The sequence below is a fragment of the Streptomyces sp. 3-6 genome, from assembly GCF_056323165.1.
Genome location: NZ_JBWHZP010000001.1, coordinates 519045 through 576447, shown reverse-complemented (window position 1 = coordinate 576447; position 57403 = coordinate 519045). Strand labels below are relative to the sequence as shown.

44 protein-coding genes and 1 pseudogene (1 of these 45 running past the window's edge) are annotated in these 57403 nt (G+C 72.7%); 23 read left to right on the top strand and 22 right to left on the bottom strand.

Translation table 11 applies throughout. From position 1 onward, the window contains the following. The first annotated feature begins 86 nt into the window (after window positions 1–86). From glnII to AC02VZ_RS02335, 3 genes are all read left to right on the top strand, one after another. Window positions 87–1115 (top strand): glutamine synthetase, encoded by a 1029-nt coding sequence (glnII, locus tag AC02VZ_RS02345; protein ID WP_432055792.1) that lies wholly within the window; start codon window positions 87–89, stop codon window positions 1113–1115. Between the two features lie 398 nt (window positions 1116–1513). Further along, a complete protein-coding gene (locus AC02VZ_RS02340; protein WP_476474381.1) occupies window positions 1514–2182 on the top strand; it encodes a winged helix-turn-helix domain-containing protein in 669 nt (222 codons plus the stop codon). A 278-nt stretch (window positions 2183–2460) separates the two neighbouring features. After that, on the top strand, window positions 2461–3963 hold the full coding sequence (locus AC02VZ_RS02335) for a DUF1996 domain-containing protein (protein ID WP_432055794.1): 1503 nt from the start codon (window positions 2461–2463) through the stop codon (window positions 3961–3963). A gap of 102 nt (window positions 3964–4065) precedes the next feature. On the opposite strand, the gene AC02VZ_RS02330 is transcribed toward AC02VZ_RS02335, so the two are convergent. Continuing rightward, window positions 4066–4536 carry a hypothetical protein gene (locus AC02VZ_RS02330; RefSeq protein ID WP_432055795.1) on the bottom strand — a complete coding sequence of 157 codons (471 nt, stop codon included), beginning with the start codon at window positions 4534–4536 and terminating at the stop codon, window positions 4066–4068. Between the two features lie 310 nt (window positions 4537–4846). Between AC02VZ_RS02330 and AC02VZ_RS02325 the strand changes: the two genes are divergently transcribed. From AC02VZ_RS02325 to AC02VZ_RS02315, 3 genes are all read left to right on the top strand, one after another. Continuing rightward, complete coding sequence (locus AC02VZ_RS02325; RefSeq protein ID WP_476474380.1) at window positions 4847–6814, top strand: hypothetical protein; 1968 nt, start codon at window positions 4847–4849, stop codon at window positions 6812–6814. Between the two features lie 67 nt (window positions 6815–6881). Continuing rightward, window positions 6882–7574 carry a TetR/AcrR family transcriptional regulator gene (locus tag AC02VZ_RS02320; protein WP_476474379.1) on the top strand — a complete coding sequence of 231 codons (693 nt, stop codon included), beginning with the start codon at window positions 6882–6884 and terminating at the stop codon, window positions 7572–7574. Beyond that, window positions 7571–8050, top strand: coding sequence for a hypothetical protein (locus tag AC02VZ_RS02315; protein WP_476474378.1), 480 nt, complete (start codon window positions 7571–7573; stop codon window positions 8048–8050). Before AC02VZ_RS02320 ends, AC02VZ_RS02315 begins: the two co-directional genes overlap by 4 nt. A 27-nt stretch (window positions 8051–8077) precedes the next feature. On the opposite strand, the gene AC02VZ_RS02310 is transcribed toward AC02VZ_RS02315, so the two are convergent. From AC02VZ_RS02310 to AC02VZ_RS02280, 7 genes are all read right to left on the bottom strand, one after another. Next, complete coding sequence (locus AC02VZ_RS02310; RefSeq protein ID WP_476474377.1) at window positions 8078–8437, bottom strand: 5-carboxymethyl-2-hydroxymuconate Delta-isomerase; 360 nt, start codon at window positions 8435–8437, stop codon at window positions 8078–8080. A gap of 62 nt (window positions 8438–8499) precedes the next feature. Beyond that, a complete protein-coding gene (gene pulA / locus AC02VZ_RS02305; protein ID WP_476474376.1) occupies window positions 8500–13911 on the bottom strand; it encodes a pullulanase-type alpha-1,6-glucosidase in 5412 nt (1803 codons plus the stop codon). A 206-nt stretch (window positions 13912–14117) separates the two neighbouring features. Continuing rightward, window positions 14118–15491, bottom strand: coding sequence for an alpha-amylase (locus AC02VZ_RS02300; RefSeq protein WP_476474375.1), 1374 nt, complete (start codon window positions 15489–15491; stop codon window positions 14118–14120). 181 nt (window positions 15492–15672) lie between these two features. Beyond that, entirely contained in the window at window positions 15673–17358 is a 1686-nt protein-coding gene (locus tag AC02VZ_RS02295; protein WP_432055802.1) for a glycoside hydrolase family 13 protein, read from the bottom strand. 132 nt (window positions 17359–17490) lie between these two features. Next, window positions 17491–18402 carry a sugar ABC transporter permease gene (locus AC02VZ_RS02290; protein ID WP_476474374.1) on the bottom strand — a complete coding sequence of 304 codons (912 nt, stop codon included), beginning with the start codon at window positions 18400–18402 and terminating at the stop codon, window positions 17491–17493. Window positions 18403–18415: 13 nt separating this feature from the next. Further along, complete coding sequence (locus AC02VZ_RS02285) at window positions 18416–19420, bottom strand: carbohydrate ABC transporter permease (protein ID WP_432055804.1); 1005 nt, start codon at window positions 19418–19420, stop codon at window positions 18416–18418. Between the two features lie 97 nt (window positions 19421–19517). Next, the gene (locus tag AC02VZ_RS02280; protein WP_476474373.1) at window positions 19518–20789 is read right to left on the bottom strand and encodes an extracellular solute-binding protein; all 1272 of its coding nucleotides are present in this window, start codon (window positions 20787–20789) and stop codon (window positions 19518–19520) included. Between the two features lie 448 nt (window positions 20790–21237). On the opposite strand from AC02VZ_RS02280, the gene AC02VZ_RS02275 reads away from it, so the two are divergent. The 3 genes and pseudogenes from AC02VZ_RS02275 to AC02VZ_RS02265 all read left to right on the top strand — a co-directional run. Then, complete coding sequence (locus AC02VZ_RS02275; RefSeq protein ID WP_432055806.1) at window positions 21238–22293, top strand: LacI family DNA-binding transcriptional regulator; 1056 nt, start codon at window positions 21238–21240, stop codon at window positions 22291–22293. A 100-nt stretch (window positions 22294–22393) separates the two neighbouring features. Beyond that, window positions 22394–22681 carry a hypothetical protein gene (locus AC02VZ_RS02270; protein ID WP_432055807.1) on the top strand — a complete coding sequence of 96 codons (288 nt, stop codon included), beginning with the start codon at window positions 22394–22396 and terminating at the stop codon, window positions 22679–22681. A 283-nt stretch (window positions 22682–22964) separates the two neighbouring features. Next, window positions 22965–23804 (top strand): annotated as a pseudogene (locus tag AC02VZ_RS02265) (phosphatase PAP2 family protein); the annotation flags it as partial. A 489-nt stretch (window positions 23805–24293) separates the two neighbouring features. Here the strand turns inward: AC02VZ_RS02265 and AC02VZ_RS02260 are convergent. Next, a complete protein-coding gene (locus AC02VZ_RS02260; RefSeq protein ID WP_476474372.1) occupies window positions 24294–27296 on the bottom strand; it encodes a bifunctional [glutamine synthetase] adenylyltransferase/[glutamine synthetase]-adenylyl-L-tyrosine phosphorylase in 3003 nt (1000 codons plus the stop codon). Between the two features lie 547 nt (window positions 27297–27843). On the opposite strand from AC02VZ_RS02260, the gene AC02VZ_RS02255 reads away from it, so the two are divergent. From AC02VZ_RS02255 to AC02VZ_RS02245, 3 genes are all read left to right on the top strand, one after another. Beyond that, window positions 27844–28287, top strand: coding sequence for a VOC family protein (locus AC02VZ_RS02255; protein WP_476474371.1), 444 nt, complete (start codon window positions 27844–27846; stop codon window positions 28285–28287). A gap of 428 nt (window positions 28288–28715) precedes the next feature. Further along, window positions 28716–29180, top strand: coding sequence for a helix-turn-helix domain-containing protein (locus AC02VZ_RS02250; protein ID WP_476474370.1), 465 nt, complete (start codon window positions 28716–28718; stop codon window positions 29178–29180). A 3-nt stretch (window positions 29181–29183) separates the two neighbouring features. Further along, the gene (locus tag AC02VZ_RS02245; RefSeq protein WP_476474369.1) at window positions 29184–29744 is read left to right on the top strand and encodes a VapC50 family PIN domain-containing toxin; all 561 of its coding nucleotides are present in this window, start codon (window positions 29184–29186) and stop codon (window positions 29742–29744) included. Between the two features lie 63 nt (window positions 29745–29807). On the opposite strand, the gene glnA is transcribed toward AC02VZ_RS02245, so the two are convergent. Next, window positions 29808–31169, bottom strand: coding sequence for a type I glutamate--ammonia ligase (gene glnA / locus AC02VZ_RS02240; protein WP_432055812.1), 1362 nt, complete (start codon window positions 31167–31169; stop codon window positions 29808–29810). 426 nt (window positions 31170–31595) lie between these two features. Between glnA and AC02VZ_RS02235 the strand changes: the two genes are divergently transcribed. Further along, a complete protein-coding gene (locus AC02VZ_RS02235) occupies window positions 31596–32783 on the top strand; it encodes a globin domain-containing protein (RefSeq protein WP_432055813.1) in 1188 nt (395 codons plus the stop codon). Window positions 32784–32870: 87 nt separating this feature from the next. Here AC02VZ_RS02235 and AC02VZ_RS02230 read toward each other — a convergent pair whose 3' ends face one another. After that, a complete protein-coding gene (locus AC02VZ_RS02230) occupies window positions 32871–33329 on the bottom strand; it encodes an RrF2 family transcriptional regulator (RefSeq protein ID WP_432055814.1) in 459 nt (152 codons plus the stop codon). 412 nt (window positions 33330–33741) lie between these two features. Between AC02VZ_RS02230 and AC02VZ_RS02225 the strand changes: the two genes are divergently transcribed. The 3 genes from AC02VZ_RS02225 to AC02VZ_RS02215 all read left to right on the top strand — a co-directional run bounded on the left by AC02VZ_RS02225 (window position 33742) and on the right by AC02VZ_RS02215 (window position 37106). Further along, the gene (locus tag AC02VZ_RS02225) at window positions 33742–34413 is read left to right on the top strand and encodes a DUF3105 domain-containing protein (protein ID WP_432055815.1); all 672 of its coding nucleotides are present in this window, start codon (window positions 33742–33744) and stop codon (window positions 34411–34413) included. Next, complete coding sequence (locus AC02VZ_RS02220) at window positions 34410–35039, top strand: DUF305 domain-containing protein (protein ID WP_432055816.1); 630 nt, start codon at window positions 34410–34412, stop codon at window positions 35037–35039. Before AC02VZ_RS02225 ends, AC02VZ_RS02220 begins: the two co-directional genes overlap by 4 nt. Before the next feature lie 300 nt (window positions 35040–35339). Continuing rightward, complete coding sequence (locus tag AC02VZ_RS02215; RefSeq protein ID WP_432055817.1) at window positions 35340–37106, top strand: NAD+ synthase; 1767 nt, start codon at window positions 35340–35342, stop codon at window positions 37104–37106. Window positions 37107–37358: 252 nt separating this feature from the next. Here the strand turns inward: AC02VZ_RS02215 and AC02VZ_RS02210 are convergent, their stop codons facing one another. The 3 genes from AC02VZ_RS02210 to AC02VZ_RS02200 form a co-directional block, all read right to left on the bottom strand. Continuing rightward, on the bottom strand, window positions 37359–38414 hold the full coding sequence (locus AC02VZ_RS02210; RefSeq protein WP_432055818.1) for an endonuclease/exonuclease/phosphatase family protein: 1056 nt from the start codon (window positions 38412–38414) through the stop codon (window positions 37359–37361). Between the two features lie 241 nt (window positions 38415–38655). Continuing rightward, on the bottom strand, window positions 38656–39285 hold the full coding sequence (locus tag AC02VZ_RS02205; RefSeq protein WP_432055819.1) for a TetR/AcrR family transcriptional regulator: 630 nt from the start codon (window positions 39283–39285) through the stop codon (window positions 38656–38658). Window positions 39286–39433: 148 nt separating this feature from the next. Beyond that, a complete protein-coding gene (locus AC02VZ_RS02200; protein ID WP_432055820.1) occupies window positions 39434–41038 on the bottom strand; it encodes an MFS transporter in 1605 nt (534 codons plus the stop codon). Between the two features lie 359 nt (window positions 41039–41397). Between AC02VZ_RS02200 and panB the strand changes: the two genes are divergently transcribed. The 3 genes from panB (at window position 41398) to AC02VZ_RS02185 (ending at window position 44697) form a co-directional block, all read left to right on the top strand. After that, complete coding sequence (panB, locus tag AC02VZ_RS02195) at window positions 41398–42273, top strand: 3-methyl-2-oxobutanoate hydroxymethyltransferase (protein WP_432055821.1); 876 nt, start codon at window positions 41398–41400, stop codon at window positions 42271–42273. A 547-nt stretch (window positions 42274–42820) separates the two neighbouring features. Further along, window positions 42821–43849 carry an ATP-binding cassette domain-containing protein gene (locus AC02VZ_RS02190; protein WP_476474368.1) on the top strand — a complete coding sequence of 343 codons (1029 nt, stop codon included), beginning with the start codon at window positions 42821–42823 and terminating at the stop codon, window positions 43847–43849. Continuing rightward, window positions 43846–44697 (top strand): ABC transporter permease, encoded by an 852-nt coding sequence (locus AC02VZ_RS02185; RefSeq protein WP_432055823.1) that lies wholly within the window; start codon window positions 43846–43848, stop codon window positions 44695–44697. Before AC02VZ_RS02190 ends, AC02VZ_RS02185 begins: the two co-directional genes overlap by 4 nt. A gap of 205 nt (window positions 44698–44902) precedes the next feature. Here AC02VZ_RS02185 and AC02VZ_RS02180 read toward each other — a convergent pair whose 3' ends face one another. Next, window positions 44903–48403, bottom strand: a complete 3501-nt coding sequence (locus AC02VZ_RS02180) for an AfsR/SARP family transcriptional regulator (protein WP_476474367.1) — start codon at window positions 48401–48403, stop codon at window positions 44903–44905. A 397-nt stretch (window positions 48404–48800) separates the two neighbouring features. Here AC02VZ_RS02180 and AC02VZ_RS02175 point away from each other — a divergent pair, with 397 nt between their 5' ends. Next, window positions 48801–49601: a site-2 protease family protein gene (locus AC02VZ_RS02175; RefSeq protein ID WP_476474366.1), complete on the top strand. Its 801-nt coding sequence runs from the start codon at window positions 48801–48803 to the stop codon at window positions 49599–49601. A 9-nt stretch (window positions 49602–49610) separates the two neighbouring features. Here the strand turns inward: AC02VZ_RS02175 and AC02VZ_RS02170 are convergent, their stop codons facing one another. Continuing rightward, entirely contained in the window at window positions 49611–49826 is a 216-nt protein-coding gene (locus AC02VZ_RS02170; protein WP_432055826.1) for a hypothetical protein, read from the bottom strand. A 73-nt stretch (window positions 49827–49899) separates the two neighbouring features. Continuing rightward, window positions 49900–50625 carry an NADPH-dependent F420 reductase gene (npdG, locus tag AC02VZ_RS02165; protein ID WP_476474365.1) on the bottom strand — a complete coding sequence of 242 codons (726 nt, stop codon included), beginning with the start codon at window positions 50623–50625 and terminating at the stop codon, window positions 49900–49902. A 152-nt stretch (window positions 50626–50777) separates the two neighbouring features. Between npdG and AC02VZ_RS02160 the strand changes: the two genes are divergently transcribed. Then, on the top strand, window positions 50778–51380 hold the full coding sequence (locus AC02VZ_RS02160; RefSeq protein WP_432055828.1) for a hypothetical protein: 603 nt from the start codon (window positions 50778–50780) through the stop codon (window positions 51378–51380). Window positions 51381–51790: 410 nt separating this feature from the next. Here the strand turns inward: AC02VZ_RS02160 and AC02VZ_RS02155 are convergent, their stop codons facing one another. Further along, on the bottom strand, window positions 51791–52021 hold the full coding sequence (locus AC02VZ_RS02155) for a hypothetical protein (protein ID WP_432055829.1): 231 nt from the start codon (window positions 52019–52021) through the stop codon (window positions 51791–51793). Window positions 52022–52081: 60 nt separating this feature from the next. On the opposite strand from AC02VZ_RS02155, the gene map reads away from it, so the two are divergent. Together map and AC02VZ_RS02145 are read left to right on the top strand one after the other, a co-directional pair. Next, complete coding sequence (map, locus tag AC02VZ_RS02150; protein ID WP_432055830.1) at window positions 52082–52939, top strand: type I methionyl aminopeptidase; 858 nt, start codon at window positions 52082–52084, stop codon at window positions 52937–52939. 197 nt (window positions 52940–53136) lie between these two features. Continuing rightward, window positions 53137–53784, top strand: coding sequence for a biliverdin-producing heme oxygenase (locus AC02VZ_RS02145; RefSeq protein WP_476474364.1), 648 nt, complete (start codon window positions 53137–53139; stop codon window positions 53782–53784). A gap of 85 nt (window positions 53785–53869) precedes the next feature. Here AC02VZ_RS02145 and AC02VZ_RS02140 read toward each other — a convergent pair whose 3' ends face one another. The 4 genes from AC02VZ_RS02140 to AC02VZ_RS02125 all read right to left on the bottom strand — a co-directional run. Beyond that, the gene (locus tag AC02VZ_RS02140; protein WP_432055832.1) at window positions 53870–54061 is read right to left on the bottom strand and encodes a hypothetical protein; all 192 of its coding nucleotides are present in this window, start codon (window positions 54059–54061) and stop codon (window positions 53870–53872) included. Window positions 54062–54181: 120 nt separating this feature from the next. After that, window positions 54182–54922, bottom strand: a complete 741-nt coding sequence (locus AC02VZ_RS02135; protein ID WP_432055833.1) for a PhzF family phenazine biosynthesis protein — start codon at window positions 54920–54922, stop codon at window positions 54182–54184. A 195-nt stretch (window positions 54923–55117) separates the two neighbouring features. Beyond that, the gene (locus AC02VZ_RS02130; RefSeq protein WP_476474363.1) at window positions 55118–56653 is read right to left on the bottom strand and encodes an HtaA domain-containing protein; all 1536 of its coding nucleotides are present in this window, start codon (window positions 56651–56653) and stop codon (window positions 55118–55120) included. A gap of 41 nt (window positions 56654–56694) precedes the next feature. Further along, window positions 56695–57403, bottom strand: partial view of an HtaA domain-containing protein gene (locus tag AC02VZ_RS02125; RefSeq protein WP_476474362.1) — the final stretch only. The gene runs 710 nt beyond the window's last position; the window shows 709 of its 1419 coding nt (coding positions 711–1419); the start codon falls outside the window, past its right edge; it ends in the stop codon at window positions 56695–56697.

Sequence of the window (57403 nt, the reverse complement as noted above, 5' to 3'; positions counted from 1 at the left end):
CGCTGCGGGACATCAGCGTGGCGCCCCGCCGGGCGCGGCGCGGCAGCACCCGCACCAGCGCCCCGACCACCCGAAGGATGTGGACCGTGAGCTTCAAGGCCGAGTACATCTGGATCGACGGCACCGAGCCGACCGCCAAGCTGCGGTCCAAGACGAAGATCCTCGCCGACGGCGACAAGGGCGCCGACCTGCCGGTCTGGGGCTTCGACGGGTCGTCCACCAACCAGGCCGAGGGCCACGCCTCGGACCGCGTCCTCAAGCCGGTCTTCGTCTGCCCGGACCCGATCCGCGGCGGTGACGACGTGCTGGTGCTGTGCGAGGTCCTGCACACCGACATGACGCCCCACGAGTCCAACACCCGGGCCGCCCTGGCCGAGGTGGCCGAGCGGTTCGCCGCGCAGGAGCCGGTCTTCGGCATCGAGCAGGAGTACACCTTCTTCCGGGACGGCCACCCGCTGGGCTTCCCCAAGGGCGGCTTCCCCGCCCCGCAGGGCGGCTACTACTGCGGTGTCGGCTCGGACGAGATCTTCGGCCGGGACGTCGTCGAGGCGCACCTGGACAACTGCCTGAAGGCGGGGCTCGGCATCAGCGGCATCAACGCCGAGGTCATGCCCGGCCAGTGGGAGTTCCAGGTCGGCCCGCTGGCCCCGCTGGAGGTCGCCGACCAGCTGTGGGTGGCCCGCTGGCTGCTGTACCGCACCGCGGAGGACTTCGGCGTGGCCGCGACCCTCGACCCCAAGCCGGTCAAGGGTGACTGGAACGGCGCGGGCGCCCACACCAACTTCTCCACCAAGGCCATGCGCGAGGGCTACGAGGCCATCATCACGGCCTGCGAGTCGCTGGGCGAGGGCTCCAAGCCGCTGGACCACGTCAAGAACTACGGCTCCGGCATCGACGCCCGCCTCACCGGGCTGCACGAGACGGCCCCCTGGGACCAGTACTCCTACGGCGTCTCCGACCGCGGTGCCTCGGTGCGCATCCCGTGGCAGGTGGAGCGGGACGGCAAGGGCTACATCGAGGACCGCCGGCCCAACGCCAACGTCGACCCGTACGTGGTGACGCGGCTGCTGGTCGACACCTGCTGCACCGCGCTGGAGAAGGCCGGCCAGGTCTGATCGCCGCGGTTCGTACCGCCGGCCGTCCGTGAGGGGGCGTCCGCCGTACCGGCGGGCGTCCCCTCGCGATGTCTCGGGCCGGGCGGGTGTCCGAGCCGTGGGAACGGGCTCCTGCGGGCGGCCCGGGTCTGCTTCAATGGGGGCATGGCCAGCCACCGGAAGTCCGTCGCCACGGGTCGCCACGACCTCGAGCCCTTCTGGCCCTCCCGGCAGCACCACGACTTCGACCGGGTGTGTTGTCGCGCGTCCCACGCGCCGGCCCGGTAGAGCACCGCACCACCCCCTCCGGTCTCCCGGCGCGCACCGCGTACGTCCACGACGGTCCGCCCCGGTCCTCTCCTCGCGCGGCCGTCGTCCTTCCCGACGCACGTCCTTCCGCGCGAAAGAGCTGATCCGTCATGGCGACCCCCCGTTCCCTGCCCTCCGTCACCGCCTCCCGCTCCGTCTCCCCCGCCGCCCGCACCGCCGCGGCGCCCGCCCGTCCCCGACACCGGCTGCGCGCCGTCGACCGGGACGACGTGGTCACCGTCGCGGACCTGCTGCCGCCGGGGGCCACCTGGCTTCCCGCGCCCCGGCACACGCTGCCGGTCCTGCCCGGGCAGCCGCCGATGGTCGGCTACCTGGTGCTGGTCCCCGCCGACCAGCAGCCGCCGTTCCCGGTGCCCGTGCCGGACCGGGCCGACCCGACGGACCGAACCGGTGCCGATGGGTCGGGCGGCGCGGAAGGCGCGGACGGCGCGGAAGGCGCGGACGGCGCCGTTCCCGGCCGGGCCGACGACCTGATCCGCATCGACGCCGCCCGGCGCACCGCCTCCGTGGACGACCGCGAACTCGACCTCACCTACCTGGAGTTCGAGCTGCTGGCCCATCTCGTCGGCCACCCCCACCGGGTGCACACCCGGGAGCAGCTGGTGGGCACGGTGTGGGGCTACGGCCACGTGGGCGACGGCCGCACCGTCGACGTCCACATCGCCCGGCTGCGCCGCAAGCTGGGGGCCGAGCACCGCACGACCATCCGCACGGTGCGCCGGGTCGGCTACCAGTACGTCCCGCCGACCGCGCGCTGACCCCCGGGAGGCCGGCCTCCCGGCCGTCCCGGCCCATCGCCGCGGGACGGGAGCTGCCCGCCTGCCGTGTCCGCCCACCCTCACCCGGGGTGGGCGGCCCACAACTCCCGGTGGAGCAGCGGCTGTTGAAACCCCTGGAGCGCGGGAAGTTCTCAACGATTTCCGGGACGGGTGAACACCCCTGAGGCGGCTCCCGTATTCAAGGGCGCCGCTTCACTCCTGTCGGGCGCCTCGATGCCCCGCAATGGGATGCCCCGCAAGGAAGTCAGAGGAGTTCCATGGGACGCAACACAAGAAAACGCCGTACGCCGCTGGCCACCAAGGCCATTGCCGCATCGGCGGCCCTAGCGCTCGGTGGGGGCGGGCTGATCTGGGCGAACTTCTACGCATCGGCGCACGAGAAGGCGCCGGACAACCGGACGAAACGGAACGTGTCGCAGGTCGTCACGATCTACTGTCCGGACGTGGGCCAGAAACTCCGGAACGTGCCGGACCGGGCCCGTGGCGAGGTCGACGGTGAACTGGCCTCCATGGACCAGCAGATCACCGACGCCTACCAGCGCCTGGTCACCACGCGCCGCGCGCAGGCCGGGGACGCGAACTTCGTCCAGAACTCCATTCTGGGTCCGCTCAAGGACCGGCGGAAGGTGCTGATCGACCGCATCAAGCTGCAGATCAACCGGGCCGGCGGCAAGGCCCCCGGCAACCTGGACCGGCTGGCCGGATGCACCGGCCGCCCCGCCGGAGGCCAGAACGGCGGCGGTCAGAACGACGGCCAGAACGGGGGCCAGAACGGCGGCGGTCAGGACGGCGGTCAGAACGGCGGCGGTCAGCCGGACGACAACGGCAACGGTGTCGCCGGGCCGGTGGCGGCCGACTTCATCGACATCAAGGACGTCCCGCCCAACTCCCGCAACCTGCCGAACGGTCTGCCCGCCAACGGCGACACCGGCTCCACCGGCACGTTCACCTCGGAGTGCGGGACCAACGAGAACAACCTGTTCAACAGCGACAACCTGATCGCCGCACCGGGCGTCGACAACGGCGCGCACCACGTGCACGACTACGTCGGCAATCAGGACAACGACGCGTTCTCCAGCGACCAGGACCTCGCCAACGCCGACACCTCCTGCCAGAACCAGGCCGACAAGTCGACCTACTACTGGCCGGTGCTGCGTCTCCAGGACGGCACCGAGGAGTTCGACGCCAACGACCAGGGCGGCGGCGCCGAGGGCAACATCGGCCGCATCCTCAAGCCGGCCCAGGCGGAGCTGAAGTTCGTCGGCAACAAGCAGGGCGACGTCGTCGCGATGCCGAAGTTCCTGCGCATCATCACCGGTGACGCCAAGTCCTTCGTCAACGGCACCGCGAACGCCAACACCTCGTGGAGCTGCACCGGCTTCGAGGACCGGCAGTCGACGGACAAGTACCCGCTGTGCCCCGAGGGCAGCCAGGTGGTCCGGACGTCCAACTTCCAGAGCTGCTGGGACGGCCAGAACATCGACAGCGCCAACCACCGGGACCACATGGCCTTCGTCCAGGCCGACGGCAGCTGCCCGAACGGCTTCCAGGCCATCCCGCAGCTCCAGGTCAAGCTGGTGTACGACATCCCCACCCCGACCATCGAGAACGGTCAGGTGCAGAACCCGTACGCCGTGGACAGCTTCCCGGAGCAGCTGCACAAGCCCATCACCGACCACAACGACTTCATCAACGTCATGGACGAGGACCTGATGAACGAGGTGGTGGAGTGCATCAACACCGGTAGGGACTGCACGTAGTCCGCGGTTCCACCGCATCGCCGCACAGGCGGGAGGGCCGGTGGCGGGAGATCCCGCCACCGGCCCTCCGGTGTTTTCCCGTCCCGACGCGCGGCGAACGGCTCAGCCGCCGTGCCCGGCATGGCCGGAGGCGTGCTTGCCGTGACCGCCCTTCTGGTCGCCGCCGTCACCGCCGCCGTGGCCGCTGTGGTCGATGCCCTCCTCGACGTCACCGCCGAGCCGGCCCTGCAGGTCCTCCAGCACCTTCTCGTGTCCGACGACGACCCACTTGCGGCCGACGAGGTAGAGACCGCCGTAGTCCTTGGCCGTGTCGATCCACTCGCGCTGACCGCGGTCGGTGGCGAAGGTGGCGAGGATGTACTTCTCCTTGCCCTTCTTGCAGATCGCCTGGCGGATCGTGTCCGCGTCGGTCTGCATGTCCGGGTCGCACTTCACCTCGCTGGCCAGGTGCTCCAGGCTTCCGGTGGCGGTGGGCGGCACGTCCCGCTCCCCGTCGTCGCCGGCCCCGCAGCCCGCCAGCGCCAGTGCCGCCACCACGCCGGTCAGCGCGAGCATCGGTCGGGTCAGCCTCATGATGTTCCTCCGGTCCTTCCGGCGACATGCCGCACGGAGCCCCGGCTAGGGGCTCTCCGCCTCCGATACGGCTGAAACGGCCCGAGCGCTCAATCCCCGGTGCCGGGGAGGGCCGGTCCGATGCGAGGGTGCCCCGGTGGACGCCGACCAGGGAGACCGCGTGACGGCCGCCCGGGCCACGTTCGAGGACCACGGCGAGGACGAGGGGCCCGCCTGCCGGCGGCGCCCGGGCCGGGCACCGCGCCCGCGTCCGGCGGGACGTGACGGCGCGGTCAGGTGACCATCCTCGGGTTCGCTCGTTCTGCGGTATGTGCAGCCACAGGATGTCGCCCAGCGCCCCGCAGCCTCCTCGTCCGCCGGTCCGGCCGTCGACGTCGAACAGGCCGAGGCCGCCCTCGTCGAGCACTACCCGCGGCTCGTCCGGCTCGCCTACCTGGTGCTGCCGCCCGGTTCCGGCCGCAGCCGCCGGGTGCTGACCGCGCACGCGCTGACCCAGCGGGCGCTGCCCCGGAGCCGTACGTCGGCGCCCGTCATCCCCGCCCAGTCCACCGGCCGGGCCGCCGACCCCGGGTACGCGCTGGTGCGGCTGAAGGTGCTGCGGGCGGCGCTGGAGGCCGGGCGGCCGCTCCGGCGCGGGGCGTGGCCGAAGCGGGCCCAGCTCCCTCCGCTGCTGCCCCAGGTGTGGGGCCTGCGACTGTTCCCCCGCTCGGGCGGCGCGGAGGAACTCGCCCTGGACCAGCGGCTGGGCGAGCTGTCCGGGGCGGGGCGTGCCGCGTACGTGCTGCGCGGCCTGGAGCGGCTCCCGGACGCCGAGGTGCGCGAGGCGCTGACCGGGGCCGGGGTGGCCGACCCGGAGGCCGCGCTGCGGGAGGCGGACCGGGTGCCGGCGCAGCACCGGCTGCTCGGCTCCCCGGAGTTCGACCCGTGCGCGCTCCAGGCCCGCCCCACCGACCTGCTGCGCCGCCGCCAGCACCTGAAGGCCGCCCTGGTCGCCGGGGCGGCGCTGGTGGTGTGCGGTGCCCTGCTGGGGCTGCCCGGCGAGGGCTGGGGACCGGACGGGGCCGCGGCGCCGCCGTACGCGCAGAACCCGGCCGCGCAGGCCGCCCTGGAACCCGGGCAGCTCACCCGGGTCGCCCCCGGCGCGTGGAAGACGTCCGCGCGCACCGACTTCTCCGTCTGGCCCGCCCGGGGCGACGGCGTGGACGACGACGCCCTGCTGCGCCGCGCCCTGGCGGTGTGGGCCCGCCCGGGCGAGCGGGTGCAGGTGTCGGCGACGCCCGGGACGCCCACCGGCGGGCCGGCCGGGCCGCCCCAGCTGCTGTACGCGGGCACGGTGGACAACGCGCGGGTGGTGATCCTGCACGACGGGCTGCGCATCGCCCGGTACGCGGAGCCCAAGGAGGGTGCCGACGGCGCCGCCCTGGACTTCGCGCGGGTCGACGGTGCCGGCCGGGCGGAGGCGAGCGCGGTGGTGCTGAGCCGGGCCGACGGCAACGTGCGCTACCTGACGGCGCCGTGGGTGCGGTCGGCGGGCGAGCGGGACCTGCGCGAGCCGGAGGCCGCGGCGATGGACCTCCCGCTGACCGACGGGGTGACGTCCCCCCTGGCCAGTCCCGCCCTGCAGCAGGGCGCGTGCTCGTCGTGGAACGTGCTGGAGCTGACCGACGGCACCGGCACCCGGCTGGTCACCGACCTCGGCGAGGTGGTCCCGGCCCACCTGACCGCCGGCCGGCCCTCCGCGCCGCGCGAGGCGTCCGGGGCGGCGGCGCTGCGCACCTGGGCGCCGTACGCCTGCTCGCTGACCGCGATGCGGGCGGCGGGCGTGCGGAGCGTGAACGCCTGGGCGTTCGCCGAGCAGCCGATGCCCGGCGCGCAGGCGGCCCAGGGCGGGTCCGCCGCGCTCCCCGGGGCCGCGGCGGCGACGGGGCAGTGGGTGTGCACGCGGGGCGAGACCTGGCGCGGCGAAGGGGCGCGGGTGCTGGCGCAGTTCCGCACGCCGGGCGGGGCGGCCGGCGCGGTGACGGCGAAGGCCGAGGACGTGCCGGCGTGCGGGGCGCGCTCCCCGCACGTGCTGGCCGGGGTGCTGTGGAAGGCGGAGGAGACGGGTACCTGGCACCTGTTGGCGGCCGGGAGCCGCGACGTGGCGTCGGTGACGGCGACGGGCGGCGTCCGGGGCACCGCGCAGGGCAATCTGCTGTCCGTCGAGGCCGAACAGGGTGCCCGCGCCGACCTGGAGGGCACGCTGAAGGACGGCGGGACGATCCGGGGGCTCGGCTGACCGGTCGCTGAACACCCGCGCTCGGTCCGGACCGTTCGCGGCTGGAATCGATCGGTATGGTGTTCGCATGACTACCGGGGTACGCCGCAGAATGGGAGTCGAGGAGCGGCGGCAGCAGTTGATCGGCGTGGCCCTCGAACTGTTCAGCCGCCGCTCGCCCGACGAGGTGTCCATCGACGAGATAGCGTCGGCGGCGGGCATCTCGCGCCCGCTGGTGTACCACTACTTCCCCGGCAAACTCAGCCTGTACGAGGCCGCGTTGCAGCGGGCCGCGGACGATCTGGCGTCCCGCTTCGTGGAGCCGCACGAGGGCCCGCTGGGCGCGCGGCTGCGGCGCGTGATGGGCCGCTACTTCGACTTCGTCGACGAGCACGGCCCGGGCTTCTCCGCCCTGATGCGCGGCGGCCCGGCGGTCGGTTCCTCGACCACCAACGCGATCATCGACGCCGTCCGGCAGGCCGCCTACGAGCAGATGCTGTCGCACCTGGGCGTGGTGGGCCCGGCTCCGGCGCGTCTGGAGCTGGTGGTGCGGTCCTGGATCTCGCTCGCCGAGTCGACGGCCCTGATCTGGCTGGACGGCCGGCGGATCCCGCGCGCCGAGCTGGAGAGGCAGCTGGTGCAGGACTTCGCCGCGCTGGCCGCGGTGGCCGCCGCCGACGCCGAACTGGCCGCGCTGCTGCGGGACCTGCTCCGGCACGAGCCGGGCGACGGTCCGTTCACCGATCTGGTCACCCGGCTCGTGGCGTTGGCGTCGGAGTGAACGGAACGCCCACGTGGGGCCTGGTCGTGGAGACGACCGTGGGCACCGGGCAGCGCAAGCACACCGAGGCACAGGTGGTGGCCCATGTCACCGGCTCCCGGGCGGAGGCGCTGGAGGAGCTGGAGCGACGGGCCCGGACCTACCAGCCGTGGCACCCCACGAGCCCGAAGCGCCGCCGGCTGCTGCGGCTGGACGACGGCTTCCTGCTCGTCGTCGACGGGGCGTACCAGTCGTTCGGCACCCGGTTCACGGTGGCGGAGCTGCTGGCGGACTCGGAGACGCCCGCCGCTGCCGGCCCCGGCCCCGAGGGGGTCCCGGAGACCGCGTCGGCACCCCAGGACCCACCGGCCCCGGCTGAGCCCGATGAGCCGTCCCCGGGCGGCCCGGACACCGTCAGCGGCCCGGACGCCGTCGGCGAGCTGGACGAGGACGGTGTCCCCGTCCGCCCGTCGTGGCTGGGCCGACCGGACCTCTGAGGGCACGGGCCCGCCGGGAACGCCCGGTCACTCGCTCTCGTACTTCCGGTACGACGGGTCGAGTTCGCGCACCTCGGCGGAGGCGTGCACGGCCACTGACCCGCCGGGCTTCACGAACTGCCGCAGCAGGCCCAGCACGGCCTCGGTGAGCCGCGCCTTGGTCTCCTCGGTGCGGCCCGCGAGCAGCCCCAGGGTGACGTGGACGACGGCGTGACCCTCGGTGTCGGGGCCGACCACGGTGTCCTCGGTCCGGCGGAACTGCGTCGTGCACGCCGGGGGCCTGGCGGCCGCGATGTCGACCACCGCGGTGTGCAGGGCCCGCGCGAAGCCGGGCCGGTCGAAGCCGTCCGCCAGGCTGTCGGAGTAGTCGACGGTGATCTGCGGCATGAGCCCTCCCGAGTCGTTCCAGGAGGGCTCACCCTACGTCGTGTCCGTGCCGCCCCGCGGGGTCAGCCCGCCGCGGTGAACACGGCGACCGTGCGGGCCGGGACGGTGAACGTTCTGGTGCTCCGCTCGTAGGACGCCGCCCTGACCACCGGGTCCCCGCCCTTCGCCTGCACGGGGTGCAGCCGGTGGCCGGTCCCGGCGAGGGCGGTGACGCGCTGGTCCTGCGCCTCGGGCGTGGCGTTGAAGACCACGACCAGGTCACCGAGGCGCATGGTGATCACCCCGGGGGTCTCGTCCTTGCCCGACAGCGGGAAGGAGAGCCGGGACTGGACGCGCTCCGCGGTACCGAGGGAGAAGACCTTCTCCGTCGTGCGGATCCTGAGCAGGTCCCGGTAGGCGGCCGAGGCGCCCTCGATCTGCGGGCAGCCGACCTTCGCCGTGCCCAGCAGGGGCTTGGCGTAGGGCCACTTGTCCTCGTTGTCGGCGGCCGGCGGCAGCCCGCGGCCGAAGCCGTTGCCCGCCGCGCAGTTCCAGTGGACGGCGTTGAACCAGTCGCCGCTGTCGTAGGAGTTGCGGTCCAGGGACTTGGAGCGCAGCAGGTCGGTGCCCGCCTGGGAGAGGGCCGGGCCCTGGGAGAGGGTGGCCGTCGCCATGGCGAGGACCTGCATGCGGGCCCGGTCGCCGGCCGGGGTGTCCTTCGGCAGCTTGAAGGCGAGCGCGTCGAACAGGGACTCGTTGTCGTGGGCGTCCGCGTAGGCGAGGGCGTCGCCGGGGACGGCCGCGTAGCCGGCGGGTGAGCCGTTGTAGTCGACCTGGGAGCCCTTGACCTGCTTGCCGCTGGTGTCGGTGAAGGTGTAGTCGGCGAGGTTGCCGGAGAGCCCGACCTTGATCAGGTCCTGGTAGTGCAGCAGGCGGGCCTTCTGCTCGGCCTCGGTGCCGTTGGCCGTCGAGGTGTTGGGGTCGGTGTAGAGGCCGGAGGCGAAGCCCTGCACGCCGGGGTCCTCGTCGAAGGGGCCGCCGCCGCGCACGGCGTCACGGGCCCGGTCGGAGAAGGTGGCGATGCCGGTGCCGGCCATGTTGGCCTGCGTGGCCTGCTCGAAGCGGGCGTCGTCGGCGATCTCGCCGAAGTTCCAGCCCTCGCCGTACAGGATGATCTTCTTGCCGTCGACGCCGTCCTTCTTCAGGGTGAGGGCGTCGAGGGCCTTGCGGACGGCGAGCATGTTGGCCTTGGGGTGGTGGCCCATGAGGTCGAAGCGGAAGCCGTCGACCTTGTACTCCTTGGCCCAGGTGACGACGGAGTCGACGACCAGCTTGCCCATCATGGCGTTCTCGGGCGCCGTGTTGGAGCAGCAGGTGCTGTCGGCGACGGAGCCGTCGGGGAGCAGCCGCTGGTAGTAGCCGGGGACGATGCGGTCCAGGACGGAGGTCTTCGCCTGGCCGTGGGCGGCGGTGTGGTTGTAGACCACGTCGAGGACGACGCCGAGGCCCTCCTCGTTGAGCGCCTGGACCATGCGCCGGAACTCGACGGTGCGGGCGGTGCCCTCCGGATCGGTGGCGTAGGAGCCCTCGGGGACCGTGTAGTGGTACGGGTCGTAGCCCCAGTTGTAGGCGTCCTTGGCTGCCACCTCCGCCACGCACTCCTGCTGGCGGGGCGAGTCGGCCGGGAAGGAGCCGAGGTCGCAGTCGACGGTCCGCTGGTCGGACTTCCGCTCGGGGATGGTGGCGATGTCGAAGGCGGGCAGCAGGTGCACGTGGGAGGTGCCGGCCTTCGCCAGCTTCCGCAAGTGCCTGGAGCCGTCGCTGTCCTTGTCGGTGAACGCGAGGTAGGTGCCCGGGTGCTTCGCCGTGCGGTCCTCGACGGAGAAGTCGCGGATGTGCAGTTCCTGGATCTGGGCGTCCTTGAGCGGTACGGCCTTCGGCTTGTCCAGGGAGGACCAGCCCCTGGGCGCGAGGCTCCGGTCGCCGAGGTCGACGACGAGGCTGCGCTCGGAGTCGGTGGTCAGGGCGACGGAGTAGGGGTCGGTGACCTTGTTGGTGACGATCTCCCGGGTGCTGGGCGCCCACACCGTGACCGCGTAGCGGTACGGCTTGCCCTTCCAGGAGGCGGGGCCGGTGGCCGACCAGACGCCGGTGGCGTCGTCGCGGTGCATGCGGACGGTGCGTCCGGCGATCTCCAGAGCGACGTTCCGCGCGGTGGGCGCCCACACGGAGAGGGTCGGCCGGCCGTGGCGGAACACCGGGCCGAGGGCCGCCTTCGTGGCGCGGGCGGCGTAGAGGTCGTCCAGGACGCCTGCGAGCTGCACGCCGGTGGCGGCGAGCACGGCGCCGTTGGCCGCGTGCTGGGCGGCGACGACCTGGCCGCGCAGGGCCTCGCGCACCCGGTCCCGGTCGCGCGGGTCGACGGACCAGGCGGTGCCGTCCTTCAGGTGGGGGAAGCGGGCCTTCTGGGCGTCGGTGAGGGTGGTCCGGGCCAGGCGCAGCCAGCGGGCGTCGCCGGTGTCCAGGGTGCCGTCGGCCACGGTGACGCGGCCGGTGGGCGAGGCGAGGAGCTGGGTGGAGGCGGCGGCGTCGGAGCCGTCCCAGACCAGGGTGTTCCGGTCGATCCAGACCGCCTTGGAGGTGGACAGGTCGAGGGCTGCCGCGGACCCGGCGGGCTGCGGCAGCAGATACCTCTCCTGGCCGCTCAACAGCCACACCTCGTGCCCGTGGGCCCTGAGGTCGAGCGACTGGTCGGACGGGAGGTCCTTCTCGTCGCCCTTGTGGATGATGTAGCTGAGGCTGGTGGCACCCTCGGCGAGCGGCACCTCGAAGACCGCGCCATAGGCATCAGTCTTCACCGGTTCCAGGGGCTTCGACCAGTCGGTGGGGTGCGCGGCACCGGTCCAGGTGTGCAGGCCCCAGCCGTCGTAGTCGCCGTCGGCGCGGTGGTAGTGCAGGACGGCCTTGGTGGTGTCCTGGGCCGGGTGGTCGGGCCGTTCGGTGGTGACGGTCTCCTTGCCCTGCTCGATCCAGACCTCGCCGGTGCGGGTGAGGTCGATGGTGCGGTCGGTGTCGACGTCCTTGGTGCCGTCCTTGTCGACGACCAGGAACCCGAGGTCGGAGGCGCCCGGCTTCAGCTTGACGTACGCGAAGGCGCCGTAGGCGTCGCGGCCGGTGAAGGGGTGGCTGTCGGGCCATTCGGTGGCCTCGCCCTCGGCGAGGTCGCCCCAGGCGTACAGGCCCCAGTCGTCGTAGTCGCCGTCGGCCCGCTTGTAGTGGACGATCGCGTAGTCGCGGGAGGCGGCGGAGGGCGGCGTCTCCACCGGCGGGGTGCCGGTGGTGGAGGTGGCGAGGGCGCTCGCGGTGCGGCCGGCCGAGTCGGTCACCACGGCCTTGTAGCGCAGGGCGGTGCCGGCGGGGACGTCCTCGCCGATGGTGTGGGTGACCTTGTGGGGGGCGTGGTCGGAGGAGCCGAGGACGCGCCACCTGCCGTTGCCGGTCTGGGCGGCGAAGACGACCCGGTTGAGCTGTCCGCCGTCGACGTCGGCGGTGAGTTCGACGGTGCCGGTGGCGCCGGCCTCGGGGGCCTTCAGGGTGAGGGTCGGCTTCGCGGCCGGCTTGCCGAGGGGGCCGGACGCCTTGAGGACGATCGCGGAGCCCGCGGGGACGGTGACGGTGATCTTCTTGTCGGCGTCGCTGCGCACGGTGGCGTCGGTGCCGTAGAGGCCCTTGAACGTCGTCCGGGCGGAGTTGGTCGCGAAGGTGGCCTTCTTCGCCTCGTCGGCGTTGTTGAAGGCGACGACGTACTCGGTGGTGTCCTTGCCGGTGGCGGTGCGGGAGACGGCGTAGACGCCGGGGCCGTCGGCGGCGTGGCGCTCCTGCTGGATGCCGTCGGTGAGGGCGGGGTGCGCCCTGCGGAGCGCGGCGAGGGCGCTGATCTGCCGGTAGAACGGCGAGCGGGTGTCGTAGGTGTCCTCGGCGTGGGTGCGGTCGGTGCCGATCAGGTCGTCGTCGAGGTAGTCGGCGGTGCGGGACGCGAAGAGGGTCTGGCGGGCGTCCTTGTCGCCGCCGGCGCCGGTGAAGCCCTGCTCGTCGCCGTAGTAGACGACCGGGTTGCCGCGGTTGAGGAACATCAGCTCGTTGGCGAGCCGGCCCTTCTTCAGCAGTTCCGCGTCGGACGCCTTCGGGTTGTCCTGCTTCAGGAAGGTCCCGATGCGGCCCATGTCGTGGTTGCCGAGGAAGGTGACCTGCTCATAGGCGTTGGCCTTGTCGGTCGTGTACTTGTGGTCGGCGCCGAAGACGGCGGCGAGCTTCTTCGCGCTGCCGCCCTGGGAGGCGTACTGGCGTGCGGCTTCCTGGAAGGGGAAGTCCAGGGTGGCGTCGAGGCGGCCCTCGGTGACGTAGGGGGCGGTGACGTCCGGGTCGGCGGAGTAGACCTCGCCGAACATGAAGAAGTCCTTGCGGCCCTTCTTGGCCGCGTAGGCGTCCAGGGCGGTGGCCCACTGGGTCCAGAACTCCATGTTGACGTGCTTCACGGTGTCGATCCGGAAGCCGTCGATGTCGAAGTCCTTCACCCAGCGCTGGTAGATCTTCTCCATGCCGCTGACGACCTCGGGACGCTCGGTCCACAGGTCGTCGAGGCCGGAGAAGTCGCCGTACTCGCTGGACTCGCCGGCGAAGGTGGAGTCGCCCCGGTTGTGGTACATCGCCGGGTCGTTGAGCCAGGACGGGACCTTCAGCCGCTTCTTCGCGGCGGGGACGACGGGGGTGCGGGGGAAGGAGCCGCCGTCGACGCGCGGGAAGTGGCGGGTGCCGTCGGCGTGGTCGGAGTCGTCGAAGGGCCGGCCGTCCTTCGTCAGGTACGGGAAGGCGCCCTTGGAGAGGTAGTCGTAGGACTTCTCCTCGTAGTCGATGACGTCGGCGGTGTGGTTGGTGATGACGTCGAAGAAGACCTTCATGCCCTTGGCGTGGGCCTTGTCGATGAGTCTCTCGAGGTCCTTGTTGGTGCCGAAGTGCGGGTCGACCTGGGTGAAGTCGGTGATCCAGTACCCGTGGTAGCCGGCCGAGGCGTCCTTGCCGGTGCCCTGGACGGGCTGGTTCTTGAAGATCGGCGCCAGCCAGATGGCGGTGGTGCCCAGGCCCTTGATGTAGTCCAGCTTCTGCGTCAGGCCCTTGAGGTCGCCGCCCTGGTAGAACCCCTTGTCGGTGGGGTCGTGTCCGTGGGTGAGGCGGGAGCCGGTCAGTCCGCCGCGGTCGTTCGTCCGGTCGCCGTTGGCGAAACGGTCCGGCAGGACGAAGTAGAACTGCTCGCGGGTCAGGTCGTGCCGGGCCGGGGACGTGGCGAGGGCCGTGTCCGAGGGCGGCGGAGGCGGGGTGTCCGCGCGGGCGGCGAGCGGCTGCACGAGCGCCGCGGCGAGGGCGGCGACGGTGACGGCGGCGATGCGCCGGCCCCGTGCGGTGCGGCGCCCCGGGGGCGCGGGCCATCTGGGTATCAAGGCGTGAACTCCTTGTGCGTACGGCTCGTTGGGTCCGACCCCACGCCGCGGCGACGGCCTGTTTCGGCCACATCGCCGGGGCACCGGCCGTGACCGTACCGCCGTTGAAAGGTTTACAGCAAGGGCTCTGAAAGGACCGGTAAGGAATTGCATGCCGGACGCCGGGCGCCCCACCGTCCGTGAACGGCGGTGCGCCCGGCGCGGGTTCAGCAGTTCGGCTTGCCCGCGTGGACCGCGAGCGCCGTGTGGGCGCCCAGGGTGGCGGTGAGCTGTCCCGAACCGTTCACCGTCACCGGGATGTTGTTCTGCACGTCGCAGTACGTGCCCGCGGGCATTGACGTCTGGTAGGTGCGGGTCAGGGGGCCGGACTCGTGGTTGACGGCCACGAAGCCCTTGCTGCCCCGGCCGAAGGCGATGGCGTCGCCGCCGTTGTCCCACCAGTCGGTGACCGCCTGGCCGCGGGTGGCGTTGCGGAAGCCCACCATGGCCTTGATCTCCGGCCAGTTGTGCTGGCACTTCCAGCCGTTCTGCCAGCAGGCGTTCACCTGGCCGCCGCCCGGCGGTCCGGCGTCGTGGTCGGAGAACTCGTAGCCGGAGTTGATGTCCGGGGCGCCGTAGGGCCAGGCCAGCATGAAGACGTTGGCCAGGGTGTAGGTGGCGTTGTCCTTGTAGGAGAGGGTGCTGCCGTTGCGCTCGGTGTCGTGGTTGTCGACGAAGACGCCCGCGGAGGAGCTCTTGAGGTAGCCCCAGCCCTCGCCGTAGTTCTTCAGGTAGGCGAGGTTCTCGTTGTTGAAGACCCGCTTGAGGTCGTAGGCGTACCGGAATTCCTGGACGTCGCCGTTGCCGGTGTACTCGGTGGGCTGGACGGCCTCGCCCGCGCCGAAGATGACCTCCTGCTTCCAGTACACGCCGGGGTCGGTGAGCCGGGACTTGATGTTCGCCAGGTCGGCGGCCGGCATGTGCTTGGCGGCGTCGATGCGGAAGCCGTCGACCCCGAGGGAGAGCAGGTCGTTCATGTACCCGGCGATGGTCCTGCGGACGTACTCCTCGCCGGTGTCGAGGTCGGCGAGGCCGACCAGTTCGCAGTTCTGGACGTTGTGGCGGTCGCGGTAGTCCGTGATCTCCGCTCTGCAGGTGTCGAAGTCGTACGAGGAGTACAGGCCGGGGTAGTCGTACTTGGTGTACGGCGAGCCGCCCGTGCCGGTGCCGTTGCCCGCGGACATGTGGTTGATGACGGTGTCCACGACGACCTTCACTCCGGCCGCGTGGCAGGTGTTCACCATGTTCCGGAAGGCGGTGCGGTCGCCGAGCCGCCCGGCGATCTTGTAGCTGACCGGCTGGTAGGACGTCCACCACTGCGAGCCCTGTATGTGCTCGGCGGGCGGGGAGACCTGGACGTATCCGTAGCCGGCCGGGCCGAGGGTGGTGGTGCACTCGCGGGCGACGGAGGCGAAGTTCCACTCGAAGAGGACGGCCGTGACGTCCTTCGAGCCGGGAGGGGAGGCCGACGCGGACGTCGGGGTCATGACAAGGGAGGCGGCGGCGAGGGCGGCCACCCCGGAGAGGGTTCTGCGTGCCATGTGGGGTTCCTTCTTCGTCGAAGGCATGTGGGGAGCCGCAGGGCCGATGAAGGCGCTTGCAGAAACCTTCAGCAACCTTGCGGCACCGCAGATGTTAAGGGCCCGCCACCCGAAAGGGCAGCGGGCCGTACGAAGTTGAAGCAAAAAAGTTGCCGGACGGACCTCTTCGCCGAGCGGGGCCTCAGGCCCGGGTCCACCACACGGTCGTGTCCGCCGGCACCTTCGCCTCGGACGCCGTCTCCGCGACCTCGGCGTTGCTGAGCAGCACCCGCCCGTAGGACGGCACGGTCACCGACGCGCCGGTGGTGTTCGCCACGCACACGAAGTCACCGCGCCGGAAGGCCAGCACCCCCGCGGGGGCCCGCAGCCACTCCACGGACTCCCCCGCCCCCAGGTCGGGCTGCTCCCGGCGGACGGCCAGCGCCGCCCGGTACAGCTCCAGGGTGGAGCCCGGCACGCCGGTCTGCGCCTCGACGCTCAGCTCGCCCCAGCTGTCCGGCTGCGGGAGCCAGCTGCCGCCGTCCCCGAAGCCGAAGGACGACCCCTCACGGGTCCACGGGATCGGCACCCGGCAGCCGTCGCGGAAGCCGTCCTGGCCCGCGCCGCGGAAGTACGCCGGGTCCTGGCGCACCTCGTCCGGCAGGTCCACGACGTCCGGCAGGCCCAGCTCCTCGCCCTGGTAGATGTACGCCGACCCCGGCAGCGCCAGCATCAGCAGGGTCGCCGCGCGGGCCCGGCGCAGGCCCAGCTCGCGGTCGCCGGGCTCCCGGAGCTGGGTGCCCAGGCCGGGCGGGTTGCCGAAGCGGGTGGCGTGCCGGGTGACGTCGTGGTTCGACAGCACCCAGGTGGCGGGAGCGCCGACCGGGCGCATCGAGTCCAGCGTGCGGTCGATGACGGCGCGCAGCTCCTCGGCGTCCCAGGGGGTGGAGAGGTACTGGAAGTTGAACGCCTGGTGCAGCTCGTCGGGGCGCACGTAGTTCGCGGTGCGCTCCACCGTCGGCGTCCACGCCTCGGCGACGAAGATCCTCTCCCCCGCGTACTCGTCCAGCACCAGCCGCCACTCGCGGTAGATGTCGTGGACGCCGTCCTGGTCGAAGAACGGCATGACATCGTTGCCCAGCAGCTTCAGCTGCTCGTGGGATCCCAGGTCGGGCAGGCCCTCCGCCTTCACCATGCCGTGGGCGACGTCGATGCGGAAGCCGTCCACGCCCATGTCGAGCCAGAACCGCAGGATGGAGCGGAACTCGTCGCCGACCGCCGGGTGCTCCCAGTTGAAGTCGGGCTGCTCCGGGGCGAACAGGTGCAGGTACCACTCGCCGGGCGTGCCGTCGGGCTCGGTGACCCGGGTCCAGGCCGGGCCGCCGAAGATCGACTCCCAGTCGTTGGGCGGCAGTTCGCCGTTCTCGCCCTTGCCGGGCCGGAAGTAGTAGCGCTCCCGCAGCGGCGATCCGGGCCCTTCGGCGATCGCGCGCCTGAACCACTCGTGCTGGTCGGAGGAGTGGTTGGGCACGAGGTCGACGATGATCCTGAGGCCCAGGGCGTGGGCGTCGCGGATCAGGGCGTCGGCGTCGAGCAGGTTGCCGAACATCGGGTCGACGGCCCGGTAGTCGGCGACGTCGTAGCCCGCGTCGGCCTGCGGGGAGGCGTAGAACGGGCTCAGCCACACCGCGTCCACGCCGAGGTCGCGCAGGTACGGCAGGCGGGAGCGGATGCCTTCCAGGTCTCCCATGCCGTCGCCGTTGCTGTCGGCGAAGCTGCGGGGGTAGACCTGGTAGATCACCGCTTCCCGCCACCAGTCGCGGCGCCCGTCGACGGTGGCGACGGCCGAGTCGGTCGAGGGGTCCGGGGTGGAGTGCTGCTGGCTCATGTCGTCCTTGTACTCAGAGGCTTGTGGGGAAGGCGGGGTGTGACGAGGCGGCCGCGGTGCCTGCGGGGTCGGAATCGACACCGCGGCCGCCACCCCGCGCGTCAGGCGCGCGGGAGTCGTCCGCGAAGGAGGTCAGCCCTTCGTTCCGCCGGCCGTGAGGCCGGTCACCAGGTTCTTCTGCACGAGGTAGAAGAACGCGGAGACGGGTATCGCGATCAGGACCGCGGTGGCGGCCATGAGGTTGCGCTGGGCGTCGTGCTCGCTGATGAAGCTCTGCAGACCGACGGCGAGTGTGTACTTCTGGTCGTCCAGCATGAACGTCGTGGCGAACGCGACCTCGCCGAACGCCGTGATGAAGCTGTAGAAGGCGGCGACGGCCAGCCCCGGCTTGGCGAGCGGCAGGATCAGCCGCACGAACGTGCCGAAGGGGTTCAGCCCGTCGACCCGTCCCGCCTCGTCGATCTCGAACGGGATGGTGTCGAAGTAGCCCTTCATCAGCCAGGCGCAGTAGGGCACCGCCGTCGAGCAGTAGACGAGGATGAGTCCGAGGTAGCTGTCGATGAGCTGGAACTCCGACAGGATCTGGTACATCGGGACCATCAGGACGGCCACCGGGAACATCTGGGTCACCAGGAGTACCCACATGAACTTCTTGTATCCCGGGAACCGCATCCGGGACACCGCGTACCCCGTGGTGGCGGCGACCATCACCCCGATGACGGTGGTGCCCAGGGAGACGATCAGCGAGCTCTTGAGCCAGTGGAAGAAGTTCGACTCCTGGAGCACGAAGACGTAGTTGTCGAGCGTCATCTTGCCCCAGATGCCGCCGGGGCGCAGGTAGTCGTCCTTGTCCGGGCCGAGGGACAGGAACACCAGCCAGGCGACCGGGAACAGCGCGACGAGGCTCGCCACGATCAGGATGCCGTGCGAGGTGAGCCTGCCGAGCGGGCCTGTCTCCCCCCGCCGGCGCGCCTTCCCCGAGGGGGTCGGACGGCCGGCGGGCCGGTCCGCCTCCGTGGCGGTGGTGACGGTAGTGGTGCTCATGGGGGCTCCTGCCTCAGATCGCGAGCTGCTGGTCATTGCGGTTCAGCCAGCGGCGGTAGAAGGAGGTGAAGACGACGAGGACGGCCAGCAGCAGCATGCCGTAGGCGGCGGACTCGGCGAACTCGCGCGGCTGCTGTCCGAAGCCGAGCTGGTAGGCCCAGGTCACGAGGATCTGCGCGTCCGGGGCGGTGTTGCCGAACAGCAGGAAGATGATCGCGAACTGGTTGAAGGTCCAGATGACGCCGAGCAGCACCACGGTGGAGCTGACCGAGCGCAGGCCGGGCAGGGTGACGTGGCGGAAGCGCTGCCAGGCGTTGGCGCCGTCCATCTCGGCCGCCTCGTAGAGGTGGGCGTCGATCGACTGCAGGCCGCCGAGCAGGGAGACCATCATGAACGGCACACCGCACCAGGTGTTGACCATGATGGCGGCGAACCGCTGCCAGAAGGTGTCCTCCAGCCACGCCGGGGTGGGCAGGCCGAGGAACTCGAGGCCGGAGTTGATGATGCCGGCGTCCGCGAGCATGAAGCGCCAGCCGAAGACGGTGACGAAGGTCGGCACCGCCCACGGCAGGATGAGGATCAGCCGGTAGAGGGTGCGGCCGCGCAGCTTCTGGTTCAGCAGCAGGGCGAGGCCCAGGCCGATGCCGTAGTGCAGGGTCACGCAGGCCGCGGTCCAGAAGATCGTCCAGAGGAACTTGGACCAGAAGCGCTCGTAGGCGGTCTCGCCCCACAGGATCTCGGCGTAGTTGTCCAGGCCGATGAACTTGTAGGTGGCCTCGATCTCGTTGACGCCGATGGTGCGGGCCGAGTTGAGGCTGTCCGCGTCGGTGAGCGTGAGGTAGAAGCCGTACGCCAGCGGATACAGCACGATGACGCCGAGCACGACGACCACCGGCAGGATCATGGCGTAGGCGTACCAGTGCTTCTGGTAGGCGTGCTTCAGCCTGCGGACCGGTCCGGGGCGGGGCGCGCGGTCACCGCGGCGCTTGCCGGTCGCGCGGTCGATGGCGACTGTCATGGTTCGGCACCTTCTGGATGGTCAAGGGGTAGGCACACAGGCCGGAGGCCGCCGGACCCTCCCCTCCTGGAAGCGGGGTCCGGCGGCCGTCCGGGCGTTACTTGCTGAAGTCCGGCAGCAGCTTCGCGATCGCGGTCTCCGCGTCGCTCAGCCCCTTGTCCAGCGACTTCTTGCCACCGGCGATCTGCGGCAGCTCGTCGTCCAGCGGGCCCCACAGGGAGCTGTACTCGGGCAGCGCCGGGCGCGGCTGGGCGGCCTCCAGGACCGTCTGGTAGCCGGCGATGCCCGGGTCGGCCTTGACCTGGTCGGTGTAGGCGTCGTCACGCGTGGGCAGCGTGGCGTTCTTCAGCGCGATGGTCTCCTGCGCCTTGGCCGAGGTCATGAAGTTGACGAACTTCAGCGCGGCCTTCTGCTTGGCCTCGGTGGACCCGGCGTAGACGGACAGGTTGTGGCCGCCGGTCGGGGCGCCCGCCTTGCCGGTCGAACCGGCCGGGACGGTGGCGATGCCGAGGTTGTTCTTGTCCTTGAACGCGGAGCCCTTGTAGAAGTTGGTGATCTCCCACGGGCCCTGGATGATCGAGGCGACCTTGCCGTTGACGAACGCGTCCTGCATGTGGGCGTAGGCGTCGGCGGTCACGTCGGCCTTGTGCAGGCCCTTGCCCTTGAACAGGCTCAGCCAGGTGTCGTACGCCTTGACGGCCTCGGGCGACTTGACGGTGATCTTCTTGGCGTCGGCGTCGACCGTGTCGGTGCCCTCGCCGTAGAGGAAGGACTGGGCGTAGTACGCCTGGGTGGAGCCCCAGTAACCGTCGACGCCGGTCTTGTCCTTGATGGTGGCGGCGGCCTTCTTCAGGTCGTCCCAGGTCTTGGGGACCTCGACGCCGGCCTTCTCGAACAGTTCCTTGTTGTAGACGAAGGCCAGGGTGTCCGTGGTGAACGGGACGCCGTAGGTCTTGCCCTCGTACGTGGCCTGCTCGATCAGGTTGGACTTGAACTTGTCCTGGTCGGCGAGGGCCTCGGTGCCGTCCAGCGGCAGGAAGAAGCCCTTCTTGGCGAAGGCCGGGGTCCAGCCGACCTCGGAGCGCAGCACGTCGGGGGCACCCTTGGAACCGGCGGCGGTGTCGAACTTGTTCTGCGCCTGGTCGAAGGGGACGTTGACGAAGTTGACCTTGATGTCCTTGTTGGCGGCCTCGAACTCCTTGACCAGGGCCTTGTACGTCGGCGCCTCGTTGGTCGCGTTGGAGGTGTCCCACCAGGTGATGGTGACCGGGCCGTCGGCCTTGTCGCCGCTGTCGCTGTCTCCGCCGCAGGCCGTCGCCGCGAGGGCGAGGGACGCCACCAGCGCGGTGGCCGCTATGCCACGCCGCATGAGTTCTCCTTGAGGGTGAAAGCCGTACACAGGGAGCGGCCCCGTCTGCCGTCCCGCCGGCTTGCCGGCTCGCCGCCGCGGCTCCGCGTCCTCGGATCTGGCCGGGAATCGCGGTTCCGCCGGGCGACTGGAAACTAACAGCGATGCAAGCGCTGCAAAAGCCCTTGCTGAAAAATTTTGCAAGAAGCGCCGAAGGTTACTCCGCCGTGACCTCTCCTAGACCGCCGCGCAACCCGGTCAGCACCGGTACGACACGGGTTCGGACGCTTGTGCAAGACTCTGCAAGCACTTGCCATCCGTTGCCGCCGCGGGAATCATCCGTTGCGAGGACGCCGACCACGAGGTGAGGACCGCGATGACCCAGCAGCCCGCTACGCGCCGTTCCACGGCACGGGCCAGGCGTCCCGCCGGTGTGCAGGGAGAGGTGCGGCCGATACAGTCCGGTGCTGTGACCACACGCCTTGCCGACATCGCTGCCCAGGCGGGGGTGAGCGAGGCCACCGTCAGCCGCGTCCTCAACGGCAAGCCGGGCGTCGCCGCCACCACGCGCCAGTCCGTCCTCGCCGCCCTCGACGTCCTCGGCTACGAACGGCCGGTCCGGCTGCGGCAGCGCAGCGAGGGCCTGGTCGGGCTGATCACCCCGGAGCTGGAGAACCCCATCTTCCCGGCCCTGGCCCAGGTCATCGGCCAGGCCCTGACCCGGCAGGGCTACACCCCGGTGCTCGCCACCCAGACCCCCGGCGGATCGACGGAGGACGAGCTCACCGAGATGCTCGTGGACCGCGGGGTCGCGGGCATCATCTACGTCTCCGGACTGCACGCGGACACCACCGCCGACACCCAGCGCTACGACCGGCTGCGGGCCCAGGGGGTGCCGTTCGTGCTGGTGGACGGCTTCTCGCCGAAGGTGCAGGCACCGTTCATCTCCCCCGACGACCGCGCGGCCATGGCCCTCGCCGTCACCCACCTCGCCTCCCTCGGCCACACCCGCATCGGCCTGGCCCTCGGACCGAAGCGGTTCGTGCCGGTGCAGCGCAAGATCGAGGGCTTCGTGCGCATCATGCAGGAGCAACTCGGCCTCGCCGCCGAGACCGTGGAGACGGAACTGATCCAGCACTCGCTGTACACGCTGGAGGGCGGGCAGGCCGCGGCGGCCTCGCTGATGGACCGCGACTGCACGGCCGTGGTGTGCGCGAGCGACATGATGGCGCTCGGCGCGATACGCGCCGCCCGGCAGCGCGGCCTGGACGTGCCGAAGGACATCTCGGTGGTCGGTTTCGACGACTCCACTTTGATCGCCTTCACCGACCCGCCGCTGACCACCGTGCGCAAGCCGGTCCCGGCCATGGGCCAGGCCGCGGTGCGCACCCTGCTGGAGGAGGTCGGCGGAACCCCGGCCCCGCACAGCGAGTTCGTGTTCATGCCGGAACTGGTGGTACGCGGCTCGACCGCCTCGGCCCCCGGCGCCCCCGGGGAACGGAACCGGCCGCACGAGAGGCCCTGACCGGCCCGCCTCACGTGCGCCGGTGCCCGCGCGGGCGCCGGTACCCGGGCATAGCCTGGGGTGGTACCGCGGCGTGCGTCGACCGGAGAAGGTGAGTGCGATGCGCGTGATGCTCAAGGCGACGCTGGACACGGAGAAGTCGAACGAACTCATCCGCAGCGGGAAGATGCCCGGGCTGATGCAGGAGACCTTGGGGCGGCTGCACCCCGAGGCCGCCTATTTCGGGCCGCTCAGCGGCCGGCGGACCTGTCTGCTCGTGCTCGACCTGCAGGACAGCTCGCAGATCGCGACCACCGGCGAGCCCTTCTTCGCCCAGCTCGGCGCGGAGGTCGAGATGATCCCGGTGATGAACGCGGAGGACCTGCAGAAGGGGCTCTCCCAGCTGTGACGCCCGTGCGGCTGGGACGCACGGCCGCCCGTGACGCGCGTGCTGCTGGGACGCTCGTCCTGATGACCCGGTGGCGACGCCTGGCTGCGACTCCGGGCCGGGCTGGGGTTGATCATCGACTTCCGAGGTGTGCGAGACGTCGCGCACCCGGCGCCGCCGACCGGGCAGGCCCTCAGGAGAAGTTGGCGCTGCCCGGACCGCGACCCAGGCGTGAGAACATGCGGGCGCTTCCGGACCGGGGGATGATCTGTGGGCAAGGTCCTTTCTGGCAGACTCTGTGCCTATGGGTGACACGACCGTGACTGCGCCGAACGGCCGGACATCGGCCGCTCCCCGTCCCGTCGGTGACCGGACGGGGCGGGCGCTCCTGCGCCGGATGCGCAGGCCACGGCGTCCCCGCCTCTGGTTCGAGATCCTTCTGATCGCGGTGAGTTACTGGACGTACTCCCTCGTCCGCAACGCCGTGCCCGAGCAGAAGGCGCAGGCCCTGCGCAACGCCGACCTGATCTGGGAGGTCCAGCAGCAGCTGGGCATCGCGGTCGAGCAGTCCGTCAACCACGCCGTGAACTCCGTGACATGGCTGGTCGTGGGCATGAACTACTACTACGCCACCCTGCACTTCGTGGTGACGCTGGGTGTGCTGGTGTGGCTCTACCGTGGCCACCCCGGGCGGTACGCGGCCACCAGACTCGTGCTGTTCGCGACCACGGGCGTCGCCCTCGTCGGTTACTACCTGTTCCCGCTCGCCCCGCCCCGTCTGATGAACGGCGGCGGCTTCATCGACACCGTGATGGTGCATCAGACGTGGGGCTCGATGGCCTCGGGCGACCTGAAGAACATGTCCAACCAGTACGCCGCGATGCCGTCGATGCACATCGGCTGGTCGGTGTGGTGCGGCCTGACGATCTTCGCGCTGGCGTCGGTCCCGTGGGTGCGCGTGCTGGGGCTGCTGTACCCGGCGCTCACGCTGGTGGTCATCGTCGCCACGGCCAACCACTTCTGGCTGGACGCGGTGGGCGGCGTGCTCTGCCTGGCCTTCGGCTACGCGGTCGCCCGCCTCTGGTACGGCAGCGGCCCGTACGCGCTGCCCCGCAGGGTGCCGGACCAGCGGCGGGGACGGAAGGGTGCCCGTGAGGCCGCCGTGGCGCCCACGGCGGCGGCCCCCGGGGTCGTGGCCCAGGTCGCCCGGACGACGGACGCCTCGGGCGGGGCGGCCGCGGCGTTCGGAGCGGCAGCCGGGGCCGCGGAGGCGGGTGACGGGGACGGGGACGGTGTCACGGGCGAGGGCTCGGGCTCGGGTGCGGGTATGGGCACGGGCCGTGACGCTGGTAGCACGAAAGCGGCGGCCTCGCCGGCGGCACCGGAAGAGGGCGCGGCTGCCGACGGGAAGGGCGCGGACACCGGGGGCGAGGGGGACAGCCCCGGGGCGGCTTCGGGAGCCGACGCATTCTCCGGGACGGGACGCGGCACTCCGTAGCCGGGAGCCCTGGCACTCCGTAGCCGGGAGCCCGACCGGCCGGGACCCGTCCGGAGCGGGGACCCGTCGAGCGGGACCCCGTCCGCAGCGGCTCGGCGGAGGGACGGTCCGGGAGGGTCGACCCTCCTCCGCGGTTCAGTCCCCGCCGTAGAAGAGTTCCTCCATGACGGTCCGCGCCCGCCGGGCCGTGCGGCGGTACTCGTCGAGCATGTCGCCCGCGTGGCCGGGGCCGTGGCCCAGGTAACGGCCGACGGCGGCCAGTTCCCGGGGGACGGTGGGGAAGGTGTCCCCGGCTCGCCCCCGGACCAGCATGACCGCGTTGCGCACCCGGGTGGCCAGGACCCACGCCTCGTCCAGGGTGGCGGCGTCCTCGGCGGAGATCAGTCCCGCCTCCCGGGCCGCCGTCAGGGCCGGCCGGGTGCGCGTCGTCCGCAGACCCGGCTCGCGGGCCGCGTGCCGCAGTTGCAGCAGCTGCACGGTCCACTCCACGTCCGACAGCCCGCCCGGGCCCAGTTTGGCGTGCAGCTTCGGGTCGGCGCCGCGCGGCAGCCGCTCGGACTCCATGCGGGCCTTCAGCCGCCGGATCTCGCGGACCGCGTCCTCGCCGAGCCCGGCGGTCGGGTAGCGCAGCGGGTCGATCAGCTCGATGAAGCGGCGGCCGAGGTCCGCGTCCCCGGCGACGGGCTCGGCGCGCAGCAGGGCGTGCCGCTCCCAGACCAGCGACCACCGCCGGTAGTACGCCTCGTACGAGCTGAGGGTGCGCACGAGCGGGCCGTTCCTGCCCTCCGGGCGGAGGTCCGCGTCGACCAGCAGGGGCGGGTCGGAGCTGGGGATCTGGAGCAGGCGGCGCATCTCCGCGACGACCTTGGCGGCCGCCCTGGCCGCCTCGTGCTCGTCCACGCCCTCGCGGGGCTCGTGCACGAACAGGACGTCGGCGTCGGACCCGTAGCCCAGCTCGTGACCGCCGAAGCGGCCCATGCCGATGATCGCGAACCGGGTGGGGAGGTCGTCCCCCCAGCCCTCCCGGACGACGGCGCGCAGGGTCCCGGCGAGGGTGGCCGCGGTCAGGTCCGACACGGCGGCCCCGACCAGGTCGACCAGCGCGCCCTGATCCGCCTCGGCGGGCTGCGACTCGGTGCCGTAGGAGCCGACGATGTCGGCGGCGGCCGTGCGGAACAGCTCCCGGCGGCGCACGCCACGGGCCGCGGTGACGCCCTGGGCGGCGTTGTCGGCGCGCCGGACGGCGGCGAGGATCTCCTGCTCCAGGTGGGCACGGGAGCGCGGCCGGAGCCCTCCCCCGTCGCCGTCCCCGAGCAGCGCCACCGCCTCGGGGGCGCGCATCAGCAGGTCGGGGGCGAGCCGCCCGGCGGACAGCACCCGCGCCAGGTTCTCGGCCGCCGCGCCCTCGTCGCGCAGCAGCCTGAGGTACCAGGGGGTCTTGCCGAGGGCGTCGGAGACCTTGCGGAAGTTGAGCAGTCCCGCGTCCGGGTCGGCGGAGTCGGCGAACCAGCCCAGCAGGACGGGCAGCAGGGTGCGCTGGATGGCCGCCTTGCGGGTGACGCCGCTGGCCAGGGCCTCCAGGTGGCGCAGGGCGGCGGCGGGGTCGGCGTAGCCGAGGGCGACCAGGCGTTCCCGGGCCGCCTCCGCGCTGAGCCGGGCCTCGCCGGGCGCGAGCTGGGCGACGGCGTCGAGCAGCGGCCGGTAGAACAGCTTCTCGTGCAGCCGCCGCACGGCGGAGGCGTGCCGCTTCCACTCCCGGGTCAGGGCGGCGACGGGGTCGGTGCGCAGGCCCAGCGAGCGGCCGAGGCGGCGCAGGTCGGTCTCGTCGTCCGGGACCAGGTGGGTGCGGCGCAGCCGGTGCAGCTGGATGCGGTGCTCCATGGAACGCAGGAAGCGGTACGCCTCGTCGAGCTGCGCGGCGTCCGTGCGCCCGACGTAGCCGCCGGCGGCGAGCGCCTTGAGGGCGTCCAGGGTGGTGCCGCTGCGCAGGGAGGCGTCGGTGCGGCCGTGCACCAGCTGGAGCAGCTGCACGGCGAACTCGACGTCCCGCAGTCCGCCGGGACCCAGCTTGAGCTGGCGGTCGACCTCGGCGACCGGGATGTTCTCCACCACCCGGCGGCGCATCTTCTGCACGTCCGCGACGAAGTTGTCCCGCTCGGCCGCCTGCCACACCAGGGGGTGGAGCGCGGCCACGTACGCCGCGCCCAGGTCCGCGTCACCGGCCACCGGGCGGGCCTTGAGCAGCGCCTGGAACTCCCAGGTCTTGGCCCAGCGCTGGTAGTAGGCGAGGTGCGAGGCCAGGGTGCGCACCAGCGGGCCGTTGCGCCCCTCGGGCCGCAGGTTGGCGTCGACGGGCCAGATGGTGCCCTCGACCGTCGTCTCCGAGCAGAGCCGCATCATGTGCGAGGCGAGCCGGGTGGCGGCCCGCAGCGCCTTGTCCTCGTCGGCCCCCTCGGCGGCCTCGCCGACGAAGACGACGTCGACGTCCGAGACGTAGTTCAGCTCGTGTCCGCCGCACTTGCCCAGCGCGATCACCGCGAGCCGGCACAGCGCGGCGTCCTCGGGCGCGGCCTCCCGGGCGAGCCGGAGGGCGGCGCGCAGGGTGGCGGTGGCGAGGTCGGCCAGCTCGGCGGCGGTCTCGGCGACGTCGATGGTGTCGCAGACGTCGCGGGCGGCGATGGAGAGCAGGCAGCGCCGGTAGGCGACCCGGAGCGTCACGGCGTCGGTGACGTCGGCCAGGCCGCTCTCGAACTCCTCGACGCCCGGGTGCAGGTCCCGCGGCTCGTAGGTGACCAGGGCCTGCCAGTCGCTGGGGTGCCGGGCGAGGTGGTCGGCGAGGGCCGCGGAGGCCCCGAGCACGCCGAGCAGCCGGTCCCGCAGCGGCTTGGCCGCGATGACCGTGTCCAGGAGTTCCCGGCGGGCGGTGGGGTCCGGCTGCGCCTCCAGCAGACGGACCAGGCCGAGCAGCGCCAGATCGGGGTCGGCGGTGGCGCCGAGGGCGTCGAGCAGCACGGGGTCGTCGCGCAGGGCGGTGAGCTCGGGGCCGTCCAGCAGGCGCTCGGCGGCGGAGGGGTCCGTGAAGCCGTGCCGCAGCAGCCGCGTGAAGGTACTGCTCCTGCGCCCCGGCGCCGACGTCATCCCCGGCCTCCTTCATCCCTCGTACCCTGCCCGGCGCACCCCGCGCCCCGTACGTCCCGGACCGCCCCGGTGCGTCCCGGACCGCTCCCGTACGTCCCGGACCGCTCCGGGCGGTCCGGCACCTGCGCCCCGGCTCGCGCGCGGAGCGTGCATCCCAGCGTGCGCCGGGAGCGTGCACCCCGGCTCGCGCCCGGAGCGTGGACCCCGGCTCGTGCGCGGGAAACGTCGCGGAGACGTCTCGTACGGCCACGAGCCTATCCGCAGGAAGAGGCCCCGGCCCGGGACGGCGGCCGGCTCGCACGGACTCCGGCCCCGGTGCGGCGTTTCGGTGGCGGAGCGCCCCGTTTTCGGATTCGGTGGGAGGTGCCTCCCGGCCGGCGCCGACGCCACCGGGCGGCACGACCGAGCGGCACGACCGAGCGGCGAGAGCGGGCGACGCGACCGGGCGACCGGACGAAGCGACCGGCCCGGCCACTCGACCAGGCGACTCGACCTGGCACCCGACCGAACGGCTCGACCGAACGACTCGACGAAGGAGCCACGTTCCATGGACTTCACCCTCGAAGTGATCCCGCTGCCGGTGAGCGACATCGACCGGGCCCGCGACTTCTACCGCGACAAGGTCGGCTTCCATGTCGACATCGACCAGGAGGTCATGCCGGGCATGCGCGTCGTCCAGCTGACCCCGCCCGGCTCCGGCTGCTCGATCGCCCTGGGCGACACGCTCTGGGAGTCGACGCCCGGGCCGACCCCCGCCGCCGGTTCCTACCAGGGGCTGCAGCTGTGCGTCGCCGACATCAAGGCGGCCCACGCCGAACTGACCGCGCGGGGGCTGGAGGTGAGCGAGCCGCAGCAGTACGCCCCGGACGACGGTGCGACGTTCATGTACTTCAAGGACCCGGACGGCAACGGCTGGGCGGTGCAGGAGTACCGGCGCCGGGCGACGGAGCCCCTGCACAAGCTGCTGACCCAGCAGGCGGCCGACTCCTAGGGAGTCTCCGGACTCCGCGCAGTCCCCTACGGTCCCCCGCAGCCCCCGTTGCACGCGCAGCGGGGCGCCACCGGCCACCGACAACGGCCACCGGCACGGGCACCTCCCCCGGGCACGGGCCGCCACGACAGCCCTACGGCGGCGGAACGGCCTGCGCACCCCATGGCGACGCGGGCTGTCACCGCTCGCCGACCGACCAGCTGAGCGCGACAGATCTGCCCGATCGGCACCTGTTGCGTTTGTTTCGATTATTGCGGATACTCGTAACAGCCGGCGTTGACCAACCCCATCCCGGAGTCCCCGTCCGCCACCGCCCTCACGGCAGTGCCCCAGGCCGCGCCATCGGCCGGGAGTCACTGCCGTGACCAGTCCGTCGACCGCCGAGCGACGGGCCATGGGCGCCCAACCACAGCAGTCAGGGGCGCGCAATGACCAAGACCGACATCCGTCCGGTGAAGCTTCCGGACGACAAGCAGGAATCAGCGAACCACGCCCTCGCACGGGTACGGACCTACCTGGCCGAGCACCAGAATGCCTCCCAGATCCGCGTCACCGTGCAGGACGGAGGCGGCGACCGTGAGCCCTTGGAACTCCCTCGCGAAGTCGTGGAACTCTTCGCATCGCTGCTCGCTCACCTGGGAGCCGGGCGCGGCGTCTCCATCGTTCCGTCCGACGCCGAACTCACCACGCAGCAAGCCGCCGACATGCTCAACGTGTCCCGCCCCTTCCTCATCGGCCTCCTGGAGGCGGGTGAGATCGAGTACCGGACCGTCGGCACCCACCGCAGAATCACTGCGTCGTCCCTGTTGGAGTACCAACGCAAGGACGACCGCCGTCGCCGGCTCATGGCTGATGAGCTCACCCAGCTCGGCCAGGAGATGGGAAACATCTAGGCCATGGCTTTCATCGCCGTCTACGACGCCAATGTGCTGTACCCGAGCACCCTGCGCGACGTACTCATCCGCGTGGCGCAAGCAGGCTTGGTGCAGGCCAAGTGGACGGACAAGATCCTCGACGAGACCTTCCGCAACCTGAAGAAGAACCGTCCGGACCTGGACCCGCGCAAGGTGGACAGAACACGGGAGTTGATGGCGGGGGCGGTCCGGGACGTGTTGGTCACGGGGTATGAGCCGCTGGTCGACGTGGTCGACCTGCCAGATCCCGACGACCGTCACGTCCTGGCAGCCGCGATCCGCGCGAAGGCGCAGGTCATTGTCACGTTCAACCTGTCGGACTTTCCGGCGGGGAAGCTGTCCGCGTGGGACGTACAGGCCATCCACCCGGACGCGTTCATCGAAGCGCAGGTGGACCTGTCACCCCAGTTGGTGTACGCGGCGCTGACGCAGATAGCCGACGCCTGGAAGACTCCGCCCAACGCGGTGGTGGCCGACGTGATCGCGTCACTGGAGAGGGAAGGTCTGGTGGCATCAGCAGCGGCGCTGCGCTCCTTGACGTAGTCACCTCTCGGACGCGTGTCAGTCAGTCGCCTCGGGCCGCGGGAGAACCGCCTGGACCTGCCCTTACAGCACCGGCAGGTTCTTCCGCAGCTCGAAGGCGGTGACCTCGGAGCGGTACTCCTCCCACTCCTGCTTCTTGTTGCGCAGGAAGAAGTCGAAGACGTGCTCCCCGAGGGTTTCGGCGACCAAGTCGCTGCGTTCCATCAGGGTGAGGGCCTCGCCGAGGTTCTGCGGGAGGGGCTCGATGCCCAGGGCGCGGCGCTCGGCGTCGGAGAGGGCCCAGACGTCGTCCTCGGCGCCGGGCGGGAGTTCGTAGCCCTCCTCGACGCCCTTGAGGCCGGCGGCCAGGAGGACGGCGTAGGCGAGGTAGGGGTTGGCGCCGGAGTCGATGGAGCGGACCTCGACGCGGGCGGAACCGGTCTTGCCGGGCTTGTACATCGGGACGCGGACCAGGGCCGAACGGTTGTTGTGGCCCCAGCAGATGTAGGACGGGGCTTCGCCGCCCGCGCCGGCGGTGCGTTCCGAGCCGCCCCAGATGCGCTTGTAGGAGTTGACCCACTGGTTGGTGATCGCGGAGATCTCCGCGGCGTGCCGCAGCAGGCCCGCGATGAAGGAGCGGCCGACCTTGGAGAGCTGGTACTCGGCGCCGGACTCGTAGAAGGCGTTGCGGTCGCCCTCGAAGAGGGAGAGGTGGGTGTGCATGCCGGAGCCCGGGTATTCGGAGAACGGCTTGGGCATGAACGTCGCCTGGACGCCCTGCTCCAGCGCCACCTGCTTCATGATCAGGCGGAACGTCATGATGTTGTCGGCGGTGGAGAGCGCGTCCGCGTAGCGCAGGTCGATCTCCTGCTGGCCGGGGGCGCCCTCGTGGTGCGAGAACTCGACCGAGATGCCCATCGACTCCAGCATGGTGATGGCCTGGCGGCGGAAGTCCATGCCGACGTTCTGCGGGGTGTGGTCGAAGTAGCCGGAGTTGTCGGCCGGGGTGGGGCGGCTGCCGTCGACCGGCTTGTCCTTCAGCAGGAAGAACTCGATCTCCGGGTGGGTGTAGAAGGTGAAGCCCAGGTCGGAGGTGTGGGCCAGGGCCCGCTTGAGGACGTAGCGCGGGTCGGCGAAGGACGGGGAGCCGTCCGGCATCAGGATGTCGCAGAACATGCGCGCGGTGCCGGGGGCCTCGGCGCGCCAGGGCAGGACCTGGAAGGTCGCCGGGTCCGGCTTGGCGATCATGTCCGACTCGTACACCCGGGCGAAGCCCTCGATGGCGGAGCCGTCGAAGCCGATGCCCTCGTCGAAGGCCTGCTCCAGCTCGGCCGGGGCCACGGCGACGGACTTCAGGAAGCCCAGGACGTCCGTGAACCACAGGCGTACGAACCGGATGTCCCGCTCCTCCAGGGTCCGGAGCACGAACTCCTGCTGCTTGTCCATCTTCCGCTTCCCCATCCTTGCCGGTCCGGCCGCCCACCCCGCCTCCGCGCACGGGAGACGGACGGGTAACCCGAGCATCACACCACATCTGCGTTTCATGCACGTTGCCGACCTGGATCACTCGGCGGACCCGCGCGCGGCGGGGCGGCCGTACGCCCGTGGGGGATGCCCGTAGGGGCCGCCAGGAGGGGTGCCAGGGGACACCCGTAAGGGCGCCAGGGGATGCCCGTAGGGGTGCCAGTGGGCCCGGCCGGCTCGCTCCCGCTCCGTCGAGGCGTGGGCCGCGGGACCCGGCTCAGGCTTCCGCTTCCCACCGAACCGCCTGGTCAAGGCGCCCGGGCCCGCTCAAGGGGCACCCCCCTGTTAATTGGTATTTCGTATGCAAGTTTAATGAGACGTGCAGACAGTCGATCCAGAGGAGACCCGATGCTGTCCGTGCAGTCCGCTGCCACCATCCGTGCCACGCTTCCCGCCGTGGGCGCCGCCCTCGACGAGATCACCGAGCGGTTCTACGCCGGGATGTTCGCCGCCCGTCCGGAACTGCTGCGCGACCTGTTCAACCGGGGCAACCAGGCCGCCGGGACCCAGCGCCAGGCCCTCGCCGGGTCCATCGCGGCGTTCGCCACGCACCTGCTGGAGCACCCCGACGAGCGGCCGGACGCGATGCTCGGGCGCATCGCGCACAAGCACGCCTCCCTCGGGGTCACCCCGGACCAGTACGGGATCGTCCACGAGCACCTGTTCGCGGCCATCGCCGACGTGCTGGGCGACGCGGTCACGCCGGAGGTCGCGGCGGCGTGGGACGAGGTGTACTGGCTGATGGCGCACGCCCTGATCGCCATCGAGAAGCGGCTGTACGAGGAGCAGGGCGGTCCGGGGTGGCGGCCCTGGGAGGTCGTCGCGCGGGTCCCCGAGACCGCCGACGTCGTCACCTTCCGGCTGCGGCCGGCGGACGGCGGCCCGGTCCGCCCCTTCCGGCCCGGCCAGTACGTCTCGGTGCGGGTGCCCCTGTCCGACGGCGCGCGGCAGATACGCCAGTACAGCCTGTCCGGCGCGCCCGCCCCGGACGAGCGGCAGTTCAGCGTCAAGCGGGTCCGGGACGGCTCGGCGCCCGACGGTGAGGTCTCCGGTCACCTGTACGCGCACGTCCGGGCCGGTGACGTCGTCGAGCTGTCCGAGGCGTACGGCGACCTGGTGCTGGACGCCGACGGTGACACGCCCCTGCTGCTCGCCTCCGCCGGGATCGGGGTGACGCCGATGACCGCGATGCTCGCCCACCTGGCCGAGACGGGGCACCGCGCCCCGGTCACCGTGGTGCACGGCGACCGCTCCCCCGCCGACCACGCCCTGCGCACCGACCACGAGGCGTACGCGGCGAAGCTGCCGGACGCGGCGGTGCACTTCTGGTACGAGCAGGACGCCCCGGCCGGGGCGGGCACCGGTTACGTGGACCTCAGCCGGGTGCCGGTCGCGTCGGGGACGCGCGCGTACCTGTGCGGGCCGCTGCCCTTCATGCGGACGGTGCGGGAGCAGCTGATCCGCAAGGGGGTCGCCCCGGCCGACATCCACTACGAGGTGTTCGGGCCGGACCTGTGGCTGGCGGCGGCCGCGTAGCACCGGCCGGCATCCCGACGGCCGCGCGGCGGCCCGTTCGGGCTCTCAGTCGGGCTCTCAGGCTCGGGGTCGGGCTCGGGGTCGAGTTCAGGCGGGTCCCTGGCGGGGCTTCGGGGTGATGTCCAGCAGGAGGGGGCCCGTCGGGCCGGTGACGAGGTCCACGACGGTGAGCGGGTCCAGGGTGGCGAAGAACGCCTCCTGGGCCCGCCGCAGCGCGCCCCGCAGTCCGCAGGCGGAGCTGAGCGGGCAGGGCGCGCCGGTCGCGACACCCTCGCAGTCGACGACCTCGCCCTCCCCCTCGAAGGCGCGCACCAGGGCGCCGACCGACGCCGTGCGGCCCCGTTCGGTGACGGCCAGTCCGCCGCCCCGGCCGCGGCGGGCGGTGAGCAGACCCATGTGCTGCAGTTCGGCGACGACCTTCGCGGCGTGCGTGTAGGGCACGCCCATGGCCTCCGCGACCTCACGGGTCGTGGGAGTGGTGGAACCGGCCACGGCGAGGCGCATGAGGACCCGCAGGGCCAGGTCGGTGGAGCGCAGCAGCCGCATGAGGCCGACCCTAGATAATGTGCATCCGGCATTCAACTATTCGGACAGGACTCCTCGGCCGCCCGGCCGCGCCGCCTGAGCCTCCGGGTCACTTGAGGTACCCGAGTCACTGAGTTGCTGAGTCTCACTGAGTGGCTGAGTCACTGAGTCACTGAGTCACGTGAGCCTCTCGGCGCTGCCCGCGGCGCGCCCCGCTCGCCTGCCGCGCCTGCCGCGCGCCTGCCGACGCCTGCGCCGTGCCCACCGAACCCGGTGACGCCACCCGTCTCACCGCTCCGCGCCATTACGATCTGCTCACCCGCTTGTCACACCCCCTGTTCCGACCCACGCCCCACCCCTGTTCCGCCCGCCCGCTGTTCCGCTCCACCCCCGTTCACCCCCTGCTTGGTCCCACACGCGAAGGACACGTCTCATGGGCTCCGCCAAGAAGAGCAACGCGGCACGCACGGCACGCATAGAGGAGATGCGCCGGGCGGAGCAGGCCCGCGCCCGGCGCAACCGCGTCCTCACGGTCGCGGCCAGTGCGGTGGTCGTCGCGGGGCTGGTGGTCGGCGGTGTGTTCCTGCTCCGGTCGCAGTCCGACGACGACGGCGGCGCCACGGTCGGTGGCGGCGACGGGAAGCAGTCCGGCCGGTTCGTCACCGGCGACGACGGCGTGAAGACCTGGAAGGGGACGCTGGGCCGCAACCACGTCACCCAGGCGGTCGACTACCCCGTCCGTCCCCCGGTCGGCGGTGACCACAACCCGGTGTGGATGAACTGCAACGGCGACGTCTACGACCAGGAGATCCGGGACACCAACGCCGTCCACTCGCTGGAGCACGGCGCGGTCTGGGTCACCTACAACGCCGCCGCCGACGACGCCGAGGTGAAGGCGCTGGCGGCCAAGGTGCGGAAGACCCCCTACACGCTGATGAGCCCGGTCGACGACCAGAAGGACCCGATCATGCTCTCGGCGTGGGGACACCAGCGCACCGTGACCGGAGCGGACGACCCCGCCGTCGACGCGTTCCTCGAGAAGTTCGTGCAGGGTGCGCAGACCCCCGAGCCGGGGGCCGCCTGCACGGGCGGGATCGGCCGGTGAGGACGTACGGCCTGATCGCGGCGGCCGCGGCGCTCGCGCTCGTCGGGACCGGGGCGCTGACCTACGCGGTGGCCGGCGACGAGGGCTCGGACCGGGTCCCGTCCGCCGACTCCGCGGACGCCGGGTTCGCCCGGGACATGGCGGTGCACCACCAGCAGGCCGTCGAGATGTCGTACGTCGTCCGGGACCGTACGGACGACGAGGAGGTCCGCCGGCTCGCCTACGACATCGCCCAGACCCAGGCCAACCAGCGCGGCATGATGCTGGGCTGGCTGGACCTGTGGGAGCTGCCGAAGGTGTCCGCCGACCCGCCGATGACCTGGATGGGCATGGGCGACCGCGCGACGGACGGCGAGGACGGCGAGGACGGGGCGCTGATGCCGGGTATGGCGACCCGCGCGGAGATGGAGCGGCTCGGGAAGCTCAACGGGAAGCAGGCGGAGATCTTCTTCCTCCAGCTCATGACGGACCACCACGAGGGTGGGGTCCACATGGCCGAGGGCTGTGTCGCCCGGTGCACGGTCGCGGTGGAGAAGCGCCTGGCCAGGGGGATGGTGGAGGCACAGCAGTCGGAGATCGACCTGATGGCGGGGATGCTGCGGGAGCGCGGAGCGGCGCCCCGCTGACCCCGCGTGACGCGGACGGCCCGGCCCCGGCCGGCCCCGGCGTCGTACGGCGGCCGGACCACGCCGGCCGGGCAGCTCCCGTGTGGCAGGCCGGACGGCCCGACGCGGCGGCCCGTCGTTCCGCCGTCGGGTTTGTCCTCGAACCGTCTTCGGGCCGTCCTCGAACCGTCCTGAGGCCTTCTTCAGGCCGTCTTCGGACCGCGGACGGGCCTCCGCCGGGCCCACCGCCGGCCCACCGTCCGGCCTTCGCCGGGCCGTCCTCCTCCACATCGCGTCTCTCTGACGATTACACTGGGCGGCGTGCCTCAACTACGCCTCGCCATGAATCAGATCGACTCCCGTGTCGGTGACCTCACCGGCAACGCCGAAACGATCGTCCGCTGGACCCGGCACTCCGCCGAGCAGGGAGCGCACCTGGTGGCGTTCCCGGAGATGGCGCTGACCGGGTATCCCGTCGAGGATCTCGCCCTCCGGTCGTCCTTCGTCGAGGCCTCGCGCGCGGCCCTGCGTTCCCTCGCCGCGCGCCTCGCCGAGGAGGGCTTCGGCGAACTCCCGGTGGTGGTCGGCTATCTCGACCGCAGCCCCGTCGCGCAGCCGAAGTACGGACAGCCGGCCGGCGCGCCGCAGAACGCCGCCGCAGTGCTGCACCGCGGGGAGGCCGTGCTGAGCTTCGCCAAGCACCACCTGCCGAACTACGGCGTCTTCGATGAGTTCCGCTACTTCGTGCCCGGCGACACCCTGCCCGTGCTGCGGCTGCACGGCGTGGACGTCGCCCTCGCCATCTGCGAGGACCTGTGGCAGGACGGCGGCCGGGTGCCGGCCGCCCGGTCGGCGCGGGCCGGGCTGCTGCTCTCCGTCAACGCCTCGCCGTACGAGCGGAACAAGGACGACACGCGGCTGGAGCTGGTGCGCAAGCGCGCCCAGGAGGCCGGCTGCACCACCGCCTACCTGGCGCTGACCGGCGGCCAGGACGACCTGGTCTTCGACGGGGACTCCATCGTCGTCGACCGTGACGGCGAAGTCCTGGCCCGCGCGCCGCAGTTCACCGAGGGCTGTGTCGTCATCGACCTGGACCTGCCCGCGGCGGACGCCGGGGCGCCCACCGGGGTCGTCGACGACGGGCTGCGGATCGACCGGGTCGTGCTGTCCGAGGAGCCGCTGCCCGCGTACGAGCCGGAGCACACCGGCTCGCAGGCGGCCCGGCTGGACGACGACGAGGAGGTGTACTCCGCGCTGGTCGTCGGGCTGCGGGCGTACGTCGTCAAGAACGGCTTCCGGTCCGTGGTGATCGGGCTGTCCGGCGGCATCGACTCGGCGCTCGTGGCGGCGATCGCGTGCGACGCGGTGGGCGCGGAGAACGTGTACGGCCTGTCGATGCCGTCGAAGTACTCCTCCGAGCACTCCCGCGACGACGCCGCGGAACTGGCGCGGCGGACCGGCTGCCACTACCGCACGGTGAGCATCGAGTCGATGTTCGACGCCTACATGGGGTCGCTGGAGCTGACCGGTCTGGCCGAGGAGAACCTGCAGTCGCGGCTGCGCGGCACGCTGCTGATGGCGGTCTCCAACCAGGAGGGCCACATCGTGCTGGCGCCGGGCAACAAGTCGGAGCTGGCGGTGGGGTATTCGACGCTGTACGGCGACTCGGTGGGGGCGTTCGGCCCCATCAAGGACGTGTACAAGACGTCGGTGTTCCGGCTGGCCGAGTGGCGCAACCGGGTGGCCCTGGAGCGCGGTCAGACCCCGCCCATCCCGGAGAACTCCATCTCCAAGCCGCCCAGCGCGGAGCTGCGGCCGGGTCAGGTCGACACCGACTCCCTGCCGGACTACCCGGTGCTGGACGCCATCCTGGAGCTGTACGTGGACCGCGACCGGGGCGCCGACGAGATCGTGGCGGCCGGTTACGACGCGGAGCTGGTGGCCAGGACCCTGCGGATGGTGGACCGGGCGGAGTACAAGCGCCGCCAGTACCCGCCGGGCACGAAGATCTCGCCCAAGGGCTTCGGCAAGGACCGCCGTCTGCCCCTGACCAGCGGCTGGCGCGAGCAGGCACCCGAGACGGGCTGAACGTCGGCGGGCCGCGCCCCCGCGCCCGGCTCCCCCGGTCCGCAGCGGGCTTCGGCCCGGGGCGAGGGTGCGGGCGGGGGCGCGGGGCGCTGGGCGCTGGGCGCGGCCCCGTCGGCCGCACCGCGCTGCCTGCCGTGAGCCGTGAGCCGTGAGCCGACGGTCCGCCTCATCGGGGCGGACCAAGCACGGTCACGGTTCAGGGTCGCGTCGCCGAGGGCGGGTCGGAGGAGGATCCCGGTCAGTACGCCGGGTTCAGTTCCCGGAGGACGGTGCCAGCTTCACGCGGGCGGCGATCGGGAGGTGGTCGCTCGCCGTCCTGGGCAGGGTCCAGGAGGTGGTCGGTTCGGCGCCCTTGACCATGATCTGGTCGATGCGCGCCATCGGGAAGGACGCCGGCCAGCTGAACCCGAACCCGCTGCCGACGGCGCCCTGCGTGGAACGCATCTGCGAGGTCACGGCGTTGAGGGCGCGGTCGTTCATGGTGCCGTTCAGGTCGCCGAGCAGGACGACGTTCTCCAGGGGCTCGCGGGAGATGGCCTCGCCCAGCGCGTCGGCGCTCCGGTCCCGCTGGTGCGCGGTGAAGCCGGCCTCCATCTTGACCCGGACGGACGGCAGATGGGCGACGTAGACGGCGACCGGCCCGGCGGAGGAGTCCACCGTCGCGCGCATCGCGCGCTCCCAGCCCAGCCGGATGTCGACGGCCCGCACGTCGCTCAGCGGGTACTTGCTCCACAGCCCGACCGTGCCGACCACCTCGTGGTACCGGTACGTCGACGCCAGCGCCTTCTCGTAGACCGGCACCACCGAGGCCTTCAGCTCCTCCAGCGCCAGGACGTCCGCGCCCGCGGCGGCCACGTCCCGGGCGGTGCCCTCCGGGTCCGGGTTCTGGGCGTTGACGTTGTGGGTGGCGACCGTGAGTTCGCCGCCCCCGGTGGTCTTGTCGGTGACGAGGCCGCCGAAGAGGTTCAGCCAGACGACAGCGGGCAGCAGCACCGCGATGAGCGCCGTCGCCGACCTGCGGATCAGGGCGAGCACCAGCAGCACGGGGATGAACAGCCCCACCCACGGCAGGAAGGTCTCCACCAGACTGCCGAAGTTGCCGATCCGGTTCGGGATCTGTGCGTGGGCCACCATGACCAGGGCCATCAGCACCGCGCAGACGGCGAGGACGACACCCCGGCGCCAGATGCGGGGATCCCCCCGCCAGCCTCTGGTCAGCCGGGCGAACAGACGCTGAAGCCGGGTCGTCCGGTGCTCGGGCCCCGAGCCTCCGTGGTCCGTCTCCGTCATGTACGCCTGCTGCGCCATACCGTCGCCTCACAACCTGCCGTGCACACCGACTCCCCCGTGTCCGTACGAACCCTAGGGGATGTTCGGTTCCTTTCCCGCCGTCCTGCGACGGCCGTACGGGGGCGAGGACGTACGCGGCCGCTCCAGGAGTTCCAGGAGGGGCACGAACGGCGCGCTCTGTGACCGAACGCGCACATCCGCCGGCCGGCCGCCCCGTCCCGCACCACCTTGAACGGCCCGGGGCCGGGACCGAGGCCGCTCAGCCCGGACGGTCCACCGGGCGCAGCCCCTCCAGCAAGGTGTCGACGACCTGTTCGGCGAGGCCGTCCGGGAGGTCGGCGTCGGGGTGCAGGACCGTGCGCACCAGCAGCGGGCCGACGATGATGTCGCTGAGCAGGTCCAGGTCGAGGTCGTCGCGGAGTTCGCCGGTGTCCTGGCCGCGCCGGAGCACCTCCAGGCCGAGCCGCCGGCGCGGGGCGACGACGGTCTCGTGATAGGCGGCCCACAGCTGGGGGCTGCTCTTCATCTGGGCGCGGACGTGGTGCAGGATCGCCGAGGTCCGGCCGGCCAGCCCGCGCAGCCGCAGCGCTTCCAGGAGGGCGACGAGGTCGTCGCGGACCGAGACACCGGGCAGTTCGGGGTCCGGCGGCTCGGCGGCCCGCATCACGTCGACGAACAGCTGTTCCTTGCCTTCCCAGCGGCGGTAGATGGTGGCCTTGCCGACGCCCGCGGTGCGCGCGATGCGCTCGATGGACAGTTCGGCGAGGGGCACCCCGTCCTCGAGAAGTTGCATCACGCCCTCGATGATGGCGCGTTCGACCGCCTCGCTGCGCGGGCGTCCGCGGGCGGGGCCGTCCTGCTGCCGGGGGCCGGGCTCGACGAGGCTCACGTCGCTGTGTCCTTTCCGTGGGTGGGGTCGGGTCGGGGCGGGTGGCCCTCGGCCGCTCGTGGGCCGGCTCCGGCCGTCCACACCCCTCGGGCATCCCCCGCCTCGGTCACCGCCTCGGTCACCGCCTCGGTCACCGTCATGGCCGTCCTCACGGTCCCTCGGTGGGACGGTCCCTCGTGGGCACCAGCTCCTCGTCGTGGGCGTCGTCCGGCGCGGCCGGGATACGGCCCGGCAGGAACAGGGCGGTGACGACGGCGCCGAGCACCGCGACGGCCGCGCCGCACAGCGCGGTGACGTGCATGGCGTGCAGGAACGCGTCGCCCGCCGGGGCGACCAGGGCGTCTCCGCGCGGGCCGAGCCGGGCGGCGACGGCGAGCGTGGCCTCGATGGACTCACCGGCCGCGTGCCGGGCGGCGGGCGGCAGCATGCCGAGCCGGTCCTCGATGCCCGTGCGGTACGCGGCGGACAGCACCGAGCCGAGGACGGCGATCCCGAGGGCGCCCCCGACCTGGCGGAAGGTGTTGCTGAGCGCGGACGCCGAGCCCGCCTTCTCGCGGGGCAGGGCCTGCATGATGACGACGCTCACCGGCGTCATGACGTGGGCCATGCCCGTGCCCATCAGGAAGAACAGGATCTCCAGCAGCCACAGCGGGGTGTCGCGGTCCAGCACGGCGAAGCCGCCCAGCATCGCGGCGAGCAGCAGCAGGCCGCCGGTGGTGGTGGCCCGGGTGCCGAAGCGGTCCACGACCAGCCGGGCCCGGGGCGCGAAGATCAGCTGGGCCACGGCCAGCGGCAGGAGCAGCAGGCCGGTCTCCAGGGGGCTGTAGCCGCGCACGCTCTGGAGGTAGAAGACGGCGAAGAAGGTGACGCCCATCAGGGCGAAGAAGACCAGCGCGATGGCGACGATCGAGGCCGAGAACACCTTGTTCCGGAAGTACGCCATGTCGATGGAGGGGTGGTCGCTGCGCTTCTCGTGGACGACGAAGGCGACCAGGACGGCGAGACCGGCGCCGGAGGTCGCCAGCACGGTGGCGTCGGTGAAGTCGGCGAGCCGGCCGCCGTGGATGATGCCGTAGACCAGCAGGACCAGGCCGACCACGGAGAGCAGGACGCCGACGGGGTCGATGCGGCCCGGGCGGGGGTCGCGGGAGTCGGGGACCAGCCACAGCATGAGGCCGAGGGCGAGCAGCACGATCGGCACGTTGACGAGGAAGACGGAACCCCACCAGAAGTGGTCCAGGAGCAGCCCGCCGGTGATCGGGCCGATGGCGATGGCCAGGCCGACGCCGCCCGCCCAGATGCCGATGGCCTTGGGCTGCTCGTCCCGCTCGAAGACGTTCATCAGGACGGCCAGCGTGGCCGGCATGACGAAGGCGGCGCCCAGCCCCATGACCGCCCGGAAGGCGATCAGCTCCCCCGGTGAGCCGGAGAAGGCGGCCAGGGCCGAGCCGACGCCGAACACGGCGAGTCCGCCGAGCAGCACCTTCTTGCGGCCGAGCCGGTCGCCGAGCAGCCCGGCCGTGAACAGCAGGCCGGCGAAGACGAGGGTGTAGGCGTTGATCGCCCACTCCAGTTCGCTCTGCGTGGCGCCGAGGCCGGTCGGCGCGGGTGTGGAGATCGTCTTGATGGCGACGTTCAGGATCGAGTTGTCCAGCACGACGATCAGCAGGCTGAGCATGAGGACGCCGAGAATCACCCAGCGCCGCCGGTGCACGGCGTCGGGGACCCGACCGGTGGCGGCGGGAGAAGTCATGCGGCACAGTCTAACGATTTCCGATACGGGACCGTCTCGTATCGAAAGGCCTTTGCCGTGTCCTTGCCGGAACATTGCGCGGCCGGAGCCGCCGGCCTGGCCCGGCACCGGTCTGCGCCGTCATCGGCCGGCCCCGGCACCGGTCCGCCCCGTCAGCGACCGGCTTCCGTCGCCGACCCGGCCTCCGGCCTCGGGCCGCTCGGGCCCCGGGTGGGCGACTCCGGCCCGCCCGGCTCCGGGCGGGCCGGCGGAAACCCGTCGTGCCTCCCCTGGTGCCGCTCCGGTCGAGGTGCCACCATGGAAAACGATCCGGGGACGCCGTCAGGGCGCCTCGAGACGACGTGTTGGGAGACATCACCATGACGCAGCTTTCGGCTGCCCAGACGCCTGCGGCGGGTCCCTCCGGCGGAAGCAAAGCGCTGTACGGGGGCAAGAGCACCCGCCGGGTCACCGTCCGCGACATCGCCCTCGCCAAGGAGCGGGGCGAGAAGTGGCCCATGCTCACCGCCTACGACGCGATGACCGCCTCCGTCTTCGACGAGGCGGGCATCCCCGTCATGCTGGTCGGCGACTCGGCGGGCAACTGCCACCTGGGCTACGACACCACGGTGCCGGTCACGCTCGACCAGATGACCATGCTGTCCGCCGCCGTGGTGCGCGGCACGAGCCGGGCCCTGATCGTGGCCGACCTGCCCTTCGGCTCGTACCAGGAGGGCCCGGTGCAGGCGCTGCGCTCGGCCACCCGGATGGTGAAGGAGGCCGGGGTCGGTGCGGTGAAGCTGGAGGGCGGCGAGCGCTCGCACCGGCAGATCGAGCTGCTGGTCGAGTCGGGCATCCCGGTGATGGCGCACATCGGCCTGACCCCGCAGTCCGTGAACGCGATGGGCTACCGGGTGCAGGGCCGCGGCGAGGAGGCGGCGCAGCAGCTGCTGCGGGACGCCAAGGCCGTGCAGGACGCCGGTGCCTTCGCGGTGGTGCTGGAGCTGGTGCCGGCCGAGCTGGCCGCCGAGGTGACGCGGACGCTGCACATCCCCACCGTCGGGATCGGCGCGGGCCCGGAGACGGACGCGCAGGTGCTGGTGTGGACGGACATGATGGGGCTGACCGGCGGCCGGGTGCCGAAGTTCGTGAAGCAGTACGCCGACCTGCGCGCGGTGATGACCGGCGCGGCGAAGGCGTTCGCCGAGGACGTGGTCGGCGGAACGTTCCCGCAGGAGGAGCACTCCGTCCACTGACCCGCCGCTGATCCGCCCACGGTCCCGGTGATCCCGCCGGGGCCGCCGGGACCGTCGCGGTGACCCCGCCAGGGCCGCCGGGACCGTCGCGGTGACTCCGCCAGGGCCGTCGATCAGGCCCGGCATCGCGTCCGCCACCGACCGCCCGTCGCCGCCTCCGGTGCTCCGGCCCGGACCCCGAACCATTCCGGCACCACCGCGGCAGCCCGCCGATCGTCCCCCGTCGGCGGGCTGCCGCCCTTCTGTCGCCCGGGAAGGGCGGGACCGGCGACCGGGGGACAACGGAAGGCCCCGAGAGACGGCAGGGAACGGCCGGAGAGCCGCGCGGGGACGGCGAGCGAGCGCACCCCATGGGCGTCCAGGGCCGACCGAGGTCGGGCGAGCGCACCGCACGGCCAGCCAGCCGGCCGACCAGCAGGCCAGCAGGCCAGCAGGCCAGCGCGAACGGCCGGTCTGTCGGCGGAGTGTCGGCGTCCGCCATCGACGGCGGCCGGGCTGTCGGTGGCCTGTCGGCGATATGTCGGTGGCGGCTGACAGCGTCTGGGGCATGAAGCGAATCGACAACGCCCCGGGAGGCGCGGGCAGCGCCGTCACCGTACGGGGGCTGGTCAAGCACTACGGCGCCACGAAGGCGCTGGACGGCGTCGATCTGGACGTGCGCGAGGGCACCGTGATGGGGGTGCTCGGGCCGAACGGCGCGGGCAAGACCACCCTGGTCCGCATCCTCTCCACCCTGCTCGCCCCGACCTCCGGCCGCGCCACGGTCGCCGGGTTCGACGTGGTCCGGCAGCCACGGCAGCTGCGCCGGATGATCGGGCTGACCGGACAGTACGCCTCGGTGGACGAGAAGCTCTCCGGCCGGGAGAACCTGTACCTGATCGGCCGGCTGCTCGACCTGCCCCGCAGGGAGGCGCGGGCCCGCGCGGACGCCCTGCTGGAGCGGTTCTCCCTCACGGAGGCGGCCCGCCGCCCGGCGGCCACCTACTCCGGCGGCATGCGGCGGCGCCTGGACCTGGCCGCCTCGATGATCGGCCGGCCGGCGGTGCTGTTCCTGGACGAGCCGACCACCGGACTGGATCCGCGCACCCGCAACGAGGTGTGGGACGAGGTGCGGCGGCTGGTCACGGACGGGGTGACGGTGCTGCTCACCACCCAGTACATGGAGGAGGCCGAGCAGCTCGCCCACGAGCTGACCGTGGTGGACCGGGGCAAGGTCATCGCGAGCGGGGGGATCGAGCGGCTGAAGGCACGCGTGGGCGGACGGACACTGCGCATCCGGCCGGCCGACCCGCTGCAGTCGCGTCCGCTGGCCGACGCCCTGGACGAGCTGGGCATCACCGGCCTGGCGGGCACGTCCGTGGACCCGGAGGGCGGGGCCGTCCTCGTCCCCGTGCTCAGCGACGAGCAACTGACCGCCGTGGTGGGCGCGGTCACCGCGCGCGGCATCACGCTCAGCTCCCTCACCACCGAACTGCCCAGCCTGGACGAGGTGTTCCTGTCCCTCACCGGCCACCGGGCCGGTGAGGGAGGGGACTCCGTGCCCGCCGAGACGCCCGAGGAGGCCGTCGCCGTATGAGTACCGCCACCGTTGTCCCCTCCGCGGAAGCCGCCGACGCCGCCGGGGCGGCCCCCGCCGGCACTGACGCGCGCATCCCGTTGCGGGCCCATCTGCGCCACACCGGTGCCCTGGTGCGCCGCAACCTGCTGTGGATCCGGCAGGACCCGGAGTCGATGTTCGACGCCGTGCTGTTCCCGATCGTCTTCACGCTGCTGTTCGTGTACGTCTTCGGCGGGTCGATCGGGCAGTCACTGGGCGGCGGGCAGGACGCCTACGTGCAGTACATCGTGCCCGGCCTCATGGCCATGATGGGCATGAACATGGCCCAGGGGGTGGGCACCGGCTTCAACCAGGACTTCAACACCGGGGTCATGGACCGGTTCCGTTCCCTGCCGATCGGCCGGGGGTCCGTACTGTTCGCCAAGATCGCGGTCGAACTGGTGCGGATGCTGATCGCGACCACCATCCTCCTGCTCGTCGGGGTGCTCGTCGGCTTCGACATCACCCGCTGGGCGGGGCTGTTCGCCGCGGTGGGGCTGTCCGTGGTGTTCGGCTCGGCCCTGATGTGGATCTTCCTCACGCTGGGCGTGGTGATGAAGAACGCCCAGTCGGTGCAGGGCATGGGCTTCCTGGTGCTGATGCCGCTCCAGTTCGGCTCGTCGATCTTCGCGCCGGTGGAGTCCATGCCGGGCTGGCTGCAGAACTTCACCGCCTACAACCCGCTGTCCTCCCTGGCGGACGCGGCCCGCGGGCTGATGGTGGGCGGCCCGGTCGCGCACGACCTGTGGCTGACGCTGGCCTGGTCCGTGGGCCTCACGGCGGTGATGGCGCCGGTCGCGATCCACAAGTTCCGTACGAAGACCTGACGAGGTTCCGCACGAGAGCCTGACGATGTTCCGCACGAGGACCTGGCGTTCGGCGCGCCCGGGGCTCGGCGGCCACAGCCCTCCCGGCGGGCGCCGGGCCCGACCCCCGGCCCCAGGCCCGCCGGTCCGGGACGCCGACAGCGGCCCGGGGCACGGACGCCGGCCCGGGGCACGGACGGCGGCCCGGCCCCGCGTCCGGAACCGGTCACCCCGGCCCCAGCAGGGCGGCGGCCTCGTCCAGCGTGAGGCCGCCGCCCTCCGTGTACGCCTCGGCGTACACGTCGTCGTCGCCGAGGAGGGCCCGGATGCGCCGCTCCGCCCGCTCGCGCATCATGCGGTCCGCGCCGGAGGTCAGGTGACCGGACGGCAGCCATGCGTCGGCGGCCCCGAGGCAGCGGGCGGCGTCCCGGGCCCGGCTGACGCCGTGGGCGCCCGCCAGCGCGGCGGCGCCCGTGGTCAGTTGGGCCGGCCGCAGGTGCGGCGCCATCGCCGAGGAGAGCGGGTCGCCGGCCCGCACCAGGGCCCTGCGGGTCGCGGTGAGGGCCTCCCGGTACCGGCCGTCGGCCTCCTCCAGCCAGGCCTCGGCGCCCAGGATGATCGCGTCGAACACCACGTAGTGCGCGATGCGGAACTCCTCGCGCATCGCGCGCAGGTGCTCCCGCGCCTCGCCCGTGCGGCCGGTCATGCCGAGCCAGGCGGCCAGGAACAGCCGGGCCGCGGGCATCGCCTCGTTGTGGCCGCAGTGCTGCCGGTCCGCGATGACCCCGCGCAGCAGCCGTTCACCGCGTTCGGCGTCGCCCGCCTCCAGCAGGACGTGTCCCAGCCGGGCGGTCAGCACCGCCATCTGGGCGGGGGCGCCGAGGCGTTCGGCCCGCTCGATCGCCGCCTCGAAGTCCGCCGCGGCCTCCCGGAAGGCGCCGGAGCCCTCGTAGGCCTCACCGCGCGCGGCGAGGGCCTCGGCCACGCCCCAGGTGTCGCCGAGGCGGCCGGTGATCGCCAGGGCCTCCTCCGCGTCGGCCCGTGCCTCGTCCGCCCGGTCCCGGCGGTTGGCGAGCAGGTTGGCCCGCATCTGGAGGTTGGCGGCTAGCTCCCACTCGAAGCCGGGTGTCGTCCGGCAGGTCTCCACCGCCGCGTCGACGACCTCGTGGAGGCGGTCCAAGTCCCCGGTGAGCATCACCGCGAAGGACCAGAAGATGCCGGGCAGGCGGCAGACCTGGGGCAGGCCGGGCCGGTAGGTCTCGGCGACGATCCGCAGCCTGCGCCGGGCCCGCGGGCCCTGCCAGTCGTCCAGTTCGGTGTCCATGCAGGCGAGGTGCGCCAGGTGGACGCCGCGCCGGGCCTCGGCGAGGAGTTCGCCGCTCATCGGCGGGGGCGCGTCGGTGGGGCGCTCCCACACCGGCTCGGCGGGGCGCACCGGTTCGGTGAACGGGTCCGGGCCGAGCGCCATGACCTCGCGGCACCAGGTGCGGGCCTCGATGCGCAGGTCGCGCATCTGCCAGTACCAGACCAGCGACAGCAGCAGGCACAGGGCCTCCTGTTCGTCGCGCAGGGTGAGGGCGTGGCGCAGGGCGGTGCGGACGTTCTCGTACTCGCGCTCCAGCCGTTCCACGGCCGTGAGTTGCTGCGGCCCGCGCAGCAACAGGTCGGTGGTGCGCGCGAGTTCGCGGTAGTACGTCAGGTGGGCGCGTTCGGCGTCGGCGCGCGCGCCGCTCTCGTCGAGGCGTTCGCGCGCGTACTCGGCGACGGTCTCCAGCAGCCGGTAGCGCATCTCGCCGTCGCCCGCCGGGGCGGCCACCACGAGGGACTTGTCGACGAGGGAGCCGAGCGCCTCCAGGGCGACCGGTCCGCACACCGCCTCGGCGGCGGTCAGGTCGCAGCCGCCCGCGAACACCGACAGCCGTCCCAGGACGTCCCGTTCGTCCGCGTCGAGCAGGTCCCAGGACCAGTCGACGACGGCCCGCAGGGTCTGCTGGCGGGGACGCAGGGTCCGGCTGCCGGAGGTGAGCAGGCGGAAGCGGTCGTCGAGCCGGTCGGCGATCTGGCGCGGGGTGAGCATCCGCAGCCGGGCGGCGGCGAGTTCGACGGCGAGCGGCATGCCGTCGAGCCGCCGGCAGATCTCGGCGCAGGCGTCGGGGTCGTCCGACACCCGGAATCCGGGGCGGGCCGCCGCGCCGCGGTCGGCGAGCAGCCGCAGCGCGACCGGTTCCGGGAGCGGCTCCACCGGGCGGATCAACTCCCCGGGCACACCCAGGGGTTCGCGGCTGGTGGCGAGCACGGTGAGTCCGGGGCAGCGTTCCAGCAGCGTCTCGGCGAGCCGGGCCGCCGCCGCCACGACGTGCTCGCAGTTGTCCAGGATCAGCAGCATGCGGCGCCGGCCGCAGTGCTCGGCGAGGCGCTCCACCGGGTCGTCTGGCCGGTCGGAGACCGCCCGCATGCCCTCCGCCCCGGCCCCGAACAGGACGGTCTCCCGGGCGCCGACGGCGGTGAGCACGGCCTCGGGGACCGTGTCGGGGTCGTCCACGGGGGCGAGTTCGGCCAGCCACACGCCGTCCGGGACGGTCGGCCGCACGGTCTCGGCGGCCTCCTGCGACAGGCGGGTCTTGCCCGATCCGCCCGGTCCCAGCAGGGTGACCAGCCGGGCGGCCCCCAGGTCGTGGCGGATGGTCTCGATGTCGGCCTCCCGGCCGACGAAGGAGGTGAGCCGGGCCCGCAGGTTGCCGGGGCGCCCCGTCCGGTCCGCCGCGGTGGCCCCCTGCCGCTCCTCCCGGGCCCGGTCGGACGCCGGACCCGGCCCCGCGGACGGCGACATCGCCCGCGACGGCGAGGGTGACAGCGATGGCCACGGCGACAGCGACGGGGACGGCGACGCGGCAGGTGACAGGGCCGGGGCGCGGGCGGGACCGGGAGCCGGGTCACCGGCGGGAGGCGACCCGGCCGGCCCCTTCGGGCCCCGGGCCCGTGCCCCCTCCCGTTCCTGGTCCGGGTTCAGCAACTGTGCGTGCAGGGCGCGCAGTTCCGCACCGGGGTCGGAACCGAGCCGGTCGGCGAGCAGGCGTCGCACGTCCTCGTAGGCGGCCAGCGCCTCGGCGGTGCGGCCGGTGTCGCGCAGGGCCCGGAGCCGCAGAGCGTGGAGGAGCTCGTCCAGGGGATGGGCGTCGCAGAGGCCGATCAGCTCGGGCAGGGAGCGCTCGGCCTCGCCGACGGCCAGCGCGGCGGTGTGCCGGGCCCGCAGCGCGTCCAGGCGCCGGGCGTCGGCGCGGGCCGCCTGAGCCGTGCGGCCGGGCAGGTCGGTGAGGGCGGGGCCGTGCCACAGGGCGAGGGCGTCGTCGAGCACCGTCCCCGCCTTGGCCGGGTCGCCGTCGGCCAGCGCCCGCAGGCCCTCGGCGGTGAGCCGCTCGAACCGGTGCAGGTCGACGTCGTCGGGCGCGGCGGCCAGCCGGTAGCCGCCGTCGGCGGAGGTCACGGTGTCGGCGCCGAGGACCCGGCGCAGCCGCCCGACCAGGGCCTGAAGCGCCCCGGTGGCGTCGGCGGGCGGATCGCCGTCCCAGACCCCGTCGACCAGCTCGCCCACCGGGACGGTCCGCCCGGCGCGGAGGGCCAGCACGGTCAGCAGGGCGCGCAGGCGTGCCCCGCCGACCGGGACGGCGGTGCCGTCGGCGCGAAGTGCCTGGGTGGTGCCGAGGATGCGGTAGCGCACGTGGTTCATTGTCTCCGGTCGTTCCGGCCGCGATGCGGTGCCCCGGCCCACCCTTCCCGGAACCGGGGGCCCGCGCGAGACGTTTTCCCGGTGCGACGGGGTACGGTCGGCCTCCGGTACGGCGTGCGGGCGGGCGGCCGGGGCGGCGTGGTGCCCGCGAGCCGGCCGGGCACCGGACGAGCGCGGCGGGGCCCCTCGGCCGGCCACCCGGACGACCGCGGCGAGGAGCGCGGCACCCCGGTCCCGCCGGGCCGTCACCGCGCCGCCCGTCCACCCGTCCGTCCGCCTGCCCGTCCGCCCGTCCGCCCGTCCGCCGTGGGAGCCGACCAGTCGCCCGGCCGTCCCGCCCGCCCCGTCCCCTCACCACGCCCGTCCGCCCGCCGCTTCGGCCAGTCCAGGGAGTTCCATGACCGCCACCAGCATCCGCCCCCGCGACCGGCGGATCAGTCCCGTCTTCCTGGGCATCCTGGCCGTGACCGCGGTGGCGGGCTGGGCCACCTGGACGGAGTTCGCCGCGCGGCCCGGGATCGCCGTGTTCCTCTTCGTGACGGCCGCCTGGATCGTCTCGCTGTGCCTGCATGAGTACGCGCACGCCCGCACCGCCCTGCACAGCGGCGACATCTCGATCGCCGCCAAGGGGTATCTCACACTGAACCCGGTGAAGTACACCCACGCCCTGCTGAGCATCGTGCTCCCGGTGGTCTTCGTGATCATGGGCGGGATCGGTCTGCCCGGCGGGGCGGTCTTCATCGAGCGGGGCCGGATCCGGGGGCGCTGGCGGCACAGTCTGATCTCGGCGGTCGGGCCGCTGACGAACGTGCTGTTCGCGGTGGTCTGCACGGCGCCGTTCTGGCTGGACGCGCTGGACGGCGTCCCGGCCGACTTCCGGTTCGCGCTCGCCTTCCTCGCGCTGTTGCAGGTCACGGCCGCGATCCTGAACTTCCTGCCGGTACCGGGACTGGACGGCTACGGCGTGATCGAGCCGTGGCTGTCGCACCGGGTGCGCCGGCAGGTGGAACCGTTCGCGCCGTTCGGCCTGCTGTTCGTGTTCGCGCTGCTGTGGCTGCCCGCGCTGAACGGGGCCTTCTTCGACGGCGTCGACGCGATCCTGTCGGCGCTGGGCGTCACCGACCTGGAGACGTACTGCGGCCAGAACCTCTACCGGTTCTGGCAGGAGACCAACACGTTCTGTTCCGTCAGCCGGTGACCCGTTCCGTCAACCGGTGACGGGACCGTCCTCCCGGGCGGCCTCGCGGGCATCCTCCCGCCCTGCCCGGCCGCGCTTGAGGTAGTACCAGGCCATGTTGGACGACAGTCCCATGAGCAGCACCCACACGACGCCCACGAAGACGCCGCCCCGCACGAAGGAGACGACGGCCGCGACGGTGGCGAGCGCACAGACGGCGAGGGCGTAGAGGGCGAGACGGGGCATGGGGCGGGCTCCTGTCGGGGGACACTGCGGCGTTCACAGGCACGGCCTGCGCCGTCCAGTGTCCCCCATCGGGTCACACGTCGGTGACGCGGAGCCCCGCGTGCGCCTTGTAGCGCCGGTTGACGGAGATCAGGTTGGCCACCAGGGACTCGACCTGGTGGGCGTTGCGCAGCCGCCCGGCGTAGATGCCCCGCATGCCGGGGATGCGGCCGGCCAGTGCCTGGACGATCTCCACGTCGGCGCGGACCTCACCGAGCACCATCACGTCGGTGTCGATGGCGTCGATCTCCGGGTCCTGCAGGAGGACGGCGGACAGGTGGTGGAAGGCGGCGGTGACGCGGGAGTCCGGCAGCAGCGCGGCGGCCTGCTCGGCGGCGCTGCCCTCCTCCGGCTTCAGCGCGTAGGCGCCCTTCTTGTCGAAGCCGAGCGGGTTGACGCAGTCGACGACCAGCTTGCCGGAGAGCTCCTCGCGCAGGGACTCCAGCGTCTTGCCGTGGCCGTCCCAGGGCACGGCGACGATCACGATGTCGCTGCGGCGGGCCGTCTCCGCGTTGTCGGCACCCTCGACGCCGTGGCCGAGTTCCTCGGCGGCGGCCACGGCACGCTCGGCGGCGCGGGAGCCGAGGATCACCTTCTGTCCGGCCTTGGCGAGGCGGTACGCGAGGCCCTTGCCCTGCGGCCCGGTGCCGCCGAGCACGCCGACGACGAGTCCGGAGACGTCGGGCAGGTCCCAGGGGTCCTTGGCGGGGGCCTTCGCGGCGCCCCCGGTGGGCTGCTGTGCGCTGTCGGTAGTGGTCATGGGGTGACTCTACGTCCACGGCGGCGCCGTACACGGGGCACGTGAGCGCCGTCACGGGAGGGGGCGGACGGATCGGGTCCGGCCCTGCCCGGTCGGGTGAACCGGCGCCGAACACCGGGCGGGAGCGGCCGGGTCGGAGCAGGATGCGCCGCATGGATGCGGTACGGGTCGCGCTGCTGCGGGAAGTGCTCGCCGGGACCGAGTGGCTGGGCGCCACCCGGCGCTTCGCGGGGGTCCTGCGGGGGTCGGTGGTGTCCCACGGGGGCGGGCTGCTGCTGGTGGGGACGCAGGCGTACGAGCCGTGGCACCTGGCGGCGCACCTGGTGGACGAGGCGGCCTGGTCGGGCACCCCGGAGCTGGCGCCCACGCTGGTCAGGCACGGCGCGCGGCCCACGGACCCGGCCCACCTGGCGGTGGGGCCGGGCCGGCTGTCGGCGGCCCGCCGGGGCGAGACGGTGCTGGTGGTGGCGCCGGGTGAGCCGGGCGCGCCGCTGCTGGAGCGGGTGTCGGACGCCCGGCGGGCCGGGGCGACGGTGCTGGCGCTGGGCCCCGACGGCGGGGAGCTGCCGGGGACCGCGCACGAGACGCTGGCCGTCCCGGAGGGGGCGGAGCTGGACCTGGACACCGTGCAGCACCTGGTCAGCGCGGCGGCCGGGGAGAACGCGCTCCCGGCCCCGCGCGGGCGGCGCCGCTTCCGCGACCGGCTGTCCCGGCTGGCGGACCTGCTGACCGCTCCCCCACCGCCCCGCTGGTGACGGTGGGGGAGCGGTCAGCTTCGGCGGGCCTTCCGTGAGCCGGGACGGACGGTCCTTCCGTGCGCCGGGACGGACGGTCCGCTGAGCCAGGACGGTTCGCGCCACCGCACGGGTCGTCCGCGCCACCGCACGGGTCGTCCGCGCCACCGCACGGGTCGTCCGCGCCACCGCACGGGTCGTCCGCGCCACCGCGCGGGTCCGCCGGTCCGGAGGGCCCGGGCGGTCCGGAGGGCCCGGGCGGTCCGGGTGGTCCGCGCCGCCGATCCGCCGGCACGGACGGCGGGTCCGCGCCCCCGCCCCCCCCCGGCCCGAGCGGCGGGCGGCCGTCTCCAGCCCACCCGCCTCGGCTCGCCCGCCCCGGGCCTCACCCGGGCCCGCCGTGCGGGCCCCGCCCCGACCGTCCGCCCGTCTCACTCGGTGCCGCGTTCGCGCTCCTCGGCGTCGTGCCACCGCGGGTCGTTCTCCCACTCGAGGTTGCGCTCGCGGGCGGTCTCCATGGCCCGCCGGGCCTCGTCGGGACTGGCATACGGACCGAAGCGGTCTTTGCCGGGGCAGTCGGGACCCTCCTCGACCTTCCCGTGCTCCAGGCAGTAGTACCACTCGCCCGGTTTTCCGACGGTCCGCTTCTTGAACAGGGGCATGACCGGCTCCTTTCGCCTCGGAAGATGGTCCCCCGTCGGCGCTGAATTAGACTCGCCGGCATGTCTGGCCAGTCGCTGCTCGTCCCAGGGGAGCTGTCCCCCACCCGTTCCGTACCCGGAAACATCCGTCGTCCCGAGTACGTCGGCAAGCCCGCCCCGACGCCGTACACCGGGCCGGAGGTGCAGACGCCCGAGACGATCGAGGCGATGCGGACCGCCGGGCGGATCGCCGCGCAGGCCATGGCGGAGGCGGCCCGGCACATCGCGCCCGGGGTGACCACGGACGAGCTGGACCGGGTGGCGCACGAGTTCCTGTGCGACCACGGCGCCTACCCGTCCACGCTGGGCTACCGCGGCTTTCCGAAGTCGCTGTGCACGTCGGTCAACGAGGTGATCTGCCACGGCATCCCCGACTCGACGGTGCTGCGCGACGGCGACATCGTCAACCTCGACGTGACCGCGTACATCGGCGGGGTGCACGGCGACAACAACGCCACGTACCTGGTGGGCGACGTCGACGAGGAGAGCCGGCTGCTGGTGGAGCGCACCCGGGAGGCGCTGAACCGGGCCATCAAGGCGGTCAAGCCGGGCCGGCAGATCAACATCATCGGCCGGGTGATCGAGTCCTACGCCAAGCGCTTCGGCTACGGCGTGGTGCGGGACTTCACCGGGCACGGCATCAACACCTCGTTCCACTCGGGGCTGATCGTCCCGCACTACGACAGTCCGCAGGCGACCACGGTCATGCAGCCGGGGATGACGTTCACCATCGAGCCGATGCTGACGCTGGGGACGCACGAGTACGACCTGTGGGACGACGGGTGGACGGTCGTCACCCGCGACCGCAAGCGCACCGCCCAGTTCGAGCACACCCTGGTGGTGACCGCCACCGGCGCGGACATCCTGACGCTGCCGTAGTCCCGGACCCGCCGCGGAAGCGCTGCGGACCCGCCGCGGACCCGCCGAGCACCCACTGCGGACCCGTGAGCCCGCCCTCTTCGGAGGGCGGGCTTCTTTCGTGGCCGGGGTGGGTAGGAGGTGGTCGGCGGCAGATGCCGACAACCTGTCGGCAAGGTATTGACTTAGGTAAGCCTAACCATAGAAGATCGGGACTCATGGACTCCTTCTCGACCCTGATCCGCACCGCGTCGCACGAACAGCACGTGGAGGCGGAGACCTCCACGTTCATGAGCGACCTGCTGGGCGGCCGCCTGGGCGTGGACGCGTACGCGCGCTACACCGAACAGCTCTGGTTCGTCTACGAGGCCCTGGAGTCCGGCGCCCCCGGGCTCGCGTCGGACCCGGTGGCCGGACCCTTCATCCGCCCGGAACTGATGCGACTGCCGTCGCTGGAGCGGGACCTGGCGCACCTGCGCGGCCCCGACTGGCGTTCCGGTCTCACCGCCCTGCCCGCCACCCTGGCGTACGCGGAGCGGGTCGCCGACTGCGTGCGGGACTGGCCGGCGGGCTACGTCGCCCACCACTACACCCGTTACCTGGGCGACCTCTCCGGGGGCCAGATCATCCGCGACAAGGCCGAGAAGACCTGGGGCTTCGCCAAGAAGGGCGACGGCGTCCGGTTCTACGTCTTCGAGGAGATCGGCAACCCGGCCGCCTTCAAGCGGTCCTACCGCGAGCTGCTGGACGCCGTGCCGGTGGACGACCTGGAGAAGCAGCGCATCGTCACCGAGTGCAAGCGCGCCTTCGCCCTGAACACGGACGTGTTCCGGGCCCTGGGCGAGGAGTTCCCGCTGTCTGCGTAGCCCGCGCGGGCCGCGGTGGCACGCGGCCGGAACGCCGACGGGCCCCCGCGCACCAGCGGTGCGCGGGGGCCCGTCCGGGAGCGGCTCAGAAGAAGCCGTGGCAGTTCGCGCCGCCCCACTCGAGCTCGGCGGTGTCCGTCTCGATCTCACCGAAGTACGGGCTGCACGTGGCGTGGTCGTCGCCGGAGCGGTGGTCGGACGCGTGCGCCGTGGCCACGCCACCGGTGGTCAGCGCGGCGGCCAGGACGGCCACGGCCAGGGCGGATCGGATGCGCATGGGGTTCCTCTCGGGAGGGTGAGTGATCACGCCCAGAGATCCCCGTTCACCGCCGCCCACACACACCGTTCCACCCGTACGGACGCGGCCCTGTGCCCCGACCGGTCGCCTCCCGGCGGGTCAGCGCTCCAGCAGGACCCGTCCGCCGAGCTCCGTCCAGCCGTGCGGCTGCGGCGCGGTCAGGAGCTGGGACCCGGTCCCCTGGGTGATGTTCAGGGCCCGCCCCAGCCGCTCCGTGAGCAGCATCGCCGCGGCGCCCGTCGCCTCCTCCTCCACGGTGGCCGGTGCCCTCCGGGCTTCCCCCGCCTCGCCGGTGGTCCCCGCGGCCCCGGCGCTCCCGGTGTCCCCGCCCCGGCCGGCGTCCGGTCCCTCGTCGCCGTGGGCGAAGGCACGGGCCCGGACCCGGCCGCCCGGCTCGTCCTCCCAGGCCCAGGCGTACAGCGGCGGTTCGTCCGCCCCGAGCGACGGCACCGCCAGCCCGTCCACCTCGGCGGGAGACCCGTACCGGCGCAGGGTGTACGGCGGCGCCCACTCGGCCCGCGCCTCGATCCAGCAGAACTCCCCGTCCTGCCGCGCGCCCATCACCCCGGCGTCCGTGGAGAGTTCGGGGACGTCGAGCAGCCAGGCGGCGCCGACGCAGGGCGTGCCCGCGAAGGACGGGCGCCCGGCCGGTGTGCGGATGTCGATCACCCCGCGCTCGGGGTCGTCGACGAACACGGTCCGGCCGAAGCCGAGTTTCGCGGCGAGCGCCTGCCGCTCCCCGTCCTCCGCCAGCACCGCTCCGTTGCGCACGACGCCGACCTCGTCGCCGTACTCGCCACGGGGCCCGCAGAAGACACGCAGCACGTCGTAGTCAGTCACGCGAGGCATTCAAGCACCGGCCGCCCCCGGACCTCCCCCCGGTCGGCCGGACCGCCCCGCTCCCCGCGGGCGCTCGGGAGCGGGAGGGCCGGGTCGCGGCAGCGCGGGAGTACGGCGCCGGCGCGGGCACCGTGACGCGACGGCGGAAGGGGTGCCCCGGGACCGTACCGGGGCACCCCTTCGTCGTGGCCGCGGCTACTCGGCCGCGGTGCGGCGCCTGCGCACCGCCAGGACCACGCCCGCGCCCGCCGCGACGGCCACCGCGGCAGCCGTGCCCAGGGCGGCGGCCGGGACCTCGGCGCCGGTGTTGGCGAGGCCGCCGGACAGACCGCCCGTGGTGGCGCCCAGGCCGCCGGTCGTGGAGCCGCTGGGGCCGGCACCGCCCGCGGAGCCCGCGCCGGCGCCGTCGCCGGAGCCGCCGGTGCCGCCGCCCGAGCCGCTGCCGCCGGGCAGGGCCGCGCCGTCCTTCAGCGCGACGGACAGGTCGACCGGGTCGAGCGCGGTGCCGGCGGTGTAGAAGTCGCCGAAGGCGGTGGCGCCGGCCTTGGTGAGGGTCGCCGCGATGTCGTTGACCGTGATGACGTCGCTCTTGGCGGTCAGCCGGGGCGACTTGGCCTTCAGTTCGGCCAGCACCACGTCCTGGGACGTCTTGCCGAGGCTGGTGACGTCGGCGGAGAGCGTGCCGGTGCCGCCCTTCAGGCTGGCCCTGAGGTCGGTCAGGGTGAGGTCCAGGGAGTGGCTGCCGCCGGACTCGTGGCCCTTGAAGTTCACGGCGCCCTTGAAGGCGGCCTGGAGGCTGCCCGCCTCGGTGTCGTACGTCCCGGAGGCGTCCGGGAAGGTGAAGGCGCCGTTGCCCGCGGCCTGCTTCGCACCTGCCGAGACGGTGACCTTGCCCTTGGCCACCGGGCCCACCACGTAGGCGCGGAAGGAGTCCTTCACGCCCCAGCCGAGGGTGCCGTCGGCTATCCGGCCCCGGGTGGCGGGCGCGGCCGGCTCACCGGGGGTCGTGGGCTTGTCGGACGGCTTGTCGCTCGGCTTGTCGCCCGGCTTGTCCGAGGGCTTGTCGGAGGGCTTGTCGCCCGGCTTGTCCGACGGCTTGTCGCTGGGCTTGTCGGAGGGCTTGTCGCTCGGCTTGTCCGACGGCTCCGGGTCGGGCGCGGGGGACGGCTTGGTCTTCTGCAGCACCGTCAGCGGGTCGCCCGCCGCGCCCTCGTAGCTCGCGCTGCCGAGGACCTCGCCGGCCTCCTTCGTCAGCTCGGTCGCCATGTCCTTCATGCCGCGGGTCACGGTGACCTTGGCGAGCGGGACGTCGTCGGTGGTCGTGCCGTCGCGGGTGACGTCCGCGGTGATCTCGGCGTCCCGGCTGTCGAACTTGAGGTCGGACAGGGTGAGGTCGAAGCGGTGCGCCGCGGAGGCGATCCGCAGGCTGCCCTGGAAGCCGAGGGAGACCGTGTGGTCGGTGGAGTCGTAGCTGCCGGTGCCGTCCCCGAAGGTGAAGGCGCCGTTGCCGTCGGCCTGGACGGCGCCACCGGAGGGCGTGAACGTGCCCTTCGCCATGCCGGTGACGTAGGTGCGGTAGGACTCCTTGATGCCCCAGGTCAACTCGTAATCGGTGAGCGGGACTTCGGCCGCGGAGGCGGCGGGTGCGCCGATCAGGGCGGTGGCGCCGAGGGCGGCGGCCGTCGCCACGGCGGCGGCGAGGGCGGTGGAACGGCGGCGTCTGGCGGACATGGTCGGGTGTCTCCTCGGGATGCGGTGGAACGAGTCGGGTGTCAGTCGGCCTGCGGGGTGTCCGCGGCCGGGCGGGCGCGGCGCCTGCGGACGGTGACCGCGGCCACCGCGGCCAGCGCCAGCAGGGATCCCGCGGCGAGGGTGAGAGGAGGAACGGGGAGGCCGTCCGCGTCGTCCCGGGCCTCGGCGGCCACGGGCTCGGTGGAGGCACCGTCCGACGTGGACGGGGACGGGGACGGCGAGGGGGCGGTGCTGCCCAGGTCGGGCAGGGCGGGGAGTTCGGCGTCGTCGGTGAGGGCGACGGCCACGGACACCGGGTCCATCGCGGTGCCCTTCGGGTACATCCCGCCGAGGACCTCGGCGCCCTCGGCGGTGAGCTTCGCGGGCGCCTCGGTCACCGTGACCAGGCCCTTGCGGGGCTTGAGGTCCTTGGCGGCGAAGGTGACCAGCGGGACCTTCTTCTCCGTGTACTCCGGGCTCCTGACGTCGGCGTGGAGGGTGCCGCGGCCGTCCTCGACGGTGACGCGGACGCCGCTGAGCGCGAGGTCGAGGCCGTCGTCGCCGGTGAAGCGGACGGTGCCGTCGAAGGCGGCGGTCAGGTCACCGTCGCGGAAGGTCCCGGAGCCGCCGGGGAAGCGGTAGAGGGCGCCGCCGTCGAGGGCGCCGGCGGACAGGGTCCACGTGCCGCGGGCGATGTCACCGGTGACGTACTCGCGGAAGGTGCGGCGCACGCCCCAGTCGACGGCGCCG

Bases quoted from the DNA above. Each gene is read 5' to 3' on its own strand.
- AC02VZ_RS02340 (WP_476474381.1), top strand. From the start codon at position 1,514: ATGGCGACCCCCCGTTCCCTGCCCTCCGTCACCGCCTCCCGCTCCGTC.
- AC02VZ_RS02335 (WP_432055794.1), top strand. From the start codon at position 2,461: ATGGGACGCAACACAAGAAAACGCCGTACGCCGCTGGCCACCAAGGCC.
- AC02VZ_RS02330 (WP_432055795.1), bottom strand. From the start codon at position 4,536: ATGAGGCTGACCCGACCGATGCTCGCGCTGACCGGCGTGGTGGCGGCA.
- AC02VZ_RS02320 (WP_476474379.1), top strand. From the start codon at position 6,882: ATGACTACCGGGGTACGCCGCAGAATGGGAGTCGAGGAGCGGCGGCAG.
- AC02VZ_RS02310 (WP_476474377.1), bottom strand. From the start codon at position 8,437: ATGCCGCAGATCACCGTCGACTACTCCGACAGCCTGGCGGACGGCTTC.
- AC02VZ_RS02300 (WP_476474375.1), bottom strand. From the start codon at position 15,491: ATGGCACGCAGAACCCTCTCCGGGGTGGCCGCCCTCGCCGCCGCCTCC.
- AC02VZ_RS02295 (WP_432055802.1), bottom strand. From the start codon at position 17,358: ATGAGCCAGCAGCACTCCACCCCGGACCCCTCGACCGACTCGGCCGTC.
- AC02VZ_RS02290 (WP_476474374.1), bottom strand. From the start codon at position 18,402: ATGAGCACCACTACCGTCACCACCGCCACGGAGGCGGACCGGCCCGCC.
- AC02VZ_RS02285 (WP_432055804.1), bottom strand. From the start codon at position 19,420: ATGACAGTCGCCATCGACCGCGCGACCGGCAAGCGCCGCGGTGACCGC.
- AC02VZ_RS02280 (WP_476474373.1), bottom strand. From the start codon at position 20,789: ATGCGGCGTGGCATAGCGGCCACCGCGCTGGTGGCGTCCCTCGCCCTC.
- AC02VZ_RS02270 (WP_432055807.1), top strand. From the start codon at position 22,394: ATGCGCGTGATGCTCAAGGCGACGCTGGACACGGAGAAGTCGAACGAA.
- AC02VZ_RS02260 (WP_476474372.1), bottom strand. From the start codon at position 27,296: ATGACGTCGGCGCCGGGGCGCAGGAGCAGTACCTTCACGCGGCTGCTG.
- AC02VZ_RS02255 (WP_476474371.1), top strand. From the start codon at position 27,844: ATGGACTTCACCCTCGAAGTGATCCCGCTGCCGGTGAGCGACATCGAC.
- AC02VZ_RS02250 (WP_476474370.1), top strand. From the start codon at position 28,716: ATGACCAAGACCGACATCCGTCCGGTGAAGCTTCCGGACGACAAGCAG.
- AC02VZ_RS02245 (WP_476474369.1), top strand. From the start codon at position 29,184: ATGGCTTTCATCGCCGTCTACGACGCCAATGTGCTGTACCCGAGCACC.
- glnA (WP_432055812.1), bottom strand. From the start codon at position 31,169: ATGGACAAGCAGCAGGAGTTCGTGCTCCGGACCCTGGAGGAGCGGGAC.
- AC02VZ_RS02235 (WP_432055813.1), top strand. From the start codon at position 31,596: ATGCTGTCCGTGCAGTCCGCTGCCACCATCCGTGCCACGCTTCCCGCC.
- AC02VZ_RS02230 (WP_432055814.1), bottom strand. From the start codon at position 33,329: ATGCGGCTGCTGCGCTCCACCGACCTGGCCCTGCGGGTCCTCATGCGC.
- AC02VZ_RS02225 (WP_432055815.1), top strand. From the start codon at position 33,742: ATGGGCTCCGCCAAGAAGAGCAACGCGGCACGCACGGCACGCATAGAG.
- AC02VZ_RS02210 (WP_432055818.1), bottom strand. From the start codon at position 38,414: ATGGCGCAGCAGGCGTACATGACGGAGACGGACCACGGAGGCTCGGGG.
- AC02VZ_RS02200 (WP_432055820.1), bottom strand. From the start codon at position 41,038: ATGACTTCTCCCGCCGCCACCGGTCGGGTCCCCGACGCCGTGCACCGG.
- panB (WP_432055821.1), top strand. From the start codon at position 41,398: ATGACGCAGCTTTCGGCTGCCCAGACGCCTGCGGCGGGTCCCTCCGGC.
- AC02VZ_RS02190 (WP_476474368.1), top strand. From the start codon at position 42,821: ATGAAGCGAATCGACAACGCCCCGGGAGGCGCGGGCAGCGCCGTCACC.
- AC02VZ_RS02185 (WP_432055823.1), top strand. From the start codon at position 43,846: ATGAGTACCGCCACCGTTGTCCCCTCCGCGGAAGCCGCCGACGCCGCC.
- AC02VZ_RS02180 (WP_476474367.1), bottom strand. From the start codon at position 48,403: ATGAACCACGTGCGCTACCGCATCCTCGGCACCACCCAGGCACTTCGC.
- AC02VZ_RS02175 (WP_476474366.1), top strand. From the start codon at position 48,801: ATGACCGCCACCAGCATCCGCCCCCGCGACCGGCGGATCAGTCCCGTC.
- AC02VZ_RS02170 (WP_432055826.1), bottom strand. From the start codon at position 49,826: ATGCCCCGTCTCGCCCTCTACGCCCTCGCCGTCTGTGCGCTCGCCACC.
- npdG (WP_476474365.1), bottom strand. From the start codon at position 50,625: ATGACCACTACCGACAGCGCACAGCAGCCCACCGGGGGCGCCGCGAAG.
- AC02VZ_RS02160 (WP_432055828.1), top strand. From the start codon at position 50,778: ATGGATGCGGTACGGGTCGCGCTGCTGCGGGAAGTGCTCGCCGGGACC.
- AC02VZ_RS02155 (WP_432055829.1), bottom strand. From the start codon at position 52,021: ATGCCCCTGTTCAAGAAGCGGACCGTCGGAAAACCGGGCGAGTGGTAC.
- map (WP_432055830.1), top strand. From the start codon at position 52,082: ATGTCTGGCCAGTCGCTGCTCGTCCCAGGGGAGCTGTCCCCCACCCGT.
- AC02VZ_RS02145 (WP_476474364.1), top strand. From the start codon at position 53,137: ATGGACTCCTTCTCGACCCTGATCCGCACCGCGTCGCACGAACAGCAC.
- AC02VZ_RS02140 (WP_432055832.1), bottom strand. From the start codon at position 54,061: ATGCGCATCCGATCCGCCCTGGCCGTGGCCGTCCTGGCCGCCGCGCTG.
- AC02VZ_RS02130 (WP_476474363.1), bottom strand. From the start codon at position 56,653: ATGTCCGCCAGACGCCGCCGTTCCACCGCCCTCGCCGCCGCCGTGGCG.